Genomic DNA, 43,228 nt, shown 5'->3' with positions numbered 1-43,228 from the left:
ATCATCCGGAGGTCCGAGACAGCAGCAGTGCCTCCCCCTGGCCGCCGCCACCGCACAACGCGACCGCCGCACGGCCCGAACCGCGCCGGGCGAGCTCGAGAGCGGCGTGCCCGGCCAGCCGTGCACCGGAAGCGCCGATCGGATGGCCCAGAGCGATCGCGCCACCGTGGATGTTCGTACGCTCCAGCGGATAGTCGAGATCGCGCAGCGACTGCACGACGACGGACGCGAACGCCTCGTTGATCTCGACGAGGTCGAGGTCGGACCGGCTCCACCCGGCGCGGTCCAGCACCGCCTGGATGGCCCGAGCCGGCTGGGAGTGCAGCGCGGTGTCCGGCCCGGCGACCTGACCGGCCGCGTCTACCGCGGCCAGCCAGTCCAGGCCCTGCTCACGGGCGAAGGCGCCGCTGGCGACGACGACCGCCGCCGCACCGTCGGTCAGCGGCGACGCGTTCCCTGCCGTGATGGTGCCGCCCGCGGCGAACGCGGGACGCAACCGCGCCAGCGACTCCAGGCTCGCATCGGGCCGGATGCCCTCGTCGGACGTCACCGCGGCCGTGCGACCGCGACCCGCGGGCGCCTCGACGGCGGCGATCTCCTCGGCGAACACGCCCTTCTCGGCGGCCTCGGCCGCCCGCTGATGGCTCGCGACGGCGACCTCGTCCTGTTCGGCGCGGCCGATCCCTCGCTCGGCGTTGCCACGTTCCGTCGACGAGCCCATCGACTCTCCGTCGAAGGCGTCGGTGAGGCCGTCGTGCGCGACGGAGTCCAGTGTGGTGACGTGCCCGTAGGTCCAGCCCGCCCGTGCCCCCGGCAGCAGGTACGGCCCGCGGCTCATCGACTCCTGGCCGCCGGCCACGACGACGGTGGCCTCGTCGAGCCGGATCGCCCGGGCGGCCTCGACGATCGCGCTGAGCCCGCTCAAGCAGACCTTGTTGACCGTCTGCGCGGGCACGGACAGCGGCAGCCCCGCCTGGGCGGCGGCCTGGCGCGCGGGATTCTGCCCAGCGCCGGCCTGCACCACCTGGCCCATGATCACCTGGTCGACCTCGTCGTGCCGCAGCCCGCTGCGCTCGACGGCGGACCGGATCGCCACCGCTCCCAACTGCACCGCGCTCAGCCCTGACAACGACCCGCCCAGCCGGCCCATCGGCGTACGAGCGAATGACAGCAGCACCACTTCGGGCAGCCGGTTCACGGGGTCTCCTCTCCAGTCCCGCCCAGGAAACGGGCCATGTGCGCGCGGGCGATCTCGGACCCGAACAGCCGGGCGGACAGGTCGACCATCGCCGGCTGGTGGTCGTCGAGGTAGCGCAGCGCCTCGGTGTTGAGCAGTCGCTTGGTCTCCCGCAGCCCCTGCGGTTCCGCCGCGACAAGGTCGCCGACGACACCGTCGACGGCTTCGTCCAGCTCCGAGCCCGGTACGGCGAGCGTGATCAGGCCGCTGTCGACGGCGAACCTGCCGTCGAACGGACCGGCGGTGAGGAAGGTGAGGCCGGCCGTACGTGGTGTCATGCGAGGCAGCACGGTCAGCGAGATCACGGCCGGCGCGAGCCCGAGCCGGGCCTCAGTGAAGGCGTACGTGACGTCGTCGGCCGCGACGGCCACGTCACAGGCCGCGACGATCCCGATGCCTCCAGCGCGGACCGGTCCGTGCACTCGGGCGACGACGGGCAACGGCAACGTCAGGATCGTGCGCAGCGTGCCGGCGAGGTCCCGGGCGGAGGTCGCCATTCCGTCGCGGTGCGCCTCGGCGAGATCGGCGCCGGAGCAGAACACCGGCCCGTCGGCCTGGATGACGACGGCGCGCACGTCGTCCTCGGCGGATCGGAGCAGGGCTGAGCGCAGCTCGTCGAGAAGCCGCGCCGACAGCGCGTTGCGGTTGCGGTCGGAGTCGAGCGTCACGCGGGCATGGGCGCGGCCGTCGCCTCCGACGCGTTCATAGCGGACCAGGGCGTCCATCAGACCACCTCGGCGACGGGAGCGCCGGTCACGGACCGCAGCTCGCCGAGGGTCAGGCCCGGTGTGAGGCGGCGCGGCAGCAGGCCGGCCGGCCCGACATCGAACACCCCGAGATCGGTGATGATCCGGTCGACGACGCCCGCGCCGGTGAGCGGCAGGGTGCAGGTCTCGACGATCTTGGGGCTGCCGTCCTTGGCGACGTGCTCGGTGACGACGACGACGCGTTTGGCACCGCTCACCAGGTCCATGGCGCCACCCATGCCCTTGACGAGCTTGCCGGGGACGGTCCAGTTGGCGAGGTCGCCGTTGGCGGCCACCTGCAGGGCCCCGAGGACCGCGAGGTCGACGTGGCCGCCGCGGATCATCGCGAAGCTCGTGGCCGAGTCGAAATAGGACGCTCCCGGCAGCGCGGTGACCGTCTGCTTGCCCGCATTGATCAAATCCGGGTCCTCCTCGCCGTCCTCCGGGAACGGCCCGATGCCCAGCAGCCCGTTCTCGCTGTGCAGCATGACGTTCACCCCGGGCGGGAGGTGGTTGGCGACCAGCGTCGGGATGCCGATGCCCAGGTTGACGTAGTCGCCGTCGTGCAGCTCCTCCGCGGCGATGGCGGCCATCTCGTCGCGCGTCCACGCCACGTCAGGCTCCGATCCGCGAGGCGGGCCGGACGGTGCGCTGCTCGATGTCCTTCGGCCGGTCGAGGGCGCGCACCAGGCGGTTGACGTGGATCCCGGGGGTCATCACGTCGTCTGGGTCGAGATGGCCGTCGACCACCTCCTCGGCCTCCGCGACACAGACCCGGCCGCAGGTGGCGACAAGCGGGTTGAAGTTGCGCGCGGTGTACCGGTAGCGCAGGTTCCCCTCGCGGTCGGCGACCCGGGCGTGGACCAGTGCGAGGTCGGCGACGATGCCACGCTCCAAGACGTGGGTGCGTCCGTCGAAGACCTCCATCGGTTTGCCCTCGGCCACCGGGGTACCGACACCCGTGCGTGTATAGAAGCCGGCGATACCGGCGCCCCCGGCGCGCAGCCGCTCCGCGAGCGTGCCCTGCGGCGAGAACTCCACCTCGAGCGCGCCGTCGAGGTACTGCTGCGCGAACAGCCGGTTCTCACCGACGTACGAGGCGACGACCTTGGCGACCTGACCGTTCTCCAGCAGCAGGCCGAGCCCCTTGCCGTCGACCCCCATGTTGTTGGAGATCAGGGTCAGTTCCCGTACCCCTGAGTCGCGAACGGCCTCGATCAGGTCGCGAGGGATCCCGCACAGCCCGAACCCGCCGACCGCGATCGTCAACCCGTCTCGCAGGACTCCAGCGAGGGCCTCCCCCGCGCTCGTCCGCAGCTTCTCCATCGAGTCTCCAGTCGTTTCACGCCCGCTGAGCGGTCCATCAGATCCGGGACCCGTTCCTACCCTGACGTGCCAGGAGACCGTCAAGAGCGGCGTTGATTCCTTCCGTACAACGGGAGCGGCAAACCCAGACGTCCGCTCAGTGGACGTTAGGCTGGGCCGCGTGACCGAGCCGCCGAGCGTCATCGGGCGGGCCGCCCAGGTGCTGCGCGCACTGTCCCAGCGCGGCGCCGAGGGCGACACCACGACCGCCCTCGCCCGTCAGGTCGGCCTGCCGCGGACGACCACCCATCGGCTGCTGGAGGCACTGTTCGCCGAAGGCCTCGCCGACCGCGATCCGCGGTCCGGCCGGTGGCATCTCGGGCCGGAGCTCTACGTCCTCGGCATGGCCGCCAGCCAGCGCTACGACCTCACCAACGAGGCACGGCTGAGTCTGCGCCGTCTGGCCCGCGAGACCGGCGAGAGCGCGTTCTTCTCGGTGCGCCGCGGCGACGAGACCGTCGTGCTGCTGCGCGAGGACGGCGACTTCCCGATCCGCTCCTATGTGCTGTACGAGGGCGCCCGCTTCCCGCTCGGCGTCGTCTCCGCCGGCCTCGTCGTGCTCGCCTACCTGTCCGACCGGGAGATCGACGAGTACCTCGCGCGCACCGACCTCCAGAGCCGCTGGGGCGTGTCGCACTCCGAAGCCGCGATCCGGGACAGACTGGCCGCGACCCGGGCCGACGGCTGGTCGCTGAACCCGGGCCTGATCGTGGAGGGGTCATGGGGCATGGCCGCCGCCGTGTTCGACGCCGCCGTCTCACCCGGCTGGGCGCTCACCATCACCGGCATCGAGTCCCGGTTCCGCCCCGAGCGGCAGCCGGTGCTGGGCCGTCTGCTGCTCGAGGAGGCGCACCGCCTCACCCGGCTGGTCGCCTGACGGCGGTCCGGTCAGCGCTGGCCGCAGACTTGGAGTGACTGGCCGTCAACGACCATGTCGAACAATTCCACGCACTCGTTGACACCGTCAACACCTCCGTGAAACATTGGGGCGACCTCACAGCCGTCACCGTCATGGAGGTCCCTGCGCATGGCCGACGCCCTCGCCCGCACCGCCGTCCCGCACCCCACGGACCAGTTCATCGGCAGCACCTGGGTCACCGCCCGCGGAACCAGCACGGTCGACGTCGTCCATGCGGCGACGGAGGAGCTGGTCGCGCGACTCCCCGCCACGACCATCGCCGAGGCCGACGCCGCGGTCGCCGCGGCGAGGACGGCCTTCGACACCGGTGGTTGGGCGTCGATGACCGTGGTCGAACGCGCCCCGTACGTCGAACGGTTCCGGACGGCCTTCGACGCGCGCGGCGCCGAGATCAACGCGGCCTGGGGCGCCGAAGCGGGCATGCCCGTCGTCGTGGCGAACGCGTTCAGCTCGATGTGCGCCGTCATCGGCGACGACTCGATCGCCACCGCCAAGTCGATCGCGCTCTCCGACGTCCGCGACACCCCGGTCGGCAGCGTCAAGGTGATCCGCGAACCCGTCGGCACGGTCCTGGCGATCCTCACCTACAACGGCCCGGGGACCGAGATCGCGTTCGGCGTACTGCCCGCCCTGCTGATGGGCAACACCGTCGTCGTCAAGCTGCCGCCGGAGAACCGGCTGGTCGGCCAGTTCATCGCCGACGCCTTCGCAGAGGCGGGCTTCCCTGCCGGAGTCGTCAGCCTGCTGACCGCCGACGTCGAGGTGAGCAAGCACCTGGTGGCACATCCGGACGTCGACCTCGTCCACTTCACGGGCGGCACCGAGATCGGCGCCGACGTCGCCGCGGTGTGCGCCAAACGCATTGCGCGGACCGTGCTCGAACTGGGCGGCAAGGCCGCCGCGATCGTGGCCGACGACGCGGACCTGGACACCGTGGTCCCGTCTCTCGTCGCCGGGATGACGACCTACCAGGGCCAACTGTGCGTCGCGTTCACTCGGATCCTCGTCTCCCGCGCGCGTCATGACGAGCTCGTGGAGCGGCTGGTGGCGGCACTGGGCGAGATCACGATCGGCGACCCGGCGGACCCGTCGGTCACCTTCGGGCCGATGCCGAGTGCCCGCATCCGGGACCGCGCCGAGGGCTACGTCGCACGGGCGGTGGCGGCCGGTGCCCGCATCGCCCATGGCGGGAAGCGGCCGGCGGGGCTGGACAAGGGGTTCTTCCTCGAACCGACACTCCTGGTCGACGTCACCAACGACATGGAGGTGGCCCAGAACGAGATCTTCGGGCCGGTGTACTCGGTGATCGCCTACGACGACGTCGACGACGCCATCCGCATCGCCAATGACACGAGGTACGGGCTCGCGTCGGCCGTCTACACCCGCGACGACGAGCTGGCATGGGAGGTCGCCGGCCGGATCCGGGTCGGCGCCTTCGCGATCAACGGCAACTTCCCGGTGCTCTGCGCTCCGTACGGCGGTGTGAAGAAGTCCGGCTACGGACGGGTGGCCGGACCCGAGGGCATGTACGAGCTCACCAGCATCAAGCAGATCGTCCTGCCGGCGCACCAGCCCGCCTGAGCGGCGGCCGAGAAGGGAGTTGACATGAAGAGTCGCGCGGCGGTGCTCCGTGAGGCGCCCGGCACGTGGAAGATCGAAGAGGTCGAGGTGGCGGACCCTGGCCCCAAGGAGGTCCAGGTCAAGCTCGCCGCCGCGGGCCTGTGTCACTCGGACGACCACATCACGACCGGCGACCTGCCGCTCGGCCACTACCCGGTCGTCGGCGGACACGAGGGTGCCGGCGTCGTCACCGCGGTCGGGCCGGGCGTCACCGACTACCGGGTCGGCGATCACGTCACCATGCTCTGCGACGCCGGCTGTGGCATCTGCAAGTGGTGCGCCATGGGCGCGCAGAACCTGTGCGACCTCAACGCCGAACTGCTCGGCGGCGCCGCGCCGGAGGACCCGTCGCGGTACCGGATCCACATCGGCGACGAGGCGATCGGCCAGTTCGTCGCGGTGTCGACGTTCTCGGAGTACACCACGGTCTCGCTGCCGTCGGTCATGAAGCTGCCCGACGACATCCCCCTCGAGCTGGCAGCCCTGATCAGCTGCGGGGTCACCACCGGCTGGGGCGCCGCGGTGAACTCCATCCACGCCGAGCCCAGCCAGACGGTCATCGTCGCCGGTATCGGCGGCGTGGGGATCAACGCCGTCCAAGGCGCCTCGCACGCCGGCGCGTCGACGATCATCGCCGTCGACCCGGTCGAGTTCAAGCGCGAGCGTGCGCTCGCCCTCGGAGCCACGCATGCCTTCGCCACCCTCGAGGAGGCCGGCGCCCACGCCCGCGGCGTCACCAACGGCCAGGGCGCCGACGGCACCGTCGTGACCATCGGCGTCGTCGAGCCGGCCCACGTGGCAGAGGCGTTCGCGACCATACGCAAGGGCGGCGCGGTCGCCGTCACCGGACTCGGCCGCCTCCTCGACACGACGCCGCTGCCGGTGTCGCTGGCCGAGCTGACCTTCTACCAGAAGCGCCTCGTCGGCTCGCTGTACGGCAACGCGTCGCCGCGCTACACCATCCTGCGGCTGATCGACCTGTGGCGGTCCGGTCAGCTCGAACTCGAGGAGCTGATCACCACCCGCTACACCCTCGACCAGGTCAACGACGGCTACGCCGACCTGCACGCGGGCAAGAACCTGCGCGGCGTGATCCTGTTCGACTGACCTCAGGAGCCCGTTGCCGGTCGCGTCGTCACGGCACCGACCTGGGTCCCCAACCCGCCGTCTCCGACGCGATCGGCAACGTCCAGAACGCCGCCAGCGGCAGCACCGCCACGAGCCCGAACATCCAGCCGTACCCGCCCGTGCGCAGCACCACCTCCAGCGCCGACGGCGCCATGGACGACACGACGAGCTGCCCGGTGCTGTGCACGCCGATCGCCCGGCCGCCCCAGCGGTCGCCACCCGCCTCGGCGACGGCGGTGACGCCGAGACCGTTGTCGGCCAGCGTCACGAGCGACGCGGCCACCAGCAGGCCGATACCCAGCTCCGTCTCGCCCAGCAGGCCGAGCGCGGCCATGACCACGGCGGAGGCCACCGCTACGAAACGCATCGGCCGCAGCCGGCTGCCCACCCGATCCGACCAGGCCCCCGCCGAAGCACGGACCACCGCGCCGGCCACCTGGCAGCCGGCCACGAGACCGCCGGCCCGCGCCGGTGACCACGACCACGTCTCGATCAGCCAGAGGACCGCGAACGTCCAGATCGCGATCTGCGGGACCATCATCATCGCCGACGACAGGTGCAGGCGCGGCAGCGACCGGTCACGTCTGTACGGGTTCGCCGGCGACGACCGGACCGTGTCGTCGCCGGCGGCTGCGCGCGGCGGATCCACGACGGCGACCGCGCAGAGCACGGCGGTCAATAGGCACACAGCGGCCGGAACGGCGAGCGCCGCCCTTGTGCCGTGCGCCGCGGCCAGCGCCGGGACGACGGCGGCGGCCGCGGCGATGCCCAGCGGCTGAGACCCCTGCCGGATCCCCATCGCGAGCCCGCGCCGCCGTGGCGGGAACCAGAAGGCGACCACCCGCCCGCTCGCGGAGTTGACGCAGGACGCACCGAGCCCGACGACCACGAGCGCCGCTCCCAGCTCCGGTACCGTCTCCGCGGCGAGCGCCACCAGCCAGCCCAGGACGGTGAGCGCGAAGCCCGCGGCGAGGACGCGCCGTTCGCCGAACCGGTCGACGAGGACACCCCAGCCGAAGATCGCCAGCAGCGACCCGAAGCGCGGAGCGGCCGCGACCAGCGTCGCGGCCGCGAGGCCCACGCCGTCGCGCAGATGCAGCTGAGGGATCAGGAACATCGGCGCGTATACGGCCAAGGTGCCGGCGAACTGCGCCTCGATCCCCACCGCGAGCATAAGCCAGGGGCTCGGCCGCGCGGCCCGGGACCTCACGTCAGCTGCCCGACACCCGCTGGCTCCTCCCGGCCCAGTACGGCTCGCGCAGTTCGCGCCGCAGGATCTTGCCCACCGCGCTCTTCGGCAGCGGGTCGGCCGTGATGACCACCTCGGCAGGCTTCTTGTACGACCCGAGCTTGCGGCGGCACAGCTCGATGATCTCCTCGGCGGTGACCAACGCCTGATCCGTCACCGTGCAGACCGCCGCCGGTGCCTCGCCCCACGTCTCGTGCGGCACCGCGAAGACGGCGACCTCGATGATCTCGGGATGGCTCGCGATGGCGTTCTCCAGCTCGGCCGGGTAGATGTTGAAGCCGCCGGAGATGATCATGTCGCTGGCGCGGTCCAACAGGTAGAGGAAGCCGTTCTCGTCGATGCGGCCGATGTCGCCGGTGTGCACCCAGCCGTCGCGGAGCTTCTCCTCAGTGGCCGCGGGGTCCTTCCAGTATTCGAGCAGTTGCCCGTCCGTCTGTGCGACGATCTCGCCCTCACCGCCCGGCGCAACATCCTCACCGGTCGCCGGGTCGACGATGCGGACCATCGCGAAAGCGTACGGGCGACCGGCCGAACGCAGCGGCTGCGAGCCGGGCAGGTCTGCGAACCACTCCTGGGGCGTGATGGAGGTGATCGGGTAGCACTCGGTCTGGCCGTAGCCGCTGTAGAGCACGTCGCCGAAGGCCTTGCGGCCGGCCCGTGCCGTCGTCTCGCTGACGGGCGCACCAGCGACCAGGAACCCCTTGATCGACGACCAGTCGCGGTCGCTCGCCCCGGGCACACGCGCCAGCATGCCGAGGAGGGTCGGCACGCACCACATGTAGGACGTGCGCTCCCTCTCCATGATCTCCAGCGTCACCGGCGGGTCGACCTTGTTCAGCATGTAGTTGCGGCCGCCGCCGATCCACGTCGGGGTGAAGAAGTAGCCGGACCCGTGCGAGATCGGCGAGGCGCACATGTTGGTGTCGCCCACCTGCACCGGAGGGAACTGGTACATCCAGTCACGGCAGTACGCGAGCCACGTCCGGTGCGTGTACGCGACGCCCTTGGACCGGCCGGTCGTGCCCGCGGTGTGCCGAATGACGTAGATGTCGTCCGCCGAGACCCGCGGAGCCGGATCCACCGGCGACGCAGCCGCGAGAAGGTCCTCGTACGTCTCGTCGCGCACCAGGACTCGAGCGACTCCCGGCAGTTCCGCCAGGTCGGCCGGCAGCTCACCCGCGTAGTGCTCGGCGACCACCACGACCTTGCAGTCGGTGTTGGTGATCATGTGGACGTGCGCTTCGGTCGAGTTCCGCGCATAGAGCGGCACCCGCACGATGTTCGCGGCGGTGCAGGCGAGGTAGAAGTCGGCGGCGCCCAGCGAGTTGTCCTCGAGGACGGCGACCCGGTCGCCCGGTTCGACCCCGTGCTCGCGCAGCACGTTCGCGAGCCGCAACCCGCGCTCCCACGCCTGCGCGAAGGTCAGCCGCACGTCCTCGGTGGCGATGGCCTCATGGTCGGGCCAGGTCTCGACGGCGCGCAGGAACAGCGATCTGACATCCACCCTCTACTCCCTTCGAGGTCCTTCCCGATACTTGCGGCCGTGCTCGTCCAGGGCGGGCGCCGTCCCGGGCGGGTTCGGCATCCGGCCCGTCAGGCCCCCGGCGGCGCCCGGGCGCCGGACGAGGCTCCAGCAGGTGTCCACCGCGGCGAGCGCGTCCTGGAGCTCGTCGGCCGTCATCGACGCCACCGTCTTCGCCAGGAACTCGACGATCTCGTCGTGGCGCTCGAGCCGCTCGTCGTAGCTGAGCGACGCCCAGTCCGGACGTCCGAACGCCGTGATCGCGTTCGCCCACAGCCGCTGCTCCATCGGCGCGATCCCGAGGACGAGGCGTTCACCGTCCTTGGTCTCGTAGTGCCCGTAGTGGGCGTTCTGGAGGACGTCCACGAAGCGCCACCATTCGGTGCCGCCCAGTGCGTCCACCCAATCGGCCAGCGTGCCGGTGATGGACACGTCGAGGTGGGCGCCGTGGCCGGTGCGGGCGGCCCGCAGCAGTTCGGCGAGGATGCGCGTCGCCGCGGCACTGGAGCCGGCCAGGTCGCCCACCGGCATCCCCTTGCTGGTCAGCATCTCGGCCGCGCCGCTCTCCGCCACGTAGTTGATGTCGTGACCGGCCCGGCCGCGCAACAGCGAGTCGCGGCCGTAGCCCGACAGCGAGCAGTAGACGACGCGCGGGTTGCGCGCCGAGACCGCGGCATAACCAACGCCGAGCCGATCGGCCACGCCCGGCCGCCAGCCCTCGACCACGACGTCGGCCTCGGCCAGCAGGTCCAGCGCCAGGGCGAGCTCCGGCGGCTGCTTCAGGTCGACCGCCACGCTCTCCTTCCCTTCGGCGAGGAAGGCGTGCGCCGCAGGTGCCATCAGACGCAGCGAGTCCCCGGCCGGCGGCTCGAGATGCAGCACCGACGCGCCCAGCCGCCGCAGGATCTGGCTGGCGAACGGGCCCGGCAGCGTCACGCTGAGGTCGACCACGCGCACGCCTTCGAGCGGGCGGTCCGGGTGGTCGTGGGACGGTGTGTCGTTCACGTGGCGACTCCGGGTCGTCGGGCGATGGGTCACTCGGCCGTCATGCCGCCGTCGACGGTGAGCAGCGTTCCGTTGACGTAGCTCGCATCGTCGGACAGCAGGAAGCAGATGGCGGCTGCCAGTTCAGACGGGTCCGCCACCCGGTTCAGCAGGACCTGAGATCCCACGATACGAAGCGCCTCGGCCTCGGTGCCGGCCGCTTTCAGGTAGTGCTCGCGGGTCATTCCGGTCAGCGTCGGGCCTGGCGAGACGGCGTTGACGCGCACGTGCGGCGCGAGCTCGAGCGCGAGGTGCTGGGTGAGCGGCAGGATCGCGCCCTTGCTGGCGGCGTAGAGGCTGCGGTTGGCGCGGGCCACGAACGCGACGACCGACGAGGTGTTCACGATGGCACCGCCCCGGCGGTCCTTCATCGCCTGGCCCACGGCGCGGCACATGAGATAGGTGCCGACCACGTTGACCGACAGATGTCGCTCCAGGTCGGCCGCGGAAGCGCTCATCGCCTCGCCAGCGATGAGGACCGCCGCGCCGTTGTAGAGGGCGTCGATCGTGCCGAACGCGTCGGTGGCGGCGGCGACGACCGCCGCGACGTCCTCTTCCGACGCCACGTCGACCGGCACGGCGATCGCGGTAGCGCCGATCTCGGCGGCGACGTGGTCCAGCCCGGCCTTGTTCCGGTCGACGAGCACGACTCTGCCGCCGTCGGCGGCGAACCGGCGAGCCACCGCGGCACCGATGCCCGAGGCGGCGCCCGTGCACACCAGCACCTTGTCCTGGAATCTCATGCTCGCTCCGTTCTCATGTCGTGCCGGTGAGATCCACGTAGACCGACTTGTATTCGGTGAAGTGGTTCAGCCACGCCTCTCCGTGCTCGCGGCCGAGCCCGGACAGGCCGTACCCGCCGCTGGGCGCGGAGCGGTCGAGGACGCCGTAGGTGTTGACCCAGACCGTGCCCGCCCGCAACTCCCGGGCGACCCGGTGGGCGCGGGCCACGTCGCGGGTCCACACGCCGGCGGCCAGGCCGTACGGCGTGGCGTTGGCGAGCTCCACGGCCTCGGCCTCGTCGTCGAACTCCATGACGCCGATCACCGGGCCGAACACCTCTTCCCGCATGACCGTCATGTCGTTGGTGACCGAGGTGAGCAGTGTCGGCGGCACGAAGTACCCAGGCCCGTCCGGCGTCGACCCGGAGAAGACGGTCTCGGCCCCCTCGCTCAGCGCGCCGTCGACGTATCCGGTCACCCGCTCCTGCTGGCGCTGGGAGACGACCGGGCCGAGATCGGTGTCGGGCGAGATGCCGGCTCCCACCCTGGTGCCGGCCAGCAGCCGGCTCGCCTCCTCGAGGAACGCCGCCGCGACCGACCGGTGCACCAGGACCCTCGACCCGGTGAAGCAGACCTGGGCGGCGTTGGAGCGCATCTGCCGCACCGTGGACGCCGCGGCCGTCGCCACGTCGGCGTCGGCGAAGACCAGGAACGGGCTCTTGCCGCCCAGTTCGAGCACGACCTCCTTGAGGCCGGCGTTGGCGCGTCGATGGATGTCCTGGCCCACCGGGACCGAGCCCGTGAACGTCACCAGAGCGGTCCGCGGATGCTCGACAAGAGCCGGGCCGAGCACGGAGCCCACCCCGTTCACGACGTTGACGACCCCGGGCGGGATGCCGGCCTCGACGGCGAGCTTCGCGAACCACAGGGTGGACAGGGGCGCCTGTTCTGCGGGCTTGAGCACGACGGTGTTGCCGGCCGCCAGCGCCGGCCCGGTCTTGCTCGCCGCGATGACCAGCGGCGAGTTCCAGGCGCCGATGCCCACGACCACCCCCACGGGGTCGCGGTCCGTGTAGCCGAGCAGTCCGTCGCCGACCGGGTTGACCGTGCCGAAGATCTTGGTGCACCAGCCGGCGTAATACCGCAGCGTCCGTGCGGCGGCCGCGGGGTTGACCGGGGTCTGGCCGATCGGCGTACCGACGTCGATGGTGTCGATCTGTGCGAGCAGCGCCGCGTCGCGGTCGATGAGGTCGGCCAGCCGCCACAGCAGCTCCGCGCGTCGCGCCGGAGTGAGGCCCGTCCACCGCCGCTCCCGCCATGCGGCCCAGGCCGAGGCGACCGCGTCCGCCACGTCGCGCTCGTCGCCGTCTGGTACCTCGGCGATGACCTCACCGGTGGCGGGGTCGACGACGGGCATCGTCCGTCCGCCCCGCGCCGTGACCGGTCGCCCGTCGATCAGCATGCCGTGCGGCTCGGTCAGGAACTCCCGGACCTCACGGGCCAGCGTGGCCGGAGCGGCGGTGGTCACGGGCGGCCACCTCCACCCGTCCGCGACGGCAGCCGGACGACCGCGCGGCCGGTCACGTTCTTCTCCCGCCGCTGCGTCTCGCCCCAGCACTCGATCTCCACGGCGCGGTGGCCGTCTTGGTCGAACTTGGCCCGGACCACGCCCGAGCACCAGGTCGTGTCGCCCACCAGGTTCGGCTGGTGCAGGCGCACGTCGAGCTCGGCCACCCACGAGTCGTCGCCGGCCCAGTTCGTCACCAGGTGTCCCATCCAGTTGGCGCGCATCCAGCCCTGGTCATAGGCACCGGGCATACCCACCTCGTGGGCGATCTCGTCGTCGAAGTGCCCGGCCGCCGGATGCACCGGGATGCCGGTCGACGGGCTGACGTAGACGTTGGCCGGGTGCCGCTCCCGCTCCTGGAAGGCCAGCTTCAGCGGCGGGTAGGTGTTCCGGCGCCCGACGTAGAACGCCATGATGTCGACCAGCGTCAGCGGCCCCTTGACGACCGTGGGCAGGACGTCGCCGACACTGACGTCCTCCCAGTAGCGCGGCTCGGCCCCGCGCCGTTCCTCGGCGAGATAGGCCTTGCGGATCTCCTCGATCTCCTCCGGCGTCCACTGCCGCCGGCCCTCGGCTTGGCGCTGCTCGAACCCGACCATCCCCTTGCCGCTGGTCCTGCGCGGGATGCGCAGCACGTCGGCCTCGGCGCGCGAGACCAGCTCGCCGCGCTGGTTGTGGTACAGGATCTCGCCGGTCTGCACCACCAGGCGACGAGCGCGGGAACCGGACCGCTCGACGACGTCGGTCAGGCGGGCCCGCGCCGTGATCCGGTCCCCGACGCGGACCGGCAGGAAGTGCCGCCAGCGCGTGCCGCCGTAGATCCATTGCACGCCCCGCAGCCCAGGCGCGACGATGGTGCTGTCGACGGTGTAGAGGAAGGTCGGTGGCGCGATGATGCCGCCCCACGGCGAGCGCCGGGCGTATTCCTCGTCGCTCCAGAGCGGATTGTCGTCGCCGACCGAGTACATCGCCCAACGGCGGATGTCGATGGGCGCGAGATCCTCGGCGAACGACGGCCAGTGCACGTCGCGCCGAAGCCAGACACCGATCAGCGACCGGGTGTGCTCGAGCATCTCCTCGCTGATGTCAGCCGCCTTCGGCACCGGGTTCGCGCTCATGCGTCGCTCCCCCGCATCAGCCGCACCGGCGCGTACGTCAGCACCTCGTCACCGTCCTGCTTGCGGACGCTGACCGTGCTCGCGACCACCCCGCGGCCGGGCTTGCTCGAGGCGCGCGACTCGGTCACCGTCACCACTGCGTGCAGTGTGTCGCCGACGAACACCGGCGCCGTGTGCTCCAGCACCCCCGTGCTGACGATGGCGATGCCCGTGCCCCGCATGAACCCGGTCTGGGCGAGGAGCCCCTCGGCGAAGCAGTAGGTGACCATGCCCGGCACCAGGCGTCCCGCGTAACCCTCGACCTCCTGGGCGAAGCGTGCGTCGGTGAAGAGCGGATTCACGATGCCGGCCCAGGTGATGAACGTGACCAGATCAGTCTCCGTCACCGTCCGGGTGGAGGTGCGAAACTGCATGCCCGCCGGCATCTCCTGCCAGGTGAGGCCCCGCCCGAGAAGATCCGGCTCGGTGGTGTTCGTCATCGCGGTGCTCCTGTCGTGGCGTCGTCGGCGACGTCGGGCTGTGGCCAGAACCGCGGCGGGCGCTTCTCGAAGAAGGCCTGCTGGGCCTCGCGAGCCTCCTCGCTCTGGCCGAACCCGGGATGGATGAGGTGGGCGGTGCGGCGCACGTCGCCTGCCATCTCGTCGATCTCCTGGTCGAAGACGGCCTTGAGGATCCGGACGCAAGTGGGGCTGCCGTCCAGCACGCGGTCGCACCACACGAGGACCTCGTCGTCCAGCCGGTCCAATGGCGCGACGGCGTTGACGAGGCCCCAGTCCAGCGCCTCCTGAGCGGAGATCCGCCGCCGGGTCAGCCACATCTCCCGGGCCCGCTTGGCGCCGATCACCCGCACCAGGTAGCGCACCATGTAGCCGTCGGCCGGGCTGCCGACGCGGGAACCGATCTGCCCGAACACCGCGTTTTCCGCCGCGATGGTCAGGTCGCAGGTATAGGCGAGGTGGTTGCCGCCGCCGATCGCGTAACCGCGTACCGCGGCGATCACCGGCTTGCTCGAGAATCGGACGACGTGGTTCGGCGGGACGTCGAAGAACCAGTCCGCGGGGCTCCGGTCGGCCTCCCAGGCCACGTCGCCGCCGCTGCTGAACGCTTTGTCGCCGGCGCCCTGCAGCACCACGACACCGACCGACGGATCGTGGTTGGCGTGATCGACGGCGACCATGAGCTCCTTCATCGTGTGCTTGGTGAAGGCGTTCATCCGGTCCGGCCGGTTGATGGTGAGCCGTGCCACCGAGCCACCGGTCGACCTGGTGCACCGTTCGTAGATGATGTCGCTGAAGTCGGGCGCCTTCGGGTCCGGCGCCCACGCGCTCCAACTGACCTCGGCCATCGCAAACTCCGATCCCTAGGTGGTGACGAACCCGCCGTTGACGGGCAGCGTCTGCCCGGTGATGAACCCCGCCTCCTCCGAGCAGAGGAAGGCCACGGCGGCGGCGATGTCCCGTGGGTGGCCGACCCGGCCGACCGGGTAGAGCTTCACGATCTTGGCCATCACCTCGGGCGGCCGGTCACGCGACTGCTGCATGCTCCCCGTGCCGATGTCGCCGTCAGACTCGGGTACCGTCATGGCCGGCGAGACCGCGTTGACGGTCACACCGTGCCGGCCCACCTCGTGAGAGAGGGACCGGGTCATGCCGAGGATGCCGCCCTTGGCGCCGCTGTAGGCGACCTGGCCACGCTGACCCGCCCGACCGGCCTCGGACGCGATGCTGACGACCCGGCCCCAGCCCCGTTCGACCATGCCCGGCACGACCAGCTGGGTGAGCAGCATCGGACCGAGCAGGTTCAACCGGATCTCCAGCTCGACCTCGGCCGGGTCCTTCTCGAGGAAACCGACGGTGTGCACCCAGCCCGCGTTGTTCACCAGGATGTCGACGGGGCTCGCGAGGCCGTCGACGGCCGTCCGAAGCGAGCCCGGGTCCAGCAGATCGGCGGCCACGGCGGACACCTCTCCATCGGCGTCGGCGGCCGTCTTCTCCGCCTGCTCCAGATCGCGGTCGAGGATGACCACCCGCGCGCCCTGCTCGGCCAGGCGCAGGGTGATGCCGCGTCCGATGTTGGACGCGCCCCCGGTGACGATCGCGGTTCTCCCGCGCAGGTCGATCATGATCCGTGCGAGGCGAAGTCGGACACGCCCCGGTCCATCGCGTCGGACATCGCCCGGTAGCGCTGCTGCTCGTAGAGCTCCAGCCACAGGGCGTCGGCCAGCGGCAGCTCCAGGCCCCGCCGGACGATCCGTTTCATCGTCGCGAGTGCGTGGCCGTCGGTCGCGGCCATTCCCCGGGCGAGCTCCATGGTGGCGCCGTCCAGGTCGCCTGCGGCCGCGCTCGTGGCCGCGAGGCCCCAGTCGACCGCCTCTGCGCCGGTCAGCCTCCGCCCGGTGAGCAACATGCCGAGGCCGCGAGCCAGACCGACTTTGCGCGGCAGCCGCTGGGAGCCGCCTCCGCCTGGGATCAGATTGCGCCGGATGTGCTCGTCGCCCAGCTGTGTGTCGTCGGCAACGGTCAGCAGGTCGCAGCACAGGGCGAGTTCCAGACCGCCGGCCAGCGCATAGCCGTGGAGCTGTCCGATCACGACCTGCGGGAGGGCCTCCAGGCCGTTGCAGAGTCGGTTGAGGTTGTCCTGGAACACCCCGTGCGCGGCGTGATCGGCCAAGGTGCCCTCGGCGAGCCACTTCAGGTCTGCGCCGGCGCAGAAGGCGCGGCCGCTGCCCTTGACCACGACGACCCTGAGCTCCGGTGTGGCAGCGCGGCACTCCTCCACGGCAGCGAGCAGGCGGATCACGAGGTCGCCATCGAGGGCGTTGAGCCGCTCGGGCCGGTTGAGGGTGAGGACCCGGATCCCCGGTTCGCTGTCGTCGACCAGCAGGACGTCGCTCATGACTTGCTCGGCAGGGCGGCGCTGCCCAGGAGCTCCCTGGCCAGGACGAATCGGTGGATGTCCGAGGGGCCCTCGACGACGCGAGCCACCCGCAGGTCGCGGAACCAGTGCTCGAGTGGCATCTCCTTGGCCAGGCCCATACCGCCCATGAGCTGCATCATCGAGTCGACGACCTCGAAGCAGGCCTCGGTCGCGTACAGCTTGGCGATGGACGACTCGATACGCGCGTTCGCACCGCTGTCGTGCTTCTTGGCCGCCTCCCACGTGAGCCAGCGGGCGGCCTTGAGCTTGACGTGCGCGTCGGCGAGCGCGAACTGCACGCCCTGGCGTTGCGCGAAGGGAAGGCCGAACGACTCACGGTTCTTGACGAATTCAGAGGCCAGTCGGACCGACTCCTCGCCGACGCCGATCGCGGTGACGGCGAAGTGCACCCGGAACTTGCCGAGGAAGTTCTGGGCGATCGCGAACCCTTGGCCCTCCTCGCCGATGAGGCGTTCGGCAGGGATCTCGACGTCGTCGAAGCTGACCTCGTTGGTCCAGAGGTCGCGGATCACCGGGATGGGGCGGACGGTCAGCCCGGGCGTGTCCTTGTCGACGATGAAGGCGCTGATGCCGTCGCGGCCCTTGTTCACATCCGTCCGCGCGTAGACCACGCCGTAGCGCGCCTTGTCGGCATGGGTGATCCACATCTTCTGGCCGTTCAGGACGTACGCGCCGCCCTTCCTGACCGCGGTGGTGCGAATGCTGCGCGCGGGGTCGGAGCCGCTGCCCTGTTCCGTGATGGCGGTGAAGGAGCGCCAGCCCTCTTCGAGGGTCGGGACGACGTACTCCTCGATCTGCTTCTTGCTCCCGCCGTACAGGATGGACGGCGGCGGGTAGCCGAACGCGCCGTTGCCGACGATCGGGAAGCTGAACGTGTGCTTGGCGGCCTGCTCGTCGACGATCGCCATGTCGAAGGCGCCGAGGCCTCCCCCGCCCAGTGCTGTCGGTGCCGCGAGGTTCCAGAATCCGGCGCTGCGCGCGAGCTTCTGGAGGTCGGCGACGTCCTGGTCCGGAAGGCAGCGCGCATCCGGCGGCAGCGCCTGCTCGCGCGGGCGGATCTCCTTCTGGACGAACTCACCCACTACCTGGGCCAGTTCGCGGATCTCGCCTCGAACCGTGAAGTCGTGCGACGACATGCCTCACCTCGCTGTTCTCATGGCGGTGCCGAAAAGTTAGCACGTGCGTTGACGAATTATCAACGTGATCGTTGACACTCTCGCCAGTCGTTCAGTACCTGGTCGTGGTCGGCGTCGAGCACTGGCGGGAGGTCCACCCGCTGGGGCGCTCCGCCGACCGTCACCGGGCTCATGACCACGGGGATCGCCGGTCCGTGCGCGAGATCCAGCGAACGCACGATCCCCCGTTGCTTCACCTGATCGGTCTCGAGGAGCCGATCCACTTCCAATGGCAGGCCGGCCGGAACCTCGTTCGCGAGGAGCAGGTCGACGACCTCCTTCGCCGTGCGCGGCAACGTGAAGCGTTCGACGAGGTCGCCGAGCTCGTCCCGGCGCCGCACGCGGTCGGTACCGACCAGGTAGGACTCGTCGCGTTCCAACTCGGGCAGGCCGATGAGCGGCCCGACCACCTGGCAGAATCGGCGCCAGACGCCATCGCTGCCGACCGCGATGCAGACCCAGCCGTCGGCCGCTCGATAGAGGCCGAACGGCGCGGTGGTCGCAGACAACCGAGGGGGCGGCACCGCGCCCTGCATACCGAACATGCTGATCGCCTTCTCGTTGAGGGCGACCATCGAGTCGAACATCGGCACGTCGACGACGCAGCCCACCCCGGTCGAGTCACGCTGACGCAAGCCGACGAGGGCGCCGAAGGCGGCATACGTGCTGGTGACCTGATCGGCGATCGGCAGACCGTTGTACGCCGGCCGGCCGTACTCGTCGGCGTTGCGGTCGAGCATCCCGGCCAGGCCCTGGACGAGGATGTCGAAGGCCGGCACGTCGGAGAACTCGCCCTCGCCGTTTTCCGGCAGTCCGAAGCCGGTGACGCTCACGTACACGAGCCGCGGGTTGAGCGCGGTCAGCGTCTGCGCATCGACCCGCCGCCGCCGCGCCGACCGCGGGCGCAGGTTCGTCCAGAACACGTCGGCGAGACCCACCAGCTCCTCGAACGCCGACCGGTCGTCCTTGCTGCCGTCCAGGTCCAGGCTGATCGAGCGTTTCCCGCGCATCATCCGCAGCGCGAAGTGGCTCCACGTCTGGTCGTCTCCTGCCGGGACGAGCGGCCGGCTGCGCCGCATGGCCTCCCCCGACGGCGTCTCCACCTTCACCACGTCGGCACCGTGCAGCGCCAGCAACATGGCGCCGTAGTTGCCGGCGAGGTAGTTGTCGACGCACAGCACACGCACGCCGTCGAGCGAGCCCGCGGTGGTCACGATGCCGCTCCTCGTCGTTCGATCAGGGAGTCGACGGCGACCGGCTCGCCGGACGCGAGGACCAGCAGGGGGTTGAGCTCGAGTACCTGTGGCGGATCGATCAGCCGGGCGTAGCGGTCGCCGAGCGCGACAAGACGATCGGCGAGCTTCTCCAGGTCGACGGCCGGCCGTCCGCGATAGCCGGCCAGCACGCGTTCGAGGCGTGTCCCCCGGATCGCGGCGATCAGCTGTGCGGGCGAGGCGGGAACGGAGACGTAGGTCATCTCGGCGAGGAGTTCGACGAAGAACCCGCCCAGCCCCACGCCCATGATGCGGCCGAAGTCCGGATCGTCCTGGAGGACGACCACGACCTCGGTGTCGCTGGACACCATCTCCTGGACGACGGCGCGCGCGCCGGTTCCGAGCGCGGCCGCGACGTCCCCCGCCGCCGCGACCACGGCGGCGATGTCCGGCAGGCCGAGGAAGACCAGCCCGAGGTCCGACTTGTGCGCGACGTCGTCCGGTGACGGTTTGACGACCAGCGGGGGCTCCAGGGCGGCCGCGGCGACGGCGGCCTCGATCTCGGCCGGGGCCGCGCCGGCCGGTACGACGGCTTCGCGGGGGACGCGTATGCCGGCCTCCGCGAGCAGCGGCACCAGGTCGGTCCACTCGGTCACCGGCCTCGGGTCCGCGGGCGGCGGGGCCGGCAGGACGGGTCCCGGTGCCGTCTCCGCGGCCCGGAAAAGCGGCGCGATCAGCTCGACCGCCGCGACCGGGTCATGGGTGTAGCCGATCCCGGCGGCACAGAGGTCGCGCCGCAGCGGATCGTCGCCGCCGAGTTGGTCGAGCAGGCAGCTGACGACGACCGGCACGCCGCCGGCGGCCGCGCGCGTCAGCGCCGGCAGGTGCTCGCGCACCAGGCGGGTGCCGCCGTTGGCGTACTGGACGAGCAGCGCCCGGGTCGCCGGATCGGTCGCCAGCGCCGCGATCGTCCGTGGAAAGAGCTCGGGGTCGCTGATCACCTGACCGGTGGGGTCGACCGGGTTGGTGACGACCCCGAAGTGCGGGATGAACTCCGCGAGGGTCTCGGTCGTGTCAGCGGCGAGCACCGAGAGCGGCAGCGCGTTCCGGTCGGCGGCGTCGGCGATGATGCTCCTGCTGCCGCCGGAGAGCCCGATGACGGTCAGGCCGGCGTCCGAGGCACCGCCGGCGCGCAGCCCTCCGCGGCTCAGCATCGCCGCCGTCTCGGCCAGTTGGTCGACCGACCCGACCTGGATCACGCCGGCCTGGGCGAACAGCCGGTCGTAGATCGTTGCCGCCGTCGAGATCTTGCCGGTGTGCGAGGCGCTGGCGGCCCGGCCCTGCTCGGACGCGCCGGCCTTCAGCACGACGACCGCGATGCCGGCCGCGCGGGCGGCTGAGGCCGCCTCCAGGAAGGCGCGCCCGTCGCGGAGTCCTTCGAGGAAGCAGGCGACGACGCGGACCGTCGGGTTCCGGACGATCCAGGAGAGGTAGTCGGCCGCGCCGAGGAGCGTCTCGTTGCCGAGGCTCACGAAGAGGTCCGCCCCGGTGCCGGAGTCGTTCAGGCGGCGCATGACGGACGCGCCGATGCTGCCGCTCTGGCTCAGCACCGCGATCGGCCCGGAGCGCAGGTCGTCGCGCATCGCGGCGCTGCCGAAGGTGAGCAGCGTCCGGGCGGGCAGATGCCACAGCCCTTCGCTGTTCGGGCCGACGATGCCCATGCCGTGCTGGTGCGCGATGTCCCTCAGCTCGGCGGAGAGCGCGACCCCCTCGTCGGTCTCCTCGAAACCGGAGCTGAGCACGACCAGGTGGCGCACGCCCTTGCGGCCCGCCTCCCGCGCCACCGCGGGGACGGCGGCGGCGCGCAGCATGACGATCAGGACGTCCGGGACCGACGGCAGCTCGGTGACCGACCGGTAGCAGCGGACGCCGTCGATCTCGTCCTCGCGGGGGTGGACGACGAACACCTCGCCGGCGAAGCCGTGCCGCCGCAGGATGCGCAGCGGCCGCCCGGTGAGCCGGCCCGGGTCCGCCGATGCGCCGATGACGGCCACGGACCGGGGCGAGAAGAGCAGGTCGAGGTCGGCCATGGTCAGATCACCTCGTCCGCTCGCAGCCCGGCCAGTTCGTCCGCGGTGATCGCGAGCAGTTCGCCGAGCACCTCCTCGGTGTGCTCGCCCAGTCGGGGTGGGTGGCGGCGCAGGCTCGGCTGGACGCCGGCGAAGCGATACGGCGAGCCCAGCTGGGTCAGCGCGCCCAGGGTGGGGTGCTGGATGCTCTGCACCATGCCGTTGGCGACCAGCTGCTCATCGGCGAACGCCTGCCGGAGCGTGTTGACCGGCGCGCACGGGATGCCCGCCTCCTCCAGGACGCCGAGCCACTCCTGAGTGGTGCGCTCCTTGAACAGCGGCTGTAGCTCGGCCATCAGCTCCGGCCGGTGCCGCACGCGCAGCGGGTTGCTGGCGAAGCGCTCGTCGTCGAGCAGGTCCGGCCGGCCGAGCAGACGGCAGAGGCCGGCGAAGAGCCGGTTGGTGCCGGGCGCGATGACGACGTACCCGTCGGCCGTCCCGACCGCCTCGAACGGCGCCAGCTGCGGGTGGCCCGATCCCATCGGCGCGATGTCGGCGGCGCCGTCGGTCACCGCCACCGAGTAGTTGATGAGCATCGACATGGTCGCGTCGAGCAGCGAGACGCGGACGTCGTCGCCCTGCCCGGAGACCGAGCGCTGGAAGAGCGCCGCAAGGACGGCCAGCGACAGGTGCACACCGCCGGAGAAGTCGGCCAGCGAGACGCCGGGCTTGACCGGGCCCTCGGGGCCGCCGTGCCCGGTGATGGACATGACCCCGGACCGGGCCTGGACGGCGACGTCCATGCCGGGATGCGTGGCCAGCGGCCCCTCGTCGCCGTAAGCGTTCAGCGAGGCGTAGATCAGGCTGGGGTTGCGCGCCCGCAGCTCGGCGGGGCCGATGCCCAGCCGGTCCACCACGCCGGGGCGGAAGTTCTGCACCACGACGTCGACGCGATCCGCGAGCCGGCGGACCAGCTCGATGCCCCGCTGGTCCTTGAAATCGATGGTGACGGAGCGCTTGTTGCGGTTGATCGCCATGAAGTAGTCGCCGCCGACCAGCGGGATGTCGGTCAGGAACCGCTCACTGACGTTCATGTAGCGGCTGGCGTCGCCGCGGCCCGGGCGCTCGATCTTGAGCACGTCGCAGCCGAGGTCGCCGAGGATCATGGTGCTGAACGGGCCCGCGACCCCGTGGGTGAGGTCGAGGACGCGGATCGACTCGAAGGCGTTCATGCGTCCACCTCGACCGCGGCGGCGAGCACGTGCTCGCGTGGGATGTCGTAGCGGTGGGCGTCGACGGTGTGCGCACGAGTCGCCTCGTACAGTTCCTCGTCGGTCGTGCCTTCGGTCAGCGCACCGCAGGCCGGGCAGATGACCTCCTTCACGCGACGCTCCTCTCCATGGCGAATCGGGCCAGCAACTCGCGGCGGTACCGGTGCAGCTCCTTGGGCGCGTTCCAGGCCAGGGCGGCACGCAGTTCATCGCCGGCGTGGAACAACGTCACCGAGGCGCCGGGCCGGTCCGGCAGCTCGACGTCGGTCTCGGTCAGGCCGTCGCGGTACCGGCCGGCCAGCTGGACGCGGACGTCGTAGTGGTCGGTCCAGAAGAACGGCACCGGGACGTACGGCGTCAGCTCGCCGTGGATGCCGGCGGCCACCTGCTGTCCCTGTTCGGTGGCGTTCGTGCGGTGCTCGACGCGCAGCCACTCGCCGTAGCCGATGTGCCGCCAGCGGGCGACGTCCCCTGCGGCCCAGACCGACTCCGCGACGCGGGAGTACTCGTCGCAGCGGACGCCGTCGATGATGTCGAGCCCGGAGTCGCGCAGCCACCCGGTGGACGGCGACGCACCCACGGCCACCAGCACAGCGTCGGCCAGGAGCTCGGTGCCATCGCTCAGCTCCAGCACGGTCCCGTCGCCGTCGACCCGGCCGCCGGCGACAGAGCTGCCGCACCGCAGGTCGACGCCGTTCGCCTCGTGCAGCCGGCACAGCCGCGTCGCCGCTCGCGAGCCGATGCGATCGGCCAGCGGATGCGCCACGGGCTCGACCACCGTCACGTCGGCGCCCAACCTGCGCGCGGTCGCCGCCCCTTCCAGCCCGACGAACCCGGCGCCGACCACGGCGAGCCGCGATCCGGGCCGCAGGGCCGCCTTCAGCCGGTCGGCGTCCTCCAGCGTGCGCAGCTCGAGGGTGGGGACGCCCGCGAGCGCCGCCAGGCGGCGAGGGACGAGACCGGTGGCGATCACCAGCTGGTCGTAGCGGTGCCGCCCGCCGTCGTCGTCCTCCACGACCCGCTCGGACAGGTCCAGGGCCGCGGCCCGGACGCCCAGGCGCAGCTCGAGGTCAAGGCCGGCCAGCCGCTCGCGCGTCGCGAGCCCGAGTCGCTCCGCGTCCCAGCCGTGTGTCTGGTACTGCTTCGACAGCGGCGGCCGGTCGTACGGCGGATGCCGCTCCGCACCCAGCAGCGTGATGGGCCCGTGGTGGCCGCGGCGCCGGAGCGCGGCGGCGGCCGAGAACCCGGCCGCCGACGCGCCGACGACGAGGACGCGGGCGCCCTTCCCGTGACTCACCCGGACGTCCTCAGCCCAGGCCGATGACGGCTGCCGGGCAGGCATCGATCGCCTCGGTCACCCGTGGCCGCTGGTTCTCGGGCGGGTTGCCGTCGAGGAGCACGACGATGCCGTCGTCGTCCTGGTCGAACACCTCGGGTGCCGCGAACACGCATCCGCCGCTGGCGATGCACTTGTCCTTGTCGATCGAGACCTTCATGTTCTCCACATCTCTCGCAGCCGGCGGGGCCGGGACGACCGTCAGTTCGGGAGTCGCAGCGGGATCGCGGACGCGCCCCGCACCATCGGGTTGGTCCCCCACGCCGGTTCCAGGACCTCCCAGTCGGGCACCTCGTCGAGCAGCTTGTTGATCAGCACCTCGGTCTCCAAGCGCGCGAGGTTGAGGCCGAGGCAGCTGTGCAGCCCGGCCCCGAATCCGAGGTGCGCCTGAGGCGGGCGGTGCAGGTCGAACGCCGAGGGGTCGTCCCAGCGGTCCGGGTCACGGTTGGCCGCGGCCTGCAGCACCATCACGGTCGCGTCCTTGGGCAGCGCCACCCCGCCGACGACCGTGCCCTCCTCCTTGACGAAGCGCAGGTTGTAGACCAGCACGCTGGTCCAGCGGTGCGCCTCCTCGATGGACTGCGGGACGAGCGAGCGGTCGTGCAGCAACTCGCGTCGCTGCTCCGGGTGCTGGGCGAGCGCGGCGATGGCGTAGCCCATGAGCTTCGACGTGGTCTCGTTGCCGGCGAAGACCAACTGGGTGTTGCTCGCGACGATCTCGTCCTCGGCCATCGGCACGTCGCTGGTGGCCATCTTGGCGACGAGGTCGTCGCCGCCCTCAGCCCGCCGCCGGGCCACCTCCTTGAGGAGGTAGGCGTTGAGCTCGCGGGTGGCGCGGTTGGCCCGCTCGACCCGGGCGCGACCCTCCGGGCTGCCGTCGTCGCGTGCCTCCAGCACGCCGCCCATGTCGTCGCTCCACTGGACGAACTGGCGGAAGTCCTCCGGGCGGACTCCCATCATGGTCGCGATGATGATCGTCGGGATCGCGCGGGTCATCCCGGTCACCGCGTCGACCGTCTCACCGGCCCGCAGCCGGTCGATGACGTCGCGTGTCTGCTCGTCGACCACGTGCTCGACGAAGGCGCGGCGCTCGGCGAGGGTGCCCCGCTGGAAGTCCTTCGCCCAGATGCTCTTGACCTGGTCGTGGCGGGGGTTGTCCATGCATTCCATGGTTGCCCCGCCGAAGAGGGCAACGAAGTGCTCGACGTCGGAGGCGAAGCTCTTCGCCAGGCCCATGACGCGGGCGGCGTCGCGATAGCCCGTGACCAGGAAGTAGCCCGACTCCCGTTCCCGGACGACCGGGCCGAGGGCGCGGACCTCCTCCATGAACGGGTACGGGTCGACGACGAACCGCGGATCCAGGACATCCAGCCGGATCGTCGGCACTTCCTGAGCCGAAAGGACTTCCGTCACGGGCGTTCACCTCCACAGTGCCGCTTGTCACCGCATGCGTTGACGAATTCACTGTAGGAGCCGTCCGGAGCGGTTGTCAACGCAGGTGCTGACGAATTGGTCTGGACCTCAGCGAGGGCCCGGCTGCGCCCGCAGCGTGCCCTGCTGGGCGACGGTCACGGCCAGCCGGCCGGCCTCGTCGTACACGTGCCCGATCGTGAGCGCACGGGTGCCACGGGACGCCGGCGCGATGCTCTCCAGCAGCAGCCAGCGATCGGCCGGCGCGGGCCGGTGGAACCAGACGGCGTGGTCCAGGGAGGCCAGCCGGACCGGCGCCTCGTGGCTGGCCACCGGCTCCGGGAGCAGGGCCGTCCTGATCAGCGCGAGGTCGCTCATATAGGTCAGCGCACAGGCGTGCAGGACGGGGTCGGGCGGCAGCGGATGCCGGGTGCGCATCCAGATCCGGCGGTGCGCCGCGTGGAATCCGGCCGCAGTGTTCTCAGCGAACCGCAGCTCGACGCCGCTCCAGTCGTGGGCCGCCTCGCCCGTGGCCGCCGACAGCTGGTCCGGGCCGGCACCGGCGGCCGGACGGTCCTGGAACTCGAAGCCCGGCTCCGCGGCGTCGAACGACGCCTCCAGCGACAGCAGCTCACGGTCGCTCTGCCGGGCACGCACCCGGCGATGCGACACCGTCCGCCCGTCGCGTACCCGCTCGACGACGTACTCCAATGGCAGCCCCGGATCCGGCCCGGCGAGGAAGTAAGCGTGCAGCGATCGCGGCAGCCGTCCGGCCGGGACGGACCGGCAGGCCGCCCGCAGCGCCTGGCCGAGCAACTGGCCGCCGAACACGCGCCGCCGGTCGCCGTCGCGGCTGGCGGCCCCGCCGCGCGCGTCCGCCGTCGCGATCCGGTGGGCACCGGTGGAGCCGAACACGTCCGGGCTCAGCTCGGCGAGGTCCAGGGTCGAGCCGACCGGCTCGGGGACGGCGAGACTCACGCGAGCTCCTCCTTCACCAGCGGGACGGGCCCCGGGCCCGGCAGTCCGGCGATGACGAACCCGGCGGCGACCGCCGCGGCGCCGGCCAGCAGCCAGGCACCGGCGAGCCCCCACAGGTGCACGGCCGCCGCGCCGAGGATCGGGCCGAGCGCCGAGCCGGCCATGCCGCCGGACTGCATCGCCCCGGCGACGGCGCCTGGTCGCTCCGCGAAGCGCAGCACGACCGCGAACGCCTGACCGGTCCAGCCCCAGCCCAGGCCGAACGCCAGCAGCGCGCCCACCAGCACGGTCGGCGTGGTCGGCACCGCGATCAGCGCGCAGCCGAGCCCACCGAGCAGCAGCATCACGACCACCGGCCGGACGCCGTCGAAGCGCGGGCGGTCGGCCAGGAACGCCACACCCAGCCGCGTGCCGACGCTGACGACGTTCAGTGCCGCGAACCACAGACCGGCCTGGCCGGGGGTCATCGACACCGCGACCATCGACGGGACGGTGAACGCCAGGGCCACGCCGGGCAGCATCGACCCGAGCAGCATGCTCAGCCCGGGCCGCCAGCCGGGACGGAACCCGGCCCGCGGGTCCGACGGGGCGGCCGCGGGCACGGCGACCGGTGCCGGATCGAACCCGCGCAGCAGGAGGATCGTGCCCACCGGGAGCACCACCGCCGCCAGGAAGGCGTAACGCCAGTCGACCGCCTCGCCCAGGGTGGGCACCGCCACGCCGGCCAGCAGCAGCGCCGCGGGAACGGCCGCGAGCTTCACGTTCAGCGCGAACCCGCGCCGCGCGGGCTCGACGTACCTCGTCAGGAGGACGCTCGTCGCCGGCTGGGTGATCGAGGAGCCCACGCCGGCGAGCGCGATGCCGGCGAGAAGAACCTGCCACGGCCCGGGGGTGCCGGCGAGCAGGAGGAGTGCCGCCACCGTCCCGAACTGGCCGGCCAGAGCCGCGCGGCGCCAGCCGAACCGGTCGATGGCGCGCCCGGTGGTGAGAATGAAGCAGGCACCGCCCAGGAAGAAGGCACCGACCAGGATCCCGGCGACCCACTCGGGCGCACGGAGGTCACGGCACACGAGCACGCCGAGCGCACCGATCAACCCCACCGGAAGCAGACCGTTGAGGTCACAGGCGACCGCTCTGGCCAGAGCCGGCCGAAGCGGCGCGCCCCCGGTCAACTGCCCGCGACGCGGCGGTCGTGACCGGCCCAGTACGGTTCGCGCAGCTGTCGCTTGAGGATCTTCCCGGCGGCGCTCTTCGGCAGTGGCGTCGTGGTGACGACGACCTCTCCCGGCTTCTTGTAGGAGCCGAGCTCGCGGCTGATGAGGTCGACGATCTCCGCGCCGGTGACCGACGCGTCGTCGCCGACGACGCAGACCGCCGCCGGGCATTCGCCCCATCGTTCGCTCGGGACGGAGAAGACGGCAACCTCGCGCACCTCGGGGTGGCTGAGAATGACGTTCTCGAGCTCCGCCGGGTAGATGTTGAAGCCACCGGAGACGATCATGTCGTTCTTGCGGTCCATGATGTAGAGGTAGCCGTTGGCGTCCATGCGCCCCATGTCGCCGGTGAGCACCCAGCCGTCGACGATCCGCTCCGACGTCGAGTCCGGGTCGTCCCAGAAGCCCTCCATCTGCCCGTCGGCCCGCGCGGCGATCTCGCCCTCCTCCCCGATCGGCAGCTCCTCGTGCGTCGCCACGTCCACGATCCGGAGGTCGCCGAAGTACTGCACCCGGCCGGCCGAGCGCAGCGGGTTGGAACCGGGCACTTCGCTGAGCCACTCCTTGACGTGCATGAACGTCACCGGGTTGATCTCCGTCTGGCCGAAGCCGGTGTAGAGCGCGTTGCCGAAGGCCTCGTACGCCAGCCGGATCGTCTCGTCGGCGATCGGTGCACCGCTGACGGTGATCGCCTTCAACGACGACAGATCGCAGTTCTTCGCGTCGGGGTGCTTCAGGAGGCTGCCCAGGATCGTGGGGATGCCGAGCATGTGGGTGATCCGCTCCCGCTCGACCAGCCGTAGCACCTGATCGGGGACCAGCTTGCGCAGTAGGTAGTTGCGCCCGCCGGCCATCCAGGTCGGCGTGAAGAAGTACCCGGAGCCGTGCGAGATCGGGCTCTGGTGCAGGAACGTGTCTCCAGGTTCGATCGGCGGCCAACCGTAGAGCCAGTCGCGGGCCACCGCCATCCAACGGCGGTTGGTGAAAGCGACGCCCTTAGACAGCCCGGTGGTGCCGGCCGTGTGCCGGATGATGTGGTAGTCGTCCTCAGCGATAGCCGGGGCCGGGTCGGCAGGATCCGCCGTGGCCAGGACGTCCTCGTAGTCGTCCTCTCGCACCAGCACGAACTTGAGCACGGGACAGCCGGCCACGATCTCGTCGAGATCGCCCGCGTGGTCGCGGTCGACGATCAGCGCGGTGCACGCGGTGTGCGCGACCATGTGCACGTGCGAAGCCACGGCGTTGCGCGCATAGAGCGGCACCCGCACGAAGTTGCCGATCGTGCAGGCCAGCAGCAGGTCGGCTGCTTGGATGGTGTTGTCCTCCAACGACGCCACGCGGTCACCCGGCTGGACGCCGTTGTCGCGCAGCAGGTTCGCCATCCGGCTGCCGCGCTCCCACGCCTGCGCGAAGGTCAGCGACCGGTCCGCCTCGGACAGTGCCACCTGGTCGGGGAAGCGGTCCACCGCGCGTTTCATGATGTCTCTGACGATCATTGCCTGCCTCCTTTGGCCGAAAGTGATCGACTAGCCGGCGCCCCATCCGCCGTCCGCCACCAGCACGGCGCCCGTCACGTTCGCCGCCTCGGCGCTGAGCAGCCACGAGATGGTGCCGGCCGGCTGGTCCGGGTCGACGCTCGGTCCGCGCAAGCGCAGGACCGGGCGGAGCTTGTCGATGCCGAAGTCCCCTCGGGGCGTCGCCGAGGTGCCCAGGTTGGTGTCGACGGCGCCCGGGCAGACCACGTTGCAGCGGATCCCCTCGCCGCGGTACGCCCACGCCACGGATTTCGTCTGCCCCAGCACCGCATGCTTCGCGGCGGTATAGGCGAAACCACCCGCGGCGCCCCGCAGGGCCGCCTCGGACGCGACGTTGACGATCGCTCCGCGACCGCGGCGCAGGAACTGATCCAGCGCCAGGCGGGTCGTCCGCATCGGGCCGGTGACGTTGACCGCGAAGACCCGCTCCCAGGTGTCGTCGTCGAGCTCGTGCGCCGGGACGAACCAGTCCATGACGCCGGCGACGTTGGCCAGGCCGTCATAGCCGCCGAACGTCGCGACGGCCGCGTCGTGCGCACACCGCACGTCGGCCTCGACGCTCACGTCGCCGGTCACCGTGACGAGCGCCGCGCCGCCGGCCTCCTTCTCCAGTTCGGCCAGCTTGTCGGCGGCGACGTCGAACGCCACGACGTTGGCGCCCTCGCGCAGCAGCCTCGTCGTGAGGGCGCGCCCGATGCCGCTGGCCGCGCCCGTCACCACGACCGTCGCCCCGGTGTGCCGCAACGCCTCAGCCATCGTTCACCAGTCCCAGGTAGATGCGCCGCACCACCGGATCGGCCAGCACCTCGCGACTCGTCCCGGTCGCGAGCAGCACGCCGCGGTCCAGGGCCGCCACGCGTTCGGCGTGCCGCGTCACGAAGTCGACGTCGTGATCGACGACCACCACCGTGCGACCGTCGGCCAGCAGCAGGTCCAGCGCCTCGGAGATGCTGGGGCGCTCGCCCGACGTCGTGCCCGAGGTGGGTTCGTCCAGTAGGACGAACGGCGCCGCGGAGCACAGCACGCGAGCGATGTCGATGAGTTTCTGCGTGCCGTACGGAACCTCGGAGAGCCGGTGCCGGGCGTACTGGGCGATGCCGAGCTTCTCCAGCGTCTCACCCGCTCTGGCCCGCTCGTCCCGCTCGCGACGGCGCAGCGACGGCCACCGCAGCGCCGCGAGCAGCGTGCTGGTGGAGAACTGCGCCGACCGTGAGACCAGCAGGTAGTCCAGGACCAGGAAGTCCTCGAACTGTTCCATCGACTGGAAGGTCCGGCCGACCCCGCGGGCGGAGATCTGGTCCGGGGCCAACCCCAGGAGGCTCTCGCCGCGGAACCGGATCGCGCCACTGGTCGGGCGGTACACCCCCGAGACGCAGTTCAGCATCGCGGTCTTCCCCGCGCCGTTGGGACCGATGAGCCCGAAGCAGCGGCCCTCCTGCACCTCCAGGGAGACCGAGTCGATCGCCTTGATCCCGCCGAAGTCCAGCGAGACATCGTCAACGTGAAGCATCGATGCTCCCTTCCCGTGCGGCGGCCGCGCCGGCCGGTGATCCGTCGGGCTCGCCCAGTGGCCGCAGCGTGCCGGCCTCCATGAGCAGCACCCGGTCCGCGAGTCCGCGGGCCACGTCGACGTTCTGCTCGACGATCAGGATGGTGACGCCGGTCCGTTCGTGCAGATCGCGTAGCGCCCGGGTGACCCGGTCGATGGCGATCGGCGACAAACCGAGCGACATCTCGTCGACGAGCAGCAGCCGCGGCCGGAGGCTGGCGGCCATCGTCATGGCCAGGATCTGCCGCTCGCCGCCGCTGAGCAACCCGGCGGGCGAGTTCCACCGGCTCTCCAGCAGCTCCCATTCGTTCGGCATCGCGTCCTTGGCGGCGTCGATGTCGCCGACGTTGCGCAGCTGCTCGCCCACCGTCAGGCCTCCGAACACCTTGTCGCGCTCCGGCACGAGCGTGATGCCCAGCCGGGCGCTGCGGGCCGGCGACCGCCCGGCGATGTCGACGCCGTCGACCGCGACCCGGCCGCGCAGCGTCACTCCCTCGGATCGGTAGAAGCCGGTGACCGCACGCATCAGACTCGACTTGCCGGCGCCGTTGCGGCCCACGACGGCGAGCAGTTCGCCCCGCCGCAGGCCGAGATCGACACCATCGAGGGCACGGGCGCCGTTGCGATAGGTCAGCCGCAGATCCCGGATCTCCAGCAGCGGCGGCTCCCCCGACTCCACCTCGGCCGCCTCGGTCGACGCGGCGGAGAGCGGCGCCGGTGTGGCGGACGGGGCGGCACCGTGGATCACCCGCGCCCGCACCCACTCGGCGAGACTGGGCACCACCCCGCGCGGCAGGTAGAGCAGCACGACCAGCACGAAGACGCCGAAAAGTCCGCTGTTGAGGACGAAGACGTTGTCGCGCAGCCAGCCCAGGAAGCCGGCCTGCCCGGACGAGAGGTCGCGGGTGAGCTGGCCGAACAGCAGCGGTGCCACCGTGACCGCGGTCGCGCCGAGCAGCACGCCGGTGACGGAGCGCTGGCCGCCGACGATCACCATCACCACGAAGCCGATCGCGAAGATCAGCGTGAAGGTGTCCGCCGACACCCGCCCCGTGTAGAAGCCCAGCAGCCCGCCCGACAGCGTGATCAGCGCCGAGCTGCCGACGAAGGCGCTCAGCTTCCACCGCGGCGCGACGACCCCGATCGTCCGCGCGGCCAGTTCGTTCTCGTGGATCGCCAACCACATGCGACCGGGGTGCGCGGCGTACATGCTGTGCAGGAGCAGCCAGACCACGCCGAGCAGGACGCCGAGGAAGAGCAGCCACGGCACGCCGAGCTCCAGCTCGTAGCCGAACAGCACCGGATCGGCGACCGGCACGCCGCCGAGGAACGCCGTCGAGGTCTGCTGGTACTGATGTCCGACGAACACGACGATGAAGTGCAGCGCGAGCGTGACCAGCGCGAAGTAGATGCCCCGCAACCGTGCGGCGGGGATGCTCATCAGCAGGCCCAGCACGCCGCCGAGCGCGGTCACCAGCAGCAAGGTCACCGGGAAGCTGGCCCACTCGAACTGGCTGAGATAAGCGGCGCTGAACGCGCCGGCCGCCATCAACGCGCCGTTGCCGAGCGAGACGATACCGGCCCGGCCCATGAGCCAGTCCAGGCCGAGCGCACTGAGCGCATAGATGATCACCAGCCCAGCCACGAACTGCCAGTAGCGGTCGCCGGAGGCGAGCACCCAGACGAACGCGACGGGTACGACGATCCAGCCGAAGCGGCTGGCGAGAGCCAGGAACTGGCGCATGGCGGTGCCTTCCTGCCGGGCGACGGGCGCGGAGCCGTGCTGGGTGCTCACAGCCGCACCACGCTCGGACTGCCGAACACCCCCTGGGGCCGGGTGAACAAGATCAGCAGCAGCGCGACGTACGCCGTCACCTCGGCCCACGAGCCGCCGAGCACGAGGACGGCGGAGGTCTGCACGAATGCGAGGATCAGGCTGCCCACCACGGCGCCGCGCAGCGAGTCGAGACCGCCGATGAGCACGGCCGCGAACGCGACCAGCCCGAAGCCCTGCGAGGTGATCGGGTCGAGCGTGCTGCGCAGCGCGAAGGCCACGCCGGCGGCCGCCGTCAACGCGCAGGACAGTCCCCAGGCGAGCGCGGACACCTTGTTCACGTCGATGCGCATGAGGCCGGAGAGCAGTGAGCTGTCGGCCACCGCGCGCATGCGGGTGCCCAGCCGGGTGCCCTGCACCAGGCCGGCCACCCCGGCGATCGCGACCACCGCGAGCACGACCACGAACACGTCGAGGGCCGTGACCGGCATGCCGCCGACGGTGAACAGCGCCCGCATCTCGAAGGCCGCCGGCAGCGTGCGGATCTGCGGTCCCCAGATCAGCATCATCCCGACGGTGAGGACGGTCGACAGCCCGAGTGTCGCGATGACCAGCGGGAACAGCTCAGCCCCGACGAGGCGCCGGAAGAACAGGACGTAGACGCCGGCGCCGATGGCACCGGCCGCGGCCACCGCGGCCAGCAGCGCGAACAGCCAGGGCAGACCCGTCTGCGTCGCCGCCAGGTAGAGGTAGCCGCCCAGGGCCATGAAGGCGCCCTGCGCGAAGTTGATCACTCCGGTCGATCTGAACAGGATCACGAAACCCACGCCGATGGTCGCGTAAAGCGAGCCATCGACGATGGTCCCGACCAGCAGTGTTCCCAGGTCCCGCGTCATCGTCAGGCCTCGTCTTTCGGTCCGTGGGGCGGCGCGACGGGCTCAGCCGTCGGTGCCCGTGCCGATCGGGTAGTCGCCGACGTGCTCGAGTTGTCCGTTCCAGCGGTAGACCGGTACGGCCTCGACACCCTGGTGGTTGTCCTCGGTGAAGGTGATGTCGCCAGGGGTGATGCCGTCGGTCGGCGCCGTCACCTCGAGGATCGCCTGCCGCAGGTCTTCGCCGGTGCAGGCGTCGCAGTCCTCGAGCGCCTGAGCGATGACCGCGCCGTAGACGTAGCCCCGGGCGGCGTAGGACGTGTTCAAAGGCAGGTCGCTAGCCTCGAAGGCCGCGACCATGGCGGCCCAGTTGTCGTCGCCGCCGATGTCGTCGGACTCGGTGTTCTCGATGTATGTGTGCGTCATCAGGTAGAAGGCCGGATCGTCCGTGACCTGCGCCAGGATGTCCGGGCCGGTGTCCGGGTTCTGGATGATCGGACCGGTGAACCCCTGCACCCGCAACGTCTCCTGCAGCAGCTTCGAGTTCTTGTCGGTCATGAGGCTCACCACCACGTCCGGCCGCGACGCCACGATGTTCGACGCCTGCGCTCGGACGTCCGGGCTCGCGGTCAGCGGCACCACCTCGCCCGCCGTCAACTCCCACCCCAGCGCTTCCACCGCCTCGGTCAGTCCCTCGCCGAACCCGTGCTGGGCGGCGGAGTCGAAGTGGATGTACGCCACGCGCGGCCGCTCCGACTCCACCAGCTCCTCGATCAGCCGCACCGCGGGTGCGACCTGGAAGTTCGGGCCCGACTGCGGCTGGAAGGCCCAGTCGCTGGGCTCCGGCGGGGAGATCTGGCCCGGCGCGGTGGCGGTGCAGAACAGCGGCACTTCGGCGGCGGCGACGGTCTCGTCCAGCGCCTCGCAGATGCTGCTGACGGTGATGCCGGTGAGCGCTGCTGGCTCGTCCTGCGCCAGGAGTTGCTGGACGTTGCTCAGCGCGCGGTTCACGTCCGCGCCGTCGTCGGTGGTGACGAGCTCGACCTGCCGGCCGGCCACTCCACCTGCCGCGTTGGCGGCGTCGAAGTACGCCTCGATGCCCTTCAGGGCGCCCTGCCCGGTGATCGAGAACGGGCCGGACAGATCGCCGTTGTACGCGATCACGATGCTCTCCGCGGACCCGCCCGTCGTCTCACCGTCGCCGCCACCGCATGCCGCCAGCACGACCACACCAGCCGCCACCACAAGGGTCCTGCGCATCGATTTCCTCCTGATTCCCGAGATCACGGTGCGAGACAGGCCCTCCGCCCGAATGTTTCGTCGAGGCTACGAGCGCCCGGATCAGTCTGTCAACGCCTGTGTAGAAAATGGTGTTGACGAATCGTATTCAAGGCCGCTCGATGGGGCCTACGTTCGAGAGGAAGACCGCGCGGGCCAGGTCAAACGCCTCATCAGAGGCCAGCTGCGCCATGGTCGCAGCCATGCCGGCCGGTGCGACGGATCCGCGCCCCGAGGCAATGATCGCGTCCTTCATCTCCGGCGGGATCCGCTCGGATGTCGCCGTGCGGAGCGGCGTGCACCGCGTAGTAGCCACCCACGAGATGCCCGCGAGCGTCGACCGCCACCCCTCGGCGGAGAACCCGGCAGTCACATCCGGCGAGCCGATCTTCGAAACGCCGACCAGAGCCCATGCTCGACCCTCCCGACCGGGTGATCCGGCGCCGCGCATCCCGTCGACGCCGGTGACCCACCCGCGCCGCAGTCGTCAGTCGAGCCCGGTGCCGGTCGGGTAGTCGCCGACGTGCTCCAGCTGTCCGTTCCAGCGGTAGATCGGCACGGCCTCGACGCCCTGGTGGTTGTCCTCGGCGAAGCTGATATCGCCAGGCGTGATGCCATCGGTGGGAACGGTGGTTCCGACCAGGGTGTCGCGCAGCTCGGCGCCCGTGCAGCCTCCGCACTCCTCGAGCGCGTTGCCGAGCACCTGGGCGTTGATGTACCCGCGCACGCTGTAGGCCGTGTCGACCGGCACGCCCGTGGCGTCGAAGGCATCCGTCATCGCGGCCCAGTTGTCGTCACCGCCGATGTCGTCGCTCTCCGTGTTGTCGATGTACGTGTGCGTCATCAGGTAGAAGTTCGGGTCGTCTGTGACCTGGTCCAGGACGTCCGGGCCGGTGTCCGGGTTCTGGATGATCGGGCCAGTGAACCCCTGTACCCGAAGGGTCTCCTGCAGCAGCTTCGAGTTCTTGTCGGTCATGAGGCTCACCACCACGTCCGGCCGCGACGCCACGATGTTCGACGCCTGCGCGCGCACATCCGGCGCGGCCGTCAGCGGCACCACCTCGGCCGCGGTCAGCTCCCAGCCGCGCGACTCGACCGCCTCGGTCAGCCCGTTGCCGAACCCGTGGTGGGCGGCGGAGTCGAAGTGGATGTACGCCACCCGCGGCTGATCCGAGTCGACCAGCTCGCCGATCAACTGCACCGCGGGGCCGACCTGCTGGTTCTGCACCGACTGGGCCATGACGACCCAATCACTGGGGTCGGGGAAGATCTGACTCGGCGCCGCGGCAACCGAGACCAGAGGGATCTCGTGGTCCGCCACGACGGGATCCAGGGCCTCGGAGATGCTGCTCACGGAGACGCCGAGGAGCGCGTCGACCTGGTCCTGGTTGATGAGCTGTTGGACGTTGCTCAGCGCCCGGTTGACGTCGGCGGCGCTGTCGAGGGTGGTCAGCTCGACCTCCCGGCCGGCGATCCCCCCCGCCTCGTTGACGGCGTCGAAGTACGCCTCGATGCCCTTCAGAGCACCCTGCCCGCCGATGGAGAACGGCCCGGAGAGATCCAGGTCCACGCCGATCCTGATCGGCTCTCCCGATCCCGCCGCACCGGAGACCTCGTCCCCGCCGGACCCGCCACACGCGGTGATCCCGGCCAGTAGAACGCCGACACCCGCGGCCGCCGCGACTCTCTTGCCCATGTGCACCCTCCTTGGTGCCCGGCCGGGGCTGAGCCCCGAGCTCGCTTGGCGCCGAGGCTACGATCGGCCAGAAGAACTGTCAACACCCTTGTGGAAAGGTGTGTTGACAGAATCGCCCGCACCACCGCGGCGGCTAGGCAGGCGGCAAAAGAGCAGGCAGAAGCCGCCCCGCGACGGATCAGCGCGGCGACGAGCGGAGGGTCAGGTGCGGTCTGCCAGCACGCCACGCATGGCGATCTCGGCGAGCGCCTCGGCGACTTCCTCACCGGTGGACTGGCCCTCGGGGCGGAACCACCTGTGCGTCCAGGCGACCATGCCGATGATGCCGTAGGCGATGACCCGCGGCCGGCCGACGTCCTTGATGACGCCCTCCTTGATGCCCTCCTCGACCACGCCGGTGACGAGGTCCTGATAGCGCCGGTTGAGCTCCCACATGTCCGACGCCCAGACCGACCGGTCCTCTTCGGGACCGAAGAGGCTCATCTTCTCCTGCACGTACACGTAGAGATAGGGATAGTGCTTCTCATACGAAAGCATCAATGCCCGGATCAGCTGCTCGAGCTTCTCCCCGCTCGGGATGTCACTGGCGCAGATCTCCTCGGCGATGCGGACGTTCTCTTCGGCCGCGTGGAACACGACGGAATGAAAGAGCTCTTCCTTGCTGGAGACGTAGTAATACAGCGAGGCACGATCAGAGCCGAGCAGATTCGCCACGTCCCCCAGGCTGGCGGCGCCGTAGCCCTTCTCCTGGAAGACCGCCGCGGCGGCCTCGATGAGTTTGCGCCGGCGCTCCTCGTAGGACTCGCGGCCCCCAGAACGCGCCGCCTGACGCCGCTTCCCGATTCCACTGGACAAAGCGCAACACCTCATCTGAGCTCTGGAGTCACCCGCGCCCGTGGGCGCGCGGGAACGCCACCAGTATCGCAGGCACCGAGTGGCGAGCCTACTCCGACGCTCAGCCAGGGACGAGACAGACGTCCAGCCGGGCGAGGCTCCGCGATGTCAGCGTGGACTTGTAGCGCAGCGGGTCGGTCGCGATCCGCACCTCGGCGAACCGGCCGGCCAAATGCTTCAGTGCCTCCTGTACCTCGACGCGAGCCAACGGCGAACCGAGACAGGTGTGAATACCGTGCCCGAATCCCAGGTGTCGATTCCGCTTCCTCGTGATGTCGAAACGATCGGGCTGGTCGAAACCGCGCGGATCGCGGTTCGCCGCCCACTGGACGAGCATGACGCGGTCGTTCTCGCGGATCAGTTGACCATCCCACTCGAACGAGGTGGTCGCCCAGCGGCCCTGGGCGCCGATGGGCCCGTCGTAGCGCAGCAGTTCCTCGGTGGCCGTGCGGGCCAACCCCGGATCGGCGCGCAGCAGGCGCCACTGGTCCGGCGATCGGCCGAAGGCCACCATGCCGTTGGCGAGCAGATTCGTGGTGGTCTCGTGACCTGCGAAGATCATCACGATGCTCTGCGCCACGATCTCGTCCTGCGTGAGCGGCGTCCCGGCCGTGACGAGCCGTGAGATCAGGTCGTCGCGAGGCGACCTGCGCCGCTCGGCGATGATCTCCTCGAAGTACGCCCGGAAGCTCTCGATCGCCCGGTCACCGAGCCGCGCCCGCTCGGCCGGGTCGAGGCCGTCCTTGGCGGCGAAGATGGTGTGCCCCAGGTCCTCCGACCACTCCCCGATGAGGTGGCGGTCCTCGGCCCGAGCGCCCAGGTACTCGGCGATCACCGTCACGGGCAGGTGGAACGCGAAGCGGTCGATGAAGTCGAACGGCTCGCTATCGGGGATGGCCTCGGCGTACTCGGCGACCAGCTCGGCGACGCGCGGGCGCATCTGCTCGATCGAGCCCGGCGTGAACGCGGACTGCAGCAACGTGCGAAACCGGGTGTGGTCGGGTGGGTCCATCCAGCCGAAGAACGCGCCCATGATCCGGAAGACGGGCGAGAGTTCACCCTCGCCCCGCTGCCGGCCGGCTTTCTCGCCCCAGGGTCCGGCCATCCGATTGGAGCTCAGCCGGGTGTGATCGCGGTAGCCGGCCGCGACCTCGTCGTACCCGGTGACGATCCACCCGCCCCACCGGCGGTTGCGGTAGACGCGCCCAGCCTCACGGACCCGGGCATAGAAGACCTCGGGATGGTTGGTCGCCAGGTCGCCGTAGAGATCGTCGAGGTCGACGCTCCCGGCGTCGAGCAACTGCGTTCCCGCCATCTGAGACTCCTCCTCTGTCCACGTACCCGTTGACGAGCGTAGGCCGATGGTCGAGAATTCGTCAACGGGTACATTGACAGTGCGCCCGTGCCGGACCGAGGAGGAGCCGAACGTGACCGATCGCCGTGCCGACACCGCCATCGCCGACCCCCGGCGCTACTGGGGCCATGACACCGGCGGCATCACCCCGGGCGGATCGTCCTTCGTGGCCCTCGTGTCCGCCCTCCGCGAGCTACAGGATCTCGTCACCTGCTCCGATCCCTCGTCCGAGATCGCCGACAGCGCCCGCGCCCTGATCGAACAGGCATCGACTGTGCTCGCCCAGGCCCGGGTCGAGGTGGGCCGCCAGTACAGCGGGTTGCGCGGCGACGTCGCCGGCCGGGGTCATCCACTCTCCGTGCCGATCGACTTCACGAGCATCGACGACGACACCGCGGAAGGGACGTTCGCGTTCTCGCCGTTCTACCTCGGTGGCGGGGTGGCGGCGCATGGCGGCGCCATCGCACTGGCCTTCGACGAGGTCCTCGGGCGCCTCGCGAACGCGGGCCCGCCGAGCCGCACCGCCTACCTGCACGTCGACTATCGGCGGGTACTGCCGGTGGGGATCCCACTCCAGGTGAGTGCCCGGATCATCCGGCGCGAGAACCGCAAGCTCTTCGTCACCGGGGAGATCCGCCGCGACGGCGTGGTCGCCGCCAGCGGCGAGGGCCTCTGGGTCGTCCTTCGCGACGACGCCACCCCCGAGGAGCAGGGGCTGCTCTCGTGACCGGGCGCGAGCTGCCGCCCGTCTGCATCGGCACGTACACACTGGCGTCGGTCTGGGCGGGTGATCCCGAGCAGTCCAAGGCGGCGCTCGCCCACGCAGTGGACCAAGGCCTGGCGCTCTTCGACACCGCGCACGCCTACGGGCGCGCCGAGCGCATCCTGGGCACGCTTTTCGCCGATCGCCTGCGGCGCGACCGCGACAGTCTGGTTCTGTGCTCCAAGGGCGGGCTGGAACTGCGCGACCGGCCCGGCGCGGCCACCCCGTTCGTGCCGAACTCGCGGCCGGAATTCCTGCGCTCGTCCCTGCTCACGTCGCTCTCCCGGCTGGGCGTGGAGCAGCTGGACATGTATCTCGTGCACTGGTTCGACCCCGAGGTGCCGGTCGACGAGGTGGCGGCGGCGATGCGTGACTTCGTCGACGAGGGCCTGACCCGCGCCGTCGGCGTCTCGAACTTCACCGTCGAGCAGCTGACCCGGTTCACCGCGACGGCGCCGCTGGACGTCGTCCAGGTGCCGTACAGCCTCTTCAGCCGCGACGTGGAGCGGGAGATCCTCCCGTTTGCGCAACGCCACGACGTCACGGTGCTGGGCTACGCTGCGCTGGCCCAGGGCTACCTGTCCGGGACCTTCGGGCCGGCCCCGGCGTTTCCCAGCTCCGACTTTCGCAGCCAGTCACCCGACTTCGGCGGCGATCGCTACGCCGCCCGGGTCGCCGCGACCGCCCGGCTGTCCGACATCGCCGCTCGGCACGGCGTGCGGCTGCCCGAACTGGCCGTGGCCTGGGCCCGGTCGCACCCCGTGACGGCGATCCCCATCGTCGGCGTCCAGGCGCCCGAGCACGTCGACGCGCTGCGCCGCGCTCTGACCATCGAGCTGACCGGCGCCGACCTCGACGCGATCCGCCGGATCGTCGAACCGGTCCCGGAGATGGACTTCGCCGGCCTGGTGTCCTGACCGGTTCGAGCGACGTCACCCCGCCGGCCGGGCTAACCCCTTCAGGTCGAGGAAGGTGAGCCGGCGCGCTCGCTCGGCGGCGATCTCCGGATCGACGTGGCCCGGATCCCAGTCGAGTCCGGCGTCGGGCACGACGTCGACGCCGTCGGCGAGGCCGGCCAGCCGTTCCTCCACCTCACGGGCGATGTAGCCGACCATCAGGCAGGACGGCGACGTGAGCCGCAGGTGCACGGCCAACCGGCCGCCCGCCAGCGTCACGTCGGCGACCAGCCCCATCTCGACGATGCTCATCGGCAGCACGCTGGCGGTGCTGCAGGGGTCGATGATCTGGTCGAGCCTGTCCTCCACCGCCGCCCCCAGGCCTCCCGGTACCGACCAGCCGACGTGCGCGAGCGCGGTCATGGCGCACTCGCGGTCGCCGGCTCCTCCAGCGGGGCGAACGTGGCCGCGTGGACGTCCGGGCTCAGCCAGCTCAGCGTCGAGTACGGCGCCGGGAGCGGCTCTCCGGGCAGCCGGGCGAACTCGTCGCCGGCGATCCCCTGCCGGAGCCGGTCGAGGTCGAGGTCGTGGCGACGGGCGAAGTTGCGCGCCAGGATGTCCCGCTTGCGCTCGAGAGTGATCTGCTCGACCGGGTGGTAGAGGCCGGTGTCCTCGAGCAGGTCGTCGGGGAACTCGAAGTCGAGGAACGCCTCGATGCAACGGCGGGGGTGGAACTGGAAGGTACCTGTCCCCCACTGGATGCGGTCGTAGAGCGCGTTGCCTCCGACGTGCAGCAGGCCGAGCAGCAGCCGCGCGAAGGTGCGCGGCCGCCGCGCCACGACGATGTTCATGTTCTCGAGGTTGATGTAGACGTTCGGGAACTTCGCCAGCAGCCAGGCGGTCTCTTCGACGAACGACATGCCACCGTGCACGACCTCGAAGTCGATCTCCGGGAAGTGTGCCGCCGCGCCCTCGACGTCGGCTGGGCCGAAGGCGCCGCGGTACTCCATCGGCCCGATCGGCAGCGCCTTGTGGACGGCGATGTGGCGGATCCCGTGCTCGAGGGCGAACTCGAAGAGCGGGAAGGCGACCTTCGGGTCGTTCAGCGCCCAGGTCCGCATGCCCTGCTCCTGCCAGCTGGCCGGGTAGACCTTGATGCCCAGCGGCCTCAGCTCGGCGATCTGCTCGGCCAGGTGCGTGCGCCAGCCGTCGCGGAGCGGGTCGATCGCCGCGTAGCTGCCGATGAAGCGGCTCGGGTACTTCGTCACGGCCTCGACGGCCTTCTCCACCGATGTCTGCCCGTCCTTGAACACGAACAGCGGCTGCGGGTTGAACACACCCACGCTCGTCGTGCTCTCACGGAACAGCAGGTTGGCAGAATCCTCCGGCGTCCAGTCGCGCAGGAACAACTCGGGCGGCATGTCGTAGGCCGGGTGGCCGTGGTTGGCAGCGGTGAAGGCGGCCGCGTCACACGATGCCTTGCACGCCGTCCGGTCGGCCCAGTTCTCCTCCGTCCAGTTGAGCGCGTGCACCAGCGAGTCCAGAACGAAGACGTCCTCGTACATCGATCTCCTCACCATTCAGTTCAGCGAGTCGGAGCCTGCAGCCCGTACGTCGCCGGCAACACCCGGGAGCCGAGCACAGCGGCGACCCGGCGCAGGATCAGGCTGAAGCCGGACCACATGCCCAGCTCGACCAGCTCCGGCACGCTGAACACCGCCGCCAGCCGGTCTCGTGCGTCCGTGTTGCCGACCAGGGTCCGGAAGTCGACCGCCATCGCGGCGGCCCACTCGGTCGCGGCCGCCACACGTTCCGTCGCCTGGCCCGGCTGGTCGCCGTCGGTGATCCGTTCGTCGAGCTGGAGGATCTTGGTCTTCACCGCGTGCTTCACGCTCGGTTCGAGCGGCCCGCCGTCGGTGAGGTGCCGGTAGTACCGCAGCACCGGGTGCAGCATGTCGGGCCGGGCGAGCAGAGTGCTCAGCGCTACAGCGTCCTTGGGCTGCTCGTCGTAGATGCGCAACAGCTCGGCGCGGCACTCCGCCTCCGTCGCGCTGTCGACCTCGAGCTTCGGGCTCATGCGCTCCTGCAGCTGCTGCAGCGGGAGCCGGGTCTTCTCATTGGTGACGGGCACACCCCAGACGGTGAAATTGCGCCCGTACTCGATGGCGACCGAGATGGCCCACGTCAGTTCCACGATCTCGGCCTCGGTGAACTGCAGCGACAGCCGCTCGTAGACGTCGGCCGGAACACGCTGATAGTCCCAGAGGATGTTGTCCATGTAGATCTCGTCGGTGTAGCGGAGCGCGGCCTTCTCACGATCGGTGAAGTCACCGGCCTCGTAGTCGCCGAGCTGGTCCTCAAGCACTTTGTCGATGCCCTGCCGGCGCCCGGTCTCGAACCGCATGTTCATGCAGTACGGACAGTCGTTCGCGTTGGCGATCCTGATCCGGCACAGCTCCTTGGTGCGGTGCTGGATCAGTCCCTTGCGCCACATCGGCGAGCTCCACCGGATGTACGGCCGTAGCGTCTCCGGGACCTGCCCGACGGTCTGGATGAAGTTCGGGTCTCCGTCCTCCATGGCGATCCACTTCTTCGCCATCAGCTCGAGATCGGCGGGGAGTTCGGCCACCGGCACCAGCGGGATCCACTGCACATTGCCCATGCTCATCGCCTCCTGAGAGCCGAGTCAACACATGCGTGGAAGATTCGTCAAGAGGTGCGTTGAAAAATGGCCGCAGTGGCTTGTGGGAGGACGGTGTGGAGGTCGCCGACGACA

At 70.7% G+C, this 43,228-nt stretch carries 42 protein-coding genes; 5 read left to right on the top strand and 37 right to left on the bottom strand.

Annotation, left to right across the window (positions count from 1 at the left end; all coding sequences use genetic code 11):
• Position 1 precedes the first annotated feature (1 nt).
• From DZA62_RS33860 to DZA62_RS33845, 4 genes are read right to left on the bottom strand one after another with little or no spacing between them, the layout of a single operon-like run.
• The gene (locus DZA62_RS33860; protein ID WP_116953390.1) at positions 2 to 1,198 is read right to left on the bottom strand and encodes an acetyl-CoA C-acyltransferase; all 1,197 of its coding nucleotides are present in this window, start codon (positions 1,196 to 1,198) and stop codon (positions 2 to 4) included.
• Positions 1,195 to 1,962, bottom strand: coding sequence for an enoyl-CoA hydratase-related protein (locus DZA62_RS33855; protein WP_116953389.1), 768 nt, complete (start codon positions 1,960 to 1,962; stop codon positions 1,195 to 1,197). The genes DZA62_RS33860 and DZA62_RS33855 overlap by 4 nt, the downstream gene beginning before the upstream one ends.
• The gene (locus DZA62_RS33850) at positions 1,962 to 2,597 is read right to left on the bottom strand and encodes a CoA transferase subunit B (RefSeq protein WP_269813960.1); all 636 of its coding nucleotides are present in this window, start codon (positions 2,595 to 2,597) and stop codon (positions 1,962 to 1,964) included. Before DZA62_RS33850 ends, DZA62_RS33855 begins: the two co-directional genes overlap by 1 nt.
• A gap of 1 nt (position 2,598) precedes the next feature.
• Complete coding sequence (locus DZA62_RS33845) at positions 2,599 to 3,309, bottom strand: CoA transferase subunit A (protein ID WP_116953388.1); 711 nt, start codon at positions 3,307 to 3,309, stop codon at positions 2,599 to 2,601.
• 139 nt (positions 3,310 to 3,448) lie between these two features.
• Between DZA62_RS33845 and DZA62_RS33840 the strand changes: the two genes are divergently transcribed.
• From DZA62_RS33840 to DZA62_RS33830, 3 genes are all read left to right on the top strand, one after another.
• Positions 3,449 to 4,225 (top strand): IclR family transcriptional regulator, encoded by a 777-nt coding sequence (locus tag DZA62_RS33840; protein ID WP_408620205.1) that lies wholly within the window; start codon positions 3,449 to 3,451, stop codon positions 4,223 to 4,225.
• Positions 4,226 to 4,375: 150 nt separating this feature from the next.
• The gene (locus DZA62_RS33835; protein ID WP_116953386.1) at positions 4,376 to 5,848 is read left to right on the top strand and encodes an aldehyde dehydrogenase family protein; all 1,473 of its coding nucleotides are present in this window, start codon (positions 4,376 to 4,378) and stop codon (positions 5,846 to 5,848) included.
• A gap of 24 nt (positions 5,849 to 5,872) precedes the next feature.
• A complete protein-coding gene (locus DZA62_RS33830; protein WP_116953385.1) occupies positions 5,873 to 6,994 on the top strand; it encodes an NDMA-dependent alcohol dehydrogenase in 1,122 nt (373 codons plus the stop codon).
• A 28-nt stretch (positions 6,995 to 7,022) separates the two neighbouring features.
• On the opposite strand, the gene DZA62_RS33825 is transcribed toward DZA62_RS33830, so the two are convergent.
• The 30 genes from DZA62_RS33825 to DZA62_RS33685 form a co-directional block, all read right to left on the bottom strand.
• The gene (locus DZA62_RS33825; protein ID WP_116953384.1) at positions 7,023 to 8,189 is read right to left on the bottom strand and encodes an MFS transporter; all 1,167 of its coding nucleotides are present in this window, start codon (positions 8,187 to 8,189) and stop codon (positions 7,023 to 7,025) included.
• A 37-nt stretch (positions 8,190 to 8,226) separates the two neighbouring features.
• On the bottom strand, positions 8,227 to 9,768 hold the full coding sequence (locus DZA62_RS33820; protein ID WP_116953383.1) for a class I adenylate-forming enzyme family protein: 1,542 nt from the start codon (positions 9,766 to 9,768) through the stop codon (positions 8,227 to 8,229).
• Between the two features lie 3 nt (positions 9,769 to 9,771).
• Complete coding sequence (locus DZA62_RS33815) at positions 9,772 to 10,791, bottom strand: CoA transferase (protein ID WP_157988091.1); 1,020 nt, start codon at positions 10,789 to 10,791, stop codon at positions 9,772 to 9,774.
• Between the two features lie 29 nt (positions 10,792 to 10,820).
• Positions 10,821 to 11,573, bottom strand: coding sequence for an SDR family NAD(P)-dependent oxidoreductase (locus DZA62_RS33810; RefSeq protein WP_116953381.1), 753 nt, complete (start codon positions 11,571 to 11,573; stop codon positions 10,821 to 10,823).
• Positions 11,574 to 11,586: 13 nt separating this feature from the next.
• Positions 11,587 to 13,080, bottom strand: coding sequence for an aldehyde dehydrogenase family protein (locus DZA62_RS33805; protein ID WP_198664494.1), 1,494 nt, complete (start codon positions 13,078 to 13,080; stop codon positions 11,587 to 11,589).
• Complete coding sequence (locus DZA62_RS33800; protein ID WP_116953380.1) at positions 13,077 to 14,237, bottom strand: FAS1-like dehydratase domain-containing protein; 1,161 nt, start codon at positions 14,235 to 14,237, stop codon at positions 13,077 to 13,079. Before DZA62_RS33800 ends, DZA62_RS33805 begins: the two co-directional genes overlap by 4 nt.
• Entirely contained in the window at positions 14,234 to 14,716 is a 483-nt protein-coding gene (locus tag DZA62_RS33795) for a MaoC family dehydratase (protein ID WP_116953379.1), read from the bottom strand. The genes DZA62_RS33800 and DZA62_RS33795 overlap by 4 nt, the downstream gene beginning before the upstream one ends.
• A complete protein-coding gene (locus DZA62_RS33790) occupies positions 14,713 to 15,582 on the bottom strand; it encodes an enoyl-CoA hydratase-related protein (RefSeq protein WP_116953378.1) in 870 nt (289 codons plus the stop codon). Before DZA62_RS33790 ends, DZA62_RS33795 begins: the two co-directional genes overlap by 4 nt.
• A 15-nt stretch (positions 15,583 to 15,597) precedes the next feature.
• Entirely contained in the window at positions 15,598 to 16,359 is a 762-nt protein-coding gene (locus tag DZA62_RS33785) for an SDR family NAD(P)-dependent oxidoreductase (RefSeq protein WP_116953377.1), read from the bottom strand.
• Complete coding sequence (locus DZA62_RS33780; protein ID WP_116953376.1) at positions 16,356 to 17,132, bottom strand: enoyl-CoA hydratase/isomerase family protein; 777 nt, start codon at positions 17,130 to 17,132, stop codon at positions 16,356 to 16,358. The genes DZA62_RS33785 and DZA62_RS33780 overlap by 4 nt, the downstream gene beginning before the upstream one ends.
• Positions 17,129 to 18,310 (bottom strand): acyl-CoA dehydrogenase family protein, encoded by a 1,182-nt coding sequence (locus DZA62_RS33775; protein WP_116953375.1) that lies wholly within the window; start codon positions 18,308 to 18,310, stop codon positions 17,129 to 17,131. Before DZA62_RS33775 ends, DZA62_RS33780 begins: the two co-directional genes overlap by 4 nt.
• Before the next feature lie 59 nt (positions 18,311 to 18,369).
• Complete coding sequence (locus DZA62_RS33770; protein ID WP_157988090.1) at positions 18,370 to 19,563, bottom strand: CaiB/BaiF CoA transferase family protein; 1,194 nt, start codon at positions 19,561 to 19,563, stop codon at positions 18,370 to 18,372.
• On the bottom strand, positions 19,560 to 21,653 hold the full coding sequence (locus tag DZA62_RS33765) for an acetate--CoA ligase family protein (protein WP_116953374.1): 2,094 nt from the start codon (positions 21,651 to 21,653) through the stop codon (positions 19,560 to 19,562). Before DZA62_RS33765 ends, DZA62_RS33770 begins: the two co-directional genes overlap by 4 nt.
• A gap of 2 nt (positions 21,654 to 21,655) precedes the next feature.
• Positions 21,656 to 22,864, bottom strand: coding sequence for a CaiB/BaiF CoA transferase family protein (locus DZA62_RS33760; RefSeq protein ID WP_157988089.1), 1,209 nt, complete (start codon positions 22,862 to 22,864; stop codon positions 21,656 to 21,658).
• Complete coding sequence (locus DZA62_RS36135) at positions 22,861 to 23,016, bottom strand: DUF1059 domain-containing protein (protein WP_157988088.1); 156 nt, start codon at positions 23,014 to 23,016, stop codon at positions 22,861 to 22,863. Before DZA62_RS36135 ends, DZA62_RS33760 begins: the two co-directional genes overlap by 4 nt.
• Positions 23,013 to 24,200, bottom strand: a complete 1,188-nt coding sequence (locus tag DZA62_RS33755) for an NAD(P)/FAD-dependent oxidoreductase (protein ID WP_198664493.1) — start codon at positions 24,198 to 24,200, stop codon at positions 23,013 to 23,015. Before DZA62_RS33755 ends, DZA62_RS36135 begins: the two co-directional genes overlap by 4 nt.
• A gap of 10 nt (positions 24,201 to 24,210) precedes the next feature.
• Complete coding sequence (locus tag DZA62_RS33750; protein WP_116953392.1) at positions 24,211 to 24,399, bottom strand: ferredoxin; 189 nt, start codon at positions 24,397 to 24,399, stop codon at positions 24,211 to 24,213.
• Positions 24,400 to 24,440: 41 nt separating this feature from the next.
• Positions 24,441 to 25,652 carry a cytochrome P450 gene (locus DZA62_RS33745; protein ID WP_157988087.1) on the bottom strand — a complete coding sequence of 404 codons (1,212 nt, stop codon included), beginning with the start codon at positions 25,650 to 25,652 and terminating at the stop codon, positions 24,441 to 24,443.
• Between the two features lie 108 nt (positions 25,653 to 25,760).
• Positions 25,761 to 26,627: an acyl-CoA thioesterase gene (locus DZA62_RS33740; RefSeq protein WP_157988086.1), complete on the bottom strand. Its 867-nt coding sequence runs from the start codon at positions 26,625 to 26,627 to the stop codon at positions 25,761 to 25,763.
• Positions 26,624 to 27,727 carry an MFS transporter gene (locus DZA62_RS33735; protein WP_198664492.1) on the bottom strand — a complete coding sequence of 368 codons (1,104 nt, stop codon included), beginning with the start codon at positions 27,725 to 27,727 and terminating at the stop codon, positions 26,624 to 26,626. Before DZA62_RS33735 ends, DZA62_RS33740 begins: the two co-directional genes overlap by 4 nt.
• 68 nt (positions 27,728 to 27,795) lie before the next feature.
• Positions 27,796 to 29,337 (bottom strand): class I adenylate-forming enzyme family protein, encoded by a 1,542-nt coding sequence (locus tag DZA62_RS33730; RefSeq protein ID WP_116953368.1) that lies wholly within the window; start codon positions 29,335 to 29,337, stop codon positions 27,796 to 27,798.
• A gap of 30 nt (positions 29,338 to 29,367) precedes the next feature.
• Positions 29,368 to 30,132, bottom strand: a complete 765-nt coding sequence (locus DZA62_RS33725; RefSeq protein WP_116953367.1) for an SDR family NAD(P)-dependent oxidoreductase — start codon at positions 30,130 to 30,132, stop codon at positions 29,368 to 29,370.
• Positions 30,125 to 30,886, bottom strand: coding sequence for an ABC transporter ATP-binding protein (locus DZA62_RS33720; RefSeq protein WP_116953366.1), 762 nt, complete (start codon positions 30,884 to 30,886; stop codon positions 30,125 to 30,127). The genes DZA62_RS33725 and DZA62_RS33720 overlap by 8 nt, the downstream gene beginning before the upstream one ends.
• Positions 30,873 to 32,720, bottom strand: a complete 1,848-nt coding sequence (locus tag DZA62_RS33715; protein WP_116953365.1) for an ABC transporter permease subunit — start codon at positions 32,718 to 32,720, stop codon at positions 30,873 to 30,875. Before DZA62_RS33715 ends, DZA62_RS33720 begins: the two co-directional genes overlap by 14 nt.
• Positions 32,717 to 33,595 carry a branched-chain amino acid ABC transporter permease gene (locus DZA62_RS33710; RefSeq protein WP_116953364.1) on the bottom strand — a complete coding sequence of 293 codons (879 nt, stop codon included), beginning with the start codon at positions 33,593 to 33,595 and terminating at the stop codon, positions 32,717 to 32,719. Before DZA62_RS33710 ends, DZA62_RS33715 begins: the two co-directional genes overlap by 4 nt.
• 42 nt (positions 33,596 to 33,637) lie before the next feature.
• On the bottom strand, positions 33,638 to 34,831 hold the full coding sequence (locus DZA62_RS33705; protein WP_116953363.1) for an ABC transporter substrate-binding protein: 1,194 nt from the start codon (positions 34,829 to 34,831) through the stop codon (positions 33,638 to 33,640).
• Between the two features lie 127 nt (positions 34,832 to 34,958).
• Complete coding sequence (locus DZA62_RS36130; RefSeq protein ID WP_157988085.1) at positions 34,959 to 35,105, bottom strand: hypothetical protein; 147 nt, start codon at positions 35,103 to 35,105, stop codon at positions 34,959 to 34,961.
• Positions 35,106 to 35,336: 231 nt separating this feature from the next.
• On the bottom strand, positions 35,337 to 36,545 hold the full coding sequence (locus tag DZA62_RS33695) for an ABC transporter substrate-binding protein (protein ID WP_116953361.1): 1,209 nt from the start codon (positions 36,543 to 36,545) through the stop codon (positions 35,337 to 35,339).
• Between the two features lie 201 nt (positions 36,546 to 36,746).
• Positions 36,747 to 37,415, bottom strand: a complete 669-nt coding sequence (locus tag DZA62_RS33690; RefSeq protein ID WP_116953360.1) for a TetR/AcrR family transcriptional regulator — start codon at positions 37,413 to 37,415, stop codon at positions 36,747 to 36,749.
• Between the two features lie 85 nt (positions 37,416 to 37,500).
• On the bottom strand, positions 37,501 to 38,754 hold the full coding sequence (locus DZA62_RS33685) for a cytochrome P450 (RefSeq protein WP_198664490.1): 1,254 nt from the start codon (positions 38,752 to 38,754) through the stop codon (positions 37,501 to 37,503).
• A 112-nt stretch (positions 38,755 to 38,866) separates the two neighbouring features.
• On the opposite strand from DZA62_RS33685, the gene DZA62_RS33680 reads away from it, so the two are divergent.
• Both DZA62_RS33680 and DZA62_RS33675 read left to right on the top strand, forming a co-directional pair.
• Entirely contained in the window at positions 38,867 to 39,520 is a 654-nt protein-coding gene (locus DZA62_RS33680; RefSeq protein ID WP_198664489.1) for a PaaI family thioesterase, read from the top strand.
• Positions 39,517 to 40,473, top strand: a complete 957-nt coding sequence (locus DZA62_RS33675) for an aldo/keto reductase (protein ID WP_157988084.1) — start codon at positions 39,517 to 39,519, stop codon at positions 40,471 to 40,473. The genes DZA62_RS33680 and DZA62_RS33675 overlap by 4 nt, the downstream gene beginning before the upstream one ends.
• 15 nt (positions 40,474 to 40,488) lie before the next feature.
• On the opposite strand, the gene DZA62_RS33670 is transcribed toward DZA62_RS33675, so the two are convergent.
• The 3 genes from DZA62_RS33670 to DZA62_RS33660 are packed head-to-tail and all read right to left on the bottom strand — an operon-like array spanning position 40,489 to position 43,120.
• Positions 40,489 to 40,875 carry a metal-sulfur cluster assembly factor gene (locus DZA62_RS33670; RefSeq protein WP_116953357.1) on the bottom strand — a complete coding sequence of 129 codons (387 nt, stop codon included), beginning with the start codon at positions 40,873 to 40,875 and terminating at the stop codon, positions 40,489 to 40,491.
• Complete coding sequence (locus tag DZA62_RS33665) at positions 40,872 to 42,017, bottom strand: amidohydrolase family protein (protein ID WP_157988083.1); 1,146 nt, start codon at positions 42,015 to 42,017, stop codon at positions 40,872 to 40,874. Before DZA62_RS33665 ends, DZA62_RS33670 begins: the two co-directional genes overlap by 4 nt.
• Positions 42,018 to 42,037: 20 nt before the next feature.
• On the bottom strand, positions 42,038 to 43,120 hold the full coding sequence (locus DZA62_RS33660; RefSeq protein WP_116953355.1) for a carboxymuconolactone decarboxylase family protein: 1,083 nt from the start codon (positions 43,118 to 43,120) through the stop codon (positions 42,038 to 42,040).
• Positions 43,121 to 43,228: the final 108 nt, after the last annotated feature.

Origin of the sequence: Jiangella endophytica (genome assembly GCF_003427025.1) — a bacterium.
Taxonomy (GTDB): Bacteria; Actinomycetota; Actinomycetes; order Jiangellales; family Jiangellaceae; genus Jiangella; species Jiangella endophytica.
The sequence above is the reverse complement of the archived record's forward strand: the minus strand, read 5'-3'. Positions and strand labels throughout refer to the sequence as shown.

Coding starts and splice junctions, on each gene's coding strand:
- DZA62_RS33765 (WP_116953374.1), bottom strand. CDS start 21,653: ATGGCCGACCTCGACCTGCTCTTCTCGCCCCGGTCCGTGGCCGTCATC.
- DZA62_RS36130 (WP_157988085.1), bottom strand. CDS start 35,105: ATGAAGGACGCGATCATTGCCTCGGGGCGCGGATCCGTCGCACCGGCC.
- DZA62_RS33800 (WP_116953380.1), bottom strand. CDS start 14,237: ATGAGCGCGAACCCGGTGCCGAAGGCGGCTGACATCAGCGAGGAGATG.
- DZA62_RS33750 (WP_116953392.1), bottom strand. CDS start 24,399: ATGAAGGTCTCGATCGACAAGGACAAGTGCATCGCCAGCGGCGGATGC.
- DZA62_RS33710 (WP_116953364.1), bottom strand. CDS start 33,595: ATGACGCGGGACCTGGGAACACTGCTGGTCGGGACCATCGTCGATGGC.
- DZA62_RS33685 (WP_198664490.1), bottom strand. CDS start 38,754: ATGGCGGGAACGCAGTTGCTCGACGCCGGGAGCGTCGACCTCGACGAT.
- DZA62_RS33660 (WP_116953355.1), bottom strand. CDS start 43,120: ATGAGCATGGGCAATGTGCAGTGGATCCCGCTGGTGCCGGTGGCCGAA.
- DZA62_RS33670 (WP_116953357.1), bottom strand. CDS start 40,875: ATGACCGCGCTCGCGCACGTCGGCTGGTCGGTACCGGGAGGCCTGGGG.
- DZA62_RS33855 (WP_116953389.1), bottom strand. CDS start 1,962: ATGGACGCCCTGGTCCGCTATGAACGCGTCGGAGGCGACGGCCGCGCC.
- DZA62_RS33825 (WP_116953384.1), bottom strand. CDS start 8,189: ATGCTCGCGGTGGGGATCGAGGCGCAGTTCGCCGGCACCTTGGCCGTA.
- DZA62_RS33730 (WP_116953368.1), bottom strand. CDS start 29,337: ATGATCGTCAGAGACATCATGAAACGCGCGGTGGACCGCTTCCCCGAC.
- DZA62_RS33720 (WP_116953366.1), bottom strand. CDS start 30,886: ATGCTTCACGTTGACGATGTCTCGCTGGACTTCGGCGGGATCAAGGCG.
- DZA62_RS33780 (WP_116953376.1), bottom strand. CDS start 17,132: ATGAGCGACGTCCTGCTGGTCGACGACAGCGAACCGGGGATCCGGGTC.
- DZA62_RS33665 (WP_157988083.1), bottom strand. CDS start 42,017: ATGTACGAGGACGTCTTCGTTCTGGACTCGCTGGTGCACGCGCTCAAC.
- DZA62_RS33695 (WP_116953361.1), bottom strand. CDS start 36,545: ATGGGCAAGAGAGTCGCGGCGGCCGCGGGTGTCGGCGTTCTACTGGCC.
- DZA62_RS33775 (WP_116953375.1), bottom strand. CDS start 18,310: ATGTCGTCGCACGACTTCACGGTTCGAGGCGAGATCCGCGAACTGGCC.
- DZA62_RS33810 (WP_116953381.1), bottom strand. CDS start 11,573: ATGAGATTCCAGGACAAGGTGCTGGTGTGCACGGGCGCCGCCTCGGGC.
- DZA62_RS33835 (WP_116953386.1), top strand. CDS start 4,376: ATGGCCGACGCCCTCGCCCGCACCGCCGTCCCGCACCCCACGGACCAG.
- DZA62_RS33705 (WP_116953363.1), bottom strand. CDS start 34,831: ATGCGCAGGACCCTTGTGGTGGCGGCTGGTGTGGTCGTGCTGGCGGCA.
- DZA62_RS33790 (WP_116953378.1), bottom strand. CDS start 15,582: ATGGCCGAGGTCAGTTGGAGCGCGTGGGCGCCGGACCCGAAGGCGCCC.
- DZA62_RS33725 (WP_116953367.1), bottom strand. CDS start 30,132: ATGGCTGAGGCGTTGCGGCACACCGGGGCGACGGTCGTGGTGACGGGC.
- DZA62_RS33830 (WP_116953385.1), top strand. CDS start 5,873: ATGAAGAGTCGCGCGGCGGTGCTCCGTGAGGCGCCCGGCACGTGGAAG.
- DZA62_RS33845 (WP_116953388.1), bottom strand. CDS start 3,309: ATGGAGAAGCTGCGGACGAGCGCGGGGGAGGCCCTCGCTGGAGTCCTG.
- DZA62_RS33795 (WP_116953379.1), bottom strand. CDS start 14,716: ATGACGAACACCACCGAGCCGGATCTTCTCGGGCGGGGCCTCACCTGG.
- DZA62_RS33760 (WP_157988089.1), bottom strand. CDS start 22,864: ATGAACGCCTTCGAGTCGATCCGCGTCCTCGACCTCACCCACGGGGTC.
- DZA62_RS33690 (WP_116953360.1), bottom strand. CDS start 37,415: ATGAGGTGTTGCGCTTTGTCCAGTGGAATCGGGAAGCGGCGTCAGGCG.
- DZA62_RS33785 (WP_116953377.1), bottom strand. CDS start 16,359: ATGATCGACCTGCGCGGGAGAACCGCGATCGTCACCGGGGGCGCGTCC.